The organism is Clostridium folliculivorans (assembly GCF_024341905.1).
GTDB lineage: Bacteria > Bacillota > Clostridia > Clostridiales > Clostridiaceae > Clostridium_AR > Clostridium_AR folliculivorans.
The window spans coordinates 230,687-288,357 of sequence record NZ_BQXY01000006.1; the positions used below are offsets into that span (position 1 = coordinate 230,687).

General features: G+C 31.0%; 56 protein-coding genes and 2 riboswitches (2 of these 58 running past the window's edge). Of the genes, 35 read left to right on the forward strand and 21 right to left on the reverse strand.

Annotated features, from left to right (window positions below):
• On the reverse strand, positions 1 to 460 hold the beginning of the coding sequence (locus tag OCU55_RS17360; protein ID WP_345795599.1) for a carboxylesterase family protein. 527 nt of this gene lie to the left of the window's left edge; 460 of the gene's 987 nt are visible here — the first part of the coding sequence; it begins with the start codon at positions 458 to 460; its stop codon lies off the left edge, out of view.
• Between OCU55_RS17360 and OCU55_RS24070 the strand changes: the two genes are divergently transcribed.
• From OCU55_RS24070 to OCU55_RS17370, 3 genes are all read left to right on the forward strand, one after another.
• A complete protein-coding gene (locus tag OCU55_RS24070) occupies positions 390 to 557 on the forward strand; it encodes an AraC family transcriptional regulator (protein WP_261856302.1) in 168 nt (55 codons plus the stop codon). The genes OCU55_RS17360 and OCU55_RS24070 overlap by 71 nt on opposite strands.
• A 39-nt stretch (positions 558 to 596) precedes the next feature.
• The gene (locus OCU55_RS17365) at positions 597 to 944 is read left to right on the forward strand and encodes a winged helix-turn-helix transcriptional regulator (RefSeq protein ID WP_261853552.1); all 348 of its coding nucleotides are present in this window, start codon (positions 597 to 599) and stop codon (positions 942 to 944) included.
• Between the two features lie 221 nt (positions 945 to 1,165).
• Positions 1,166 to 1,672, forward strand: a complete 507-nt coding sequence (locus OCU55_RS17370) for a cysteine hydrolase family protein (protein WP_261853553.1) — start codon at positions 1,166 to 1,168, stop codon at positions 1,670 to 1,672.
• 8 nt (positions 1,673 to 1,680) lie between these two features.
• Here the strand turns inward: OCU55_RS17370 and OCU55_RS17375 are convergent, their stop codons facing one another.
• The gene (locus OCU55_RS17375) at positions 1,681 to 2,565 is read right to left on the reverse strand and encodes a LysR family transcriptional regulator (protein ID WP_261853554.1); all 885 of its coding nucleotides are present in this window, start codon (positions 2,563 to 2,565) and stop codon (positions 1,681 to 1,683) included.
• Between the two features lie 100 nt (positions 2,566 to 2,665).
• On the opposite strand from OCU55_RS17375, the gene OCU55_RS17380 reads away from it, so the two are divergent.
• Positions 2,666 to 3,520 carry a sulfite exporter TauE/SafE family protein gene (locus tag OCU55_RS17380; RefSeq protein WP_427847068.1) on the forward strand — a complete coding sequence of 285 codons (855 nt, stop codon included), beginning with the start codon at positions 2,666 to 2,668 and terminating at the stop codon, positions 3,518 to 3,520.
• Between the two features lie 2 nt (positions 3,521 to 3,522).
• Positions 3,523 to 3,882: a DUF1634 domain-containing protein gene (locus OCU55_RS17385; RefSeq protein WP_261853556.1), complete on the forward strand. Its 360-nt coding sequence runs from the start codon at positions 3,523 to 3,525 to the stop codon at positions 3,880 to 3,882.
• 144 nt (positions 3,883 to 4,026) lie between these two features.
• Here OCU55_RS17385 and brnQ read toward each other — a convergent pair whose 3' ends face one another.
• From brnQ to OCU55_RS17415, 6 genes are all read right to left on the reverse strand, one after another.
• Positions 4,027 to 5,385, reverse strand: a complete 1,359-nt coding sequence (gene brnQ, locus OCU55_RS17390; protein WP_261853557.1) for a branched-chain amino acid transport system II carrier protein — start codon at positions 5,383 to 5,385, stop codon at positions 4,027 to 4,029.
• A 456-nt stretch (positions 5,386 to 5,841) separates the two neighbouring features.
• On the reverse strand, positions 5,842 to 6,039 hold the full coding sequence (locus OCU55_RS17395) for a hypothetical protein (RefSeq protein WP_261853558.1): 198 nt from the start codon (positions 6,037 to 6,039) through the stop codon (positions 5,842 to 5,844).
• An 87-nt stretch (positions 6,040 to 6,126) separates the two neighbouring features.
• Positions 6,127 to 6,870, reverse strand: coding sequence for a flavodoxin family protein (locus OCU55_RS17400; RefSeq protein WP_261853559.1), 744 nt, complete (start codon positions 6,868 to 6,870; stop codon positions 6,127 to 6,129).
• Positions 6,871 to 6,880: 10 nt separating this feature from the next.
• Positions 6,881 to 9,067 (reverse strand): ATP-binding cassette domain-containing protein, encoded by a 2,187-nt coding sequence (locus OCU55_RS17405; protein WP_261853560.1) that lies wholly within the window; start codon positions 9,065 to 9,067, stop codon positions 6,881 to 6,883.
• Between the two features lie 9 nt (positions 9,068 to 9,076).
• Positions 9,077 to 11,221, reverse strand: a complete 2,145-nt coding sequence (locus OCU55_RS17410) for a cysteine peptidase family C39 domain-containing protein (RefSeq protein ID WP_261853561.1) — start codon at positions 11,219 to 11,221, stop codon at positions 9,077 to 9,079.
• A gap of 15 nt (positions 11,222 to 11,236) precedes the next feature.
• A complete protein-coding gene (locus tag OCU55_RS17415) occupies positions 11,237 to 11,737 on the reverse strand; it encodes a hypothetical protein (RefSeq protein WP_261853562.1) in 501 nt (166 codons plus the stop codon).
• Between the two features lie 299 nt (positions 11,738 to 12,036).
• On the opposite strand from OCU55_RS17415, the gene OCU55_RS17420 reads away from it, so the two are divergent.
• The 8 genes from OCU55_RS17420 to OCU55_RS17455 all read left to right on the forward strand — a co-directional run bounded on the left by OCU55_RS17420 (position 12,037) and on the right by OCU55_RS17455 (position 22,164).
• Positions 12,037 to 12,231: a class II lanthipeptide, LchA2/BrtA2 family gene (locus OCU55_RS17420; protein WP_261853563.1), complete on the forward strand. Its 195-nt coding sequence runs from the start codon at positions 12,037 to 12,039 to the stop codon at positions 12,229 to 12,231.
• 32 nt (positions 12,232 to 12,263) lie between these two features.
• Positions 12,264 to 12,476: a plantaricin C family lantibiotic gene (locus OCU55_RS17425; protein WP_261853564.1), complete on the forward strand. Its 213-nt coding sequence runs from the start codon at positions 12,264 to 12,266 to the stop codon at positions 12,474 to 12,476.
• A 357-nt stretch (positions 12,477 to 12,833) separates the two neighbouring features.
• Entirely contained in the window at positions 12,834 to 15,938 is a 3,105-nt protein-coding gene (locus OCU55_RS17430; RefSeq protein ID WP_261853565.1) for a type 2 lanthipeptide synthetase LanM family protein, read from the forward strand.
• Positions 15,939 to 15,966: 28 nt separating this feature from the next.
• Complete coding sequence (locus tag OCU55_RS17435) at positions 15,967 to 18,786, forward strand: type 2 lanthipeptide synthetase LanM family protein (RefSeq protein ID WP_261853566.1); 2,820 nt, start codon at positions 15,967 to 15,969, stop codon at positions 18,784 to 18,786.
• Between the two features lie 179 nt (positions 18,787 to 18,965).
• On the forward strand, positions 18,966 to 19,871 hold the full coding sequence (locus tag OCU55_RS17440) for an ABC transporter ATP-binding protein (RefSeq protein ID WP_261853567.1): 906 nt from the start codon (positions 18,966 to 18,968) through the stop codon (positions 19,869 to 19,871).
• A gap of 54 nt (positions 19,872 to 19,925) precedes the next feature.
• Entirely contained in the window at positions 19,926 to 20,672 is a 747-nt protein-coding gene (locus OCU55_RS17445; RefSeq protein ID WP_261853568.1) for an ABC transporter permease, read from the forward strand.
• A gap of 14 nt (positions 20,673 to 20,686) precedes the next feature.
• Complete coding sequence (locus OCU55_RS17450) at positions 20,687 to 21,397, forward strand: ABC transporter permease (protein WP_261853569.1); 711 nt, start codon at positions 20,687 to 20,689, stop codon at positions 21,395 to 21,397.
• 497 nt (positions 21,398 to 21,894) lie between these two features.
• Positions 21,895 to 22,164 (forward strand): hypothetical protein, encoded by a 270-nt coding sequence (locus tag OCU55_RS17455; RefSeq protein WP_261853570.1) that lies wholly within the window; start codon positions 21,895 to 21,897, stop codon positions 22,162 to 22,164.
• 123 nt (positions 22,165 to 22,287) lie between these two features.
• On the opposite strand, the gene OCU55_RS17460 is transcribed toward OCU55_RS17455, so the two are convergent.
• A complete protein-coding gene (locus OCU55_RS17460) occupies positions 22,288 to 22,545 on the reverse strand; it encodes a zinc ribbon domain-containing protein (protein ID WP_261853571.1) in 258 nt (85 codons plus the stop codon).
• Between the two features lie 131 nt (positions 22,546 to 22,676).
• Positions 22,677 to 23,201, reverse strand: coding sequence for a DUF4825 domain-containing protein (locus tag OCU55_RS17465; RefSeq protein WP_261853572.1), 525 nt, complete (start codon positions 23,199 to 23,201; stop codon positions 22,677 to 22,679).
• A gap of 383 nt (positions 23,202 to 23,584) precedes the next feature.
• Here OCU55_RS17465 and OCU55_RS17470 point away from each other — a divergent pair, with 383 nt between their 5' ends.
• Positions 23,585 to 25,441, forward strand: coding sequence for a sensor histidine kinase (locus tag OCU55_RS17470; RefSeq protein ID WP_261853573.1), 1,857 nt, complete (start codon positions 23,585 to 23,587; stop codon positions 25,439 to 25,441).
• 142 nt (positions 25,442 to 25,583) lie between these two features.
• Here the strand turns inward: OCU55_RS17470 and OCU55_RS17475 are convergent, their stop codons facing one another.
• Entirely contained in the window at positions 25,584 to 25,964 is a 381-nt protein-coding gene (locus tag OCU55_RS17475) for a hypothetical protein (RefSeq protein WP_261853574.1), read from the reverse strand.
• Positions 25,965 to 26,443: 479 nt separating this feature from the next.
• On the opposite strand from OCU55_RS17475, the gene ureA reads away from it, so the two are divergent.
• The 7 genes from ureA (at position 26,444) to OCU55_RS17510 (ending at position 31,740) form a co-directional block, all read left to right on the forward strand.
• Positions 26,444 to 26,746, forward strand: coding sequence for an urease subunit gamma (gene ureA / locus OCU55_RS17480; RefSeq protein ID WP_206870325.1), 303 nt, complete (start codon positions 26,444 to 26,446; stop codon positions 26,744 to 26,746).
• 8 nt (positions 26,747 to 26,754) lie between these two features.
• Complete coding sequence (ureB, locus tag OCU55_RS17485; RefSeq protein WP_261853575.1) at positions 26,755 to 27,123, forward strand: urease subunit beta; 369 nt, start codon at positions 26,755 to 26,757, stop codon at positions 27,121 to 27,123.
• A gap of 1 nt (position 27,124) precedes the next feature.
• Entirely contained in the window at positions 27,125 to 28,846 is a 1,722-nt protein-coding gene (ureC, locus tag OCU55_RS17490; RefSeq protein ID WP_261853576.1) for an urease subunit alpha, read from the forward strand.
• A gap of 129 nt (positions 28,847 to 28,975) precedes the next feature.
• Positions 28,976 to 29,449 carry an urease accessory protein UreE gene (ureE, locus tag OCU55_RS17495; protein WP_261853577.1) on the forward strand — a complete coding sequence of 158 codons (474 nt, stop codon included), beginning with the start codon at positions 28,976 to 28,978 and terminating at the stop codon, positions 29,447 to 29,449.
• A complete protein-coding gene (locus tag OCU55_RS17500) occupies positions 29,433 to 30,131 on the forward strand; it encodes an urease accessory protein UreF (RefSeq protein ID WP_261853578.1) in 699 nt (232 codons plus the stop codon). Before ureE ends, OCU55_RS17500 begins: the two co-directional genes overlap by 17 nt.
• Before the next feature lie 206 nt (positions 30,132 to 30,337).
• On the forward strand, positions 30,338 to 30,946 hold the full coding sequence (gene ureG / locus OCU55_RS17505; RefSeq protein WP_261853630.1) for an urease accessory protein UreG: 609 nt from the start codon (positions 30,338 to 30,340) through the stop codon (positions 30,944 to 30,946).
• Positions 30,946 to 31,740 carry an urease accessory protein UreD gene (locus OCU55_RS17510; protein ID WP_261853579.1) on the forward strand — a complete coding sequence of 265 codons (795 nt, stop codon included), beginning with the start codon at positions 30,946 to 30,948 and terminating at the stop codon, positions 31,738 to 31,740. Before ureG ends, OCU55_RS17510 begins: the two co-directional genes overlap by 1 nt.
• Positions 31,741 to 31,782: 42 nt before the next feature.
• Here OCU55_RS17510 and OCU55_RS17515 read toward each other — a convergent pair whose 3' ends face one another.
• Complete coding sequence (locus tag OCU55_RS17515) at positions 31,783 to 33,099, reverse strand: FtsW/RodA/SpoVE family cell cycle protein (protein ID WP_261853580.1); 1,317 nt, start codon at positions 33,097 to 33,099, stop codon at positions 31,783 to 31,785.
• Complete coding sequence (locus tag OCU55_RS17520; RefSeq protein ID WP_261853581.1) at positions 33,090 to 33,431, reverse strand: PadR family transcriptional regulator; 342 nt, start codon at positions 33,429 to 33,431, stop codon at positions 33,090 to 33,092. Before OCU55_RS17520 ends, OCU55_RS17515 begins: the two co-directional genes overlap by 10 nt.
• A 310-nt stretch (positions 33,432 to 33,741) precedes the next feature.
• Between OCU55_RS17520 and OCU55_RS17525 the strand changes: the two genes are divergently transcribed.
• Complete coding sequence (locus OCU55_RS17525) at positions 33,742 to 34,539, forward strand: class I SAM-dependent methyltransferase (protein ID WP_261853582.1); 798 nt, start codon at positions 33,742 to 33,744, stop codon at positions 34,537 to 34,539.
• Between the two features lie 127 nt (positions 34,540 to 34,666).
• On the opposite strand, the gene OCU55_RS17530 is transcribed toward OCU55_RS17525, so the two are convergent.
• Positions 34,667 to 35,155 (reverse strand): MORN repeat-containing protein, encoded by a 489-nt coding sequence (locus OCU55_RS17530; protein WP_261853583.1) that lies wholly within the window; start codon positions 35,153 to 35,155, stop codon positions 34,667 to 34,669.
• Between the two features lie 354 nt (positions 35,156 to 35,509).
• Here OCU55_RS17530 and OCU55_RS17535 point away from each other — a divergent pair, with 354 nt between their 5' ends.
• The 6 genes from OCU55_RS17535 (at position 35,510) to OCU55_RS17560 (ending at position 41,618) form a co-directional block, all read left to right on the forward strand.
• Positions 35,510 to 35,920 carry a helix-turn-helix transcriptional regulator gene (locus tag OCU55_RS17535; protein ID WP_261853584.1) on the forward strand — a complete coding sequence of 137 codons (411 nt, stop codon included), beginning with the start codon at positions 35,510 to 35,512 and terminating at the stop codon, positions 35,918 to 35,920.
• Between the two features lie 142 nt (positions 35,921 to 36,062).
• Positions 36,063 to 36,650 (forward strand): ATP-dependent Clp endopeptidase proteolytic subunit ClpP, encoded by a 588-nt coding sequence (gene clpP / locus OCU55_RS17540; protein ID WP_261853585.1) that lies wholly within the window; start codon positions 36,063 to 36,065, stop codon positions 36,648 to 36,650.
• A gap of 346 nt (positions 36,651 to 36,996) precedes the next feature.
• Complete coding sequence (locus OCU55_RS17545) at positions 36,997 to 37,800, forward strand: RelA/SpoT domain-containing protein (protein WP_261853586.1); 804 nt, start codon at positions 36,997 to 36,999, stop codon at positions 37,798 to 37,800.
• A gap of 552 nt (positions 37,801 to 38,352) precedes the next feature.
• On the forward strand, positions 38,353 to 40,971 hold the full coding sequence (locus OCU55_RS17550; protein WP_261853631.1) for a cation-translocating P-type ATPase: 2,619 nt from the start codon (positions 38,353 to 38,355) through the stop codon (positions 40,969 to 40,971).
• 278 nt (positions 40,972 to 41,249) lie between these two features.
• Positions 41,250 to 41,393 carry a hypothetical protein gene (locus OCU55_RS17555; RefSeq protein WP_261853587.1) on the forward strand — a complete coding sequence of 48 codons (144 nt, stop codon included), beginning with the start codon at positions 41,250 to 41,252 and terminating at the stop codon, positions 41,391 to 41,393.
• 12 nt (positions 41,394 to 41,405) lie between these two features.
• Positions 41,406 to 41,618, forward strand: coding sequence for a regulator of G-protein signaling domain-containing protein (locus tag OCU55_RS17560; protein ID WP_261853588.1), 213 nt, complete (start codon positions 41,406 to 41,408; stop codon positions 41,616 to 41,618).
• A 309-nt stretch (positions 41,619 to 41,927) separates the two neighbouring features.
• Here the strand turns inward: OCU55_RS17560 and OCU55_RS17565 are convergent, their stop codons facing one another.
• Genes OCU55_RS17565 through OCU55_RS17575 form a run of 3 tightly spaced genes read right to left on the reverse strand, consistent with a single transcriptional unit; the run spans position 41,928 to position 42,935 of the window.
• A complete protein-coding gene (locus OCU55_RS17565) occupies positions 41,928 to 42,488 on the reverse strand; it encodes a manganese catalase family protein (RefSeq protein WP_261853589.1) in 561 nt (186 codons plus the stop codon).
• Positions 42,489 to 42,507: 19 nt separating this feature from the next.
• On the reverse strand, positions 42,508 to 42,762 hold the full coding sequence (locus OCU55_RS17570; protein WP_261853590.1) for a spore coat protein CotJB: 255 nt from the start codon (positions 42,760 to 42,762) through the stop codon (positions 42,508 to 42,510).
• Positions 42,762 to 42,935, reverse strand: coding sequence for a spore coat associated protein CotJA (locus OCU55_RS17575; protein ID WP_261853591.1), 174 nt, complete (start codon positions 42,933 to 42,935; stop codon positions 42,762 to 42,764). Before OCU55_RS17575 ends, OCU55_RS17570 begins: the two co-directional genes overlap by 1 nt.
• A 265-nt stretch (positions 42,936 to 43,200) precedes the next feature.
• A riboswitch (SAM riboswitch) is annotated at positions 43,201 to 43,302 on the forward strand.
• 186 nt (positions 43,303 to 43,488) lie between these two features.
• Positions 43,489 to 43,605: riboswitch (SAM riboswitch) on the forward strand.
• Between the two features lie 292 nt (positions 43,606 to 43,897).
• Between OCU55_RS17575 and OCU55_RS17580 the strand changes: the two genes are divergently transcribed.
• The gene (locus OCU55_RS17580) at positions 43,898 to 45,190 is read left to right on the forward strand and encodes a homocysteine synthase (protein ID WP_261853592.1); all 1,293 of its coding nucleotides are present in this window, start codon (positions 43,898 to 43,900) and stop codon (positions 45,188 to 45,190) included.
• A gap of 187 nt (positions 45,191 to 45,377) precedes the next feature.
• Here the strand turns inward: OCU55_RS17580 and aspD are convergent, their stop codons facing one another.
• Positions 45,378 to 47,015 (reverse strand): aspartate 4-decarboxylase, encoded by a 1,638-nt coding sequence (gene aspD / locus OCU55_RS17585; RefSeq protein ID WP_261853593.1) that lies wholly within the window; start codon positions 47,013 to 47,015, stop codon positions 45,378 to 45,380.
• Positions 47,016 to 47,560: 545 nt separating this feature from the next.
• Between aspD and OCU55_RS17590 the strand changes: the two genes are divergently transcribed.
• Complete coding sequence (locus tag OCU55_RS17590; RefSeq protein WP_261853594.1) at positions 47,561 to 47,938, forward strand: hypothetical protein; 378 nt, start codon at positions 47,561 to 47,563, stop codon at positions 47,936 to 47,938.
• A 192-nt stretch (positions 47,939 to 48,130) separates the two neighbouring features.
• On the opposite strand, the gene OCU55_RS17595 is transcribed toward OCU55_RS17590, so the two are convergent.
• Both OCU55_RS17595 and OCU55_RS17600 read right to left on the reverse strand, forming a co-directional pair.
• Positions 48,131 to 49,207: a lactonase family protein gene (locus tag OCU55_RS17595; protein WP_261853595.1), complete on the reverse strand. Its 1,077-nt coding sequence runs from the start codon at positions 49,205 to 49,207 to the stop codon at positions 48,131 to 48,133.
• Between the two features lie 144 nt (positions 49,208 to 49,351).
• On the reverse strand, positions 49,352 to 49,663 hold the full coding sequence (locus tag OCU55_RS17600) for a hypothetical protein (RefSeq protein WP_261853596.1): 312 nt from the start codon (positions 49,661 to 49,663) through the stop codon (positions 49,352 to 49,354).
• 307 nt (positions 49,664 to 49,970) lie between these two features.
• Between OCU55_RS17600 and cax the strand changes: the two genes are divergently transcribed.
• Together cax and OCU55_RS17610 are read left to right on the forward strand one after the other, a co-directional pair.
• Positions 49,971 to 51,020 carry a calcium/proton exchanger gene (gene cax, locus OCU55_RS17605; RefSeq protein ID WP_261853597.1) on the forward strand — a complete coding sequence of 350 codons (1,050 nt, stop codon included), beginning with the start codon at positions 49,971 to 49,973 and terminating at the stop codon, positions 51,018 to 51,020.
• A gap of 122 nt (positions 51,021 to 51,142) precedes the next feature.
• Positions 51,143 to 51,448 carry a hypothetical protein gene (locus tag OCU55_RS17610; protein ID WP_261853598.1) on the forward strand — a complete coding sequence of 102 codons (306 nt, stop codon included), beginning with the start codon at positions 51,143 to 51,145 and terminating at the stop codon, positions 51,446 to 51,448.
• Between the two features lie 719 nt (positions 51,449 to 52,167).
• Here the strand turns inward: OCU55_RS17610 and OCU55_RS17615 are convergent.
• Complete coding sequence (locus OCU55_RS17615) at positions 52,168 to 52,305, reverse strand: hypothetical protein (protein ID WP_261853599.1); 138 nt, start codon at positions 52,303 to 52,305, stop codon at positions 52,168 to 52,170.
• Positions 52,306 to 52,798: 493 nt separating this feature from the next.
• Between OCU55_RS17615 and mnmA the strand changes: the two genes are divergently transcribed.
• From mnmA to OCU55_RS17630, 3 genes are all read left to right on the forward strand, one after another.
• Positions 52,799 to 53,935 carry a tRNA 2-thiouridine(34) synthase MnmA gene (gene mnmA / locus OCU55_RS17620; protein WP_345795598.1) on the forward strand — a complete coding sequence of 379 codons (1,137 nt, stop codon included), beginning with the start codon at positions 52,799 to 52,801 and terminating at the stop codon, positions 53,933 to 53,935.
• A 242-nt stretch (positions 53,936 to 54,177) separates the two neighbouring features.
• On the forward strand, positions 54,178 to 57,465 hold the full coding sequence (locus OCU55_RS17625) for a ligand-binding sensor domain-containing protein (RefSeq protein WP_261853600.1): 3,288 nt from the start codon (positions 54,178 to 54,180) through the stop codon (positions 57,463 to 57,465).
• A 148-nt stretch (positions 57,466 to 57,613) separates the two neighbouring features.
• On the forward strand, positions 57,614 to 57,671 hold the start of the coding sequence (locus OCU55_RS17630; RefSeq protein WP_261853601.1) for a hypothetical protein. Its footprint extends 533 nt past the window's final position; the window shows 58 of its 591 coding nt (coding positions 1–58); the start codon lies at positions 57,614 to 57,616; its stop codon lies off the right edge, out of view.

The following is a 57,671-nucleotide window of genomic DNA, read 5'->3' on the forward strand; positions in this document are numbered from 1 at the left end:
TTGTAGGATTTGAAAATGGAGCTTTAGGAAGAACAGAGAATAATAGAGTGTCCCCAGTAACCATTCCAGTGATCAAATTGACATCATTGGCAGTACCGGCTTTAAGCATATCTATTTGATTAGCAGGAACTACATTGCCGTCAATACAAGGACCAGAACTATAATTATTAGATAGAGCCAATAGTTCATCAGTTGACATCGAACGCATATCTTTTAAGGTTTTTCCTTTAAACAGTTCTGAGGAAGTAGTTTCTTTATTCTTCATAGTATCAAGCTTAGTTGAGATATAATTAAAACTCATAGCAACAGCATTTTTAAATAGTCCCTTAGCTTTTGGTGTCATTGTTAAAACTTCGACAGAAGCTGAGCCAGCGGATTGACCTGCAATAGTGACATTATTAGGATCTCCACCAAATTTAGAAATATTTTTCTTAACCCAAGTAAAGATTTCAGAGCTTATAGGATATAATTCAAGTGACCACTTTTCTAGAACTTCTAAGAAATATTATGACTGTTCGCCTTATCAATATAGGCAAAGATATGTTTTAGAAAGATAAATTATAAAGATTATAGTAAATTTTGAAAGGAGAATTAAGGTGAAAGTTCGTAAAGAGTATACTTGTCCTTTAGAAATTACCCATGACATTCTAAAAGGTAAGTGGAAAACAGTTATTCTTTGGCAGCTAGGGGATATTGGAAAGGCCTCTTTATCCAAGCTAGAAAAAGATATAAAAGGGATAAGTCAGAAGATGTTATTACAGCAGTTAAATGAATTAAGAGAGTTTGGGTTAGTAGATAAAATACAATACGAAGGTTATCCACTTAAAGTAGAGTATTTTCTTACAGAAGATAGAGGAAAGAAAATTTTAATGGCTCTAGCCATTATGCAAGAGATAGGAAGAGAATACATAAATGAGCAAGTAAAAAACATTGATGCAGATTGAGGTATCAATGTTTTTTTATTTGATTAGATAGTAATGTGATATGGTCAGGTTTAGGTGTAGATATTCCATACACACAAAAAAGTGGGTAATTCCTAAGTTGAATAATCCATGTTATTATCTTTTCATATCATATATATGGAATTTAAATGGCTTAACATAATTATGTATCTATCTTTAGAAATAAAAGTAATAAATCAATATAAAACTTGGAGGTTTTAGAAATGAAAAAAGCACTTATAGTTATCGATTTACAAAATGATTACTTTGCTGATGGGAAGTTTCCTCTGTGGAATACTGAAGATACTCTGAACAATATAGAAAAAGCTATTGAAAGGGCTATTAACAATAGCATCCCTATAATTTTAGTTCAACATATTTCAGGCAGCAGTTCTCCATTCTTTAATGAAGGCACGGAAGGCGTAGAAATCCATCCAAGAATACTAAAAGCTGCCCTAAATGCGAAAAAAGTTATCAAGAAAACTGCAGATAGCTTCTATAATACAAATTTAGAAGAAGTTTTATCAGAGCTAGAAATAGAAGAACTGCTTGTTTGTGGTATGATGACTCAAAATTGTGTTGTTTTCACAGCTATTTCTAAATCAGCAGAAAAATATAAGGTAAAGATTATATCTGACTGTTGTACAACTGTAAGTCAACCAATACATGCAATAGCTTTAAGCGGAGTTTCAACTCGTATAGAGCTTACAAATTATGAACAAGCTTTATAATTTCTTAATTAATCTTTGTTTTCAGAAGTACCACCTTTAAAGGTTTTTAAAAAGTGTTTAGCGGCAGTAGAAAGATATCTATTTTTCACCCATATTGCTGCAATTTGTGTCTGTAAGACTTTCTCATTAATAGGTTTATATTTAAGTGTTGTACTTCCAACAAGTTTTATGGCTGCTTTAGGAACTAATGCGATACCAATACCTGATTCTGCCCAAAGAAGAGTTGATCTTGCATCATCGGTCTTGCATATAATATTTGGTTTAAAGCCTGACTTTTCAAAGGTTTCTATTATTAAATTTTCAAACCTTCTATAGATAATTAGTGGTTTGTTTGCGAGATCAGCAAGTTCAATATAATCTTTGGAGGAGAACTCTTGCATGTCAACAGATACAGCTATCATAGGCTCAAGTGGCATATAGATATAGTCAAAGGTACCCATGTTGAAAGGCGTTCGTACTACACCTATCTCTATAATGCCGCTATTTAATATTTCTAAGATTCTATAGGTATTGCCTTCCCAGATTTCAAAGTTTATTTGTGGAAAGTTTTCATTGAACTTCTGTATTCGTTCTGGAAGAAAAGTTGCACCTGAGGAGGATACGGTTCCGATAGATAAAGTTCCTTTGAGACCATTATTAAAGTCTTTTAACTCCTTAACTGCCGTGTCAGTCAATTCTAAAATATGGTCAGCACGTTTTTTTAGTTCCTTACCTGCGTCCGTAAGCTGAATACTACGACTTCCTCTTTCTACAAGTTTTACACCAAGCTCTTCCTCAAGGAGTTTTAGCTGTTGGCTAAGTGGAGGTTGAGCCATATTAAGTCTTTTTGCAGCACTAGTAATCTGTCCTTCTTCTGCAATTGTTATAAAATATCTTAATTGTCTTATGTCCATAATTTAAATCTCCTTAAAACTTTCCATATGTTTTAAATATGATTTTGATATTAAATAGATATTTTTAATATATCACTTATAGATTTATAATGATATAGAAATGATAAAAAGGAGATGTTTTTTTGTGATAACTTCATTATATATACTTTTAATTTCAGTGGTAGCAGGGACACTTGGATCAATATTAGGTCTTGGTGGAGGCACAGTTATTACCCCTGCACTTACTATGCTTTTTGGAATTGATATAAGATATGCAATTGGTGCTAGTCTTATTTCTGTAATTGCCACTTCTAGCGGTTCTGCAGTGGCTTATATACGTGATAAAATTACAAATGTGAGAATAGGGATGTTTCTTGAGATTGCAACTACTACAGGTGCAATAACGGGAGCCTTTATTGGTGGCTTGATAGCTCCGAATCTACTCTATGTACTATTTGGATTTTTGTTATTATATTCAGCTGTAATGATGCTTAAAAGAAGAAATGAAGAACTACCACAAAATGTGAAACGTTCTCCACTTTCTGAGAAATTTAAGCTAAATGGTCAATATTATGACAAGGCGCTCAAGAAGGATGTAGCCTATAACGTGGATAATGTACAGGGAGCTTTTGGAGTAATGTACGGAGCTGGAATAATATCAGGACTTTTGGGTATAGGAAGCGGAAGTTTCAAAGTTATGGCTATGGATATGTTTATGAAATTACCTTTAAAGGTATCAAGTGCAACCAGTAATTTTATGATGGGAGTTACAGCAGCTGCTAGTGCAGGAGTATATCTTTTAAGAGGAGAAATAGATCCTAAAATAGCTGCACCTGTTGCGTTAGGTGTACTTGCTGGGGCAACTTTAGGGACAAAGATAATGCAGAGAATGAAAAGTAAAACTATAAGGAAAATATTCATACCTTTTCTTGCATACATCGCCATTCAGATGATTATTAAAGGAGTGAGGGTATAATTATGGAAGAAGATAAAATTGCTGCCGTAGAGATTACAATAAGCAAGATGTTAAGAATAGGAGTAGTATTGAGTGCTACCGTAATAATTATAGGACTTATTATGTTCTTAATAACTGGTAAAAGTGGATATTGTGGTAATACTTACCCAACAACAGTTGGAGAAATATTTAGTGGTCTTCTACAATTTAAATCTTATGGAATAATAATGACAGGGCTATTATTGTTAATAGTAACTCCTATATTCAGGGTAGGAGTATCAATTATTGTATTTATGAAAGAAAAGGACTATATGTATGTAAAAATTACTGCTACAGTCTTCATTATATTAATATTAAGCTTTGCTATGGGGAAGGTTGGATAATGAACATAATATTATGCCTTAAGTCTGTTCGCAGAATTATCCACAGTTATAATTAAGAGGTAAATTCCAGAAGAATAAAAAATCACTTCCGTATTAATTTACGGAAGTGATTTTAGTTTATGACATTTTCTTACTTTTTACTATCTATATAGCATTGTTATTTTTTCCACCAACTACCCAGATAATTAAACCAATAATGAATCCGCAAAGTGCAGGGATAACCCACCCAAATCCGTAATTATATCCTGGTAAATATGAAGTTGCGAAAGTGACAAGCTTTGTAACTACAGCATTTCCAGCAAGAGGCTGAGGTAGTGCTTTTAAAAGGTCAAAGAATGCTGCAACAACAGTTAATCCAGTAGTCCATTTGTATATATCGCTTTGCTTATTTATAAATGGAGCTAATAGAGATAATAAAATTAAAGTAATTACTAATGGATAAAGGAACATAAGTACAGGAATTGAGAATTTTATAAGATTACTTAAACCAAAGTTAGCTATTACAAATGAGAAAAGTGTAAAAGCAATAGCATATTTCTTATAAGAAACAGTTTTTGGAAACATTTCACTGAACATTTCAGCACATGAAGTTATTAAACCAATAGCTGTTTTTACACAAGCAACACCTACAATAGCAGCTAACAATACTTGACCAACAATACCAAAATAATGATTGCTAACCAGTGACAAAATAGTTCCGCCGTTATCTGCGCGGCTTACACTGCCTAAACTTGTAGCACCCATATAAGCCAAGGAAGCATATATAATAGCCATACCTACAACACTTACTAAACCTGATTTACAGGTTTCAATAGCAATCGAATTAGAATCTTTAACACCTAATTTTTGAATATTAGAAATAATAATAATTGAGAATGCAACAGAAGCTAAAGCATCCATAGTGTTATATCCATCTAATAAACCAGTGAATAATGGCTGAGCTACATAATTACCTTGAGCAGCATAATTATTTGCATGTCCCATTGGACTTATGAATGTAGCAATTAATAAAACCGATAATAATACCAAGAAAATAGGTGTAAGATATCTACCTACCCAATCTAAAATCTGACCTGGCTTTAATGAGAAATAAATAGTAATAGCAAAAAATATAAATGAGAAAATAATAAGTCCTATTTTCAAATATTCGTCAGAAATAAATGGATGAATTCCTACCTCAAATGCCACTGTAGCAGTACGAGGAATTGCGAATAATGGACCGATTGTTAAGTACAATAAACATGTAAATATAGTTGAATACTTGGAACTAACTGGTTTTGCCATATCAAATAAGCTTTCGCTTTTTGAAAGAGCCGAAGCTATGATACCAAGGATAGGTAGTCCTACACCAGTGATTAAAAATCCAATAGTAGCTGTAAAAGCATGATTTCCAGCTTGTTGTCCCATTTGAACTGGAAATATTAAGTTACCTGCACCGAAAAATAGTCCGAATAATAATGAACCTATTAGCAAGTTTTGATTGAAACTTAGCCTCTTTTTCATATGTTTTCCTCCTTCTTTTATTGCCATATTTAAGTATTGTGTAGCAATATGGCATTAATATTTAATATTATCAAAAATAATTTTTATATTATAAAGTGTATGTATATATCATTTTTTTGATAATACCGTAATTCATTGTTTTATTATAATATATTTATGCAAATTAGTAAATTTCATCTTATTATTGCATTAAGTAAGTGTAATTCGTAAATATAAAGTTAATTTATTGCAAAATTATTATTGTACTCAATAAAGGAAAAACGACAAAACTATTTTATTAGTAATTTATTAATGGAAGAAAACAACAGTTCAATTGTAGATTTATATAATGATGCATTCGTAGAAGAGATTTCTATAGAGTAAAGAAAAATATTAGAAATATGAATAGAATTTTATTGAAAAAATGCCTACAGAATTGGAACTGATAAGTAGTCCAATTTACTGTAGGCAGTTTAATTATTCACGAGACATATTACTAACCATTAATCCTGCTCCTATTGCAACGCTAATTGAGAAGCAGAGGGTGAAATTGTGTGTATAAACTCCAACAATAATACCAATAGCAATACATATTGGTAGTGGGATGATCTTCAAAAAGCGTTTTCTATCTATAGTTTTATTAGTGTTCTTATGGTCTTCATCATTAATTTTCATATAAATTTCTCCAATCTAATTTTGAGTAGTTGTTGTTTTATTGTAAGCTAAATAATTTTTACGTTCGTAATTTATAAGATTATTATTTTAAGATTTTAGACTGTAAATCTTATTAAGGAGGTCATTATAATTATCGCTTTCTAAATATCTATTTTCTTTCCAATACGAATATTCCGCATTTTGTATATTATTGGCTTCTAACTCTAATATAAAATTCTTTAAATGTTGAAATAATGATTCTTGAGTATTAGTAGCTGCTACTGGTTTATCATGAATCAAATGGTCGTAGATAAGTTCACTTAGTGATGTAATATCAAGATTTTCAAAAGTATCTTCTAGCGTAATGGGATTATTTAGTTTCAATGCCTTAAAGTTACAAATTACATGTAATCCGCAAAATTGCATAAATTTATTAAGATAGCCATTGACGAATTCATTGCCGTTAGAGTCGGAAGTAGAAATAGTTACTCCAAGTTTTCCTGCAAGTCTAAAAATATGCATCCAATAAGAAATTCTGTCGAGAAACACTTTCATATTTCCCGTTACATTGTGACCATAGACAGGACTTGCTAATATAATCAAATCTGATTGTAGCATTTCGTCTTTAATTAATCCCATTGCATCAGTTGAATCATGTGGACAGAAGCCCCTAGAAAAGCAGCACCCGCATCCATAACAAAAATCTATCTTTACTTCATCTGATGATAAAAGATTGTATTGAATCTCACCAGCACTTAATAAAACCACTTGATCCAATACTAGCTTTACCAGCTTACGGGTATACGAATTCGATCCGTTTTGACTTCCAATATACGCAAATATTTTTTTCATAAGCCCCTCCTTAGTTTGTGATAAGCCTTTTATTATAATTTTGAGTTGATTGTTGTCTTAGTACAAAGTCAAAAAACATTCCTTTTTTATCTATTAAGGATTCATATGTTCCTTCTTCAATTATCTTTCCGTTGTTCATCATGATAATTTTGTCGCATTGCTGAATTGTAGATAGTCGATGAGCTACTACGATTTTAGTGCAATTTAATTTTTCCAGTGAGTGAGTTAGCTTTTCCTGTGTTATATTGTCAAGAGCAGAAGTTGCTTCATCTAAAATAAGAATCTTAGGTTTTGAAACAATAGCTCTTGCAATCAAAATTCGCTGTTTTTGTCCACCAGATATTGAGCCATCTCCTTCACTTATTACTGTAAACATCCCCATTGGCATATTGCGAATATCGTCACCAATTCCAGCAATTTCAGCTGCTTCCCAGGCATCCTCCATTGTTAGATTAGGTTCAAAAAATGTGATGTTTGCAAAAATACTATCAGCCAATAATTTGCCATCCTGTAATACTGTGCCAATCTGTTTCCTAAGATTTTTCAGATTCATTTCATTAATATTAATGTTATCATACAAAACTGCTCCGCTTTGTGGAAACTCGAATCCTAGTAATAGGCGAAGAAGAGTGCTTTTTCCACACCCGGTAGGCCCAGTTATAGCTATATACTGACCACTTTGTATCTTGAGTGAAAAATCATCAAAAATATTAGAACTAAGCAGACTATATTTAAAACAGACATTCTTAAGTTCTATATTGCCACTTAGATTTTTAATAATATGTTTGTTACCTGATGAATCAGGGACAGCACATAAAATAGGGTTTAGAAGTTCGATTGTAGCATAAAACTGAGCAAATATGATTGATATGTCAGAAGCAGATGTAAGCGCAGCCGTAATCATACCAAATGAAATTGTAAATGACATAAAATCGGCAATAGATACATTGGTAATAGCTGCGATGTAGTACAATAATATAGTTGCTGCATAAGAAGCTACTGTACTAAAATGCGGCTGTAATTTTAAAATGAGTGGGGGATTATATAGTAGTTCAGCAGATTTTTTGTATGCTTTATCCCAATGAGTAAATGCTCTTTCCTCTGCTCTAGCAAGCTTGATTTTTTGTATTCCAGATAACAAAGAGAAAAAAATACTGGAGACATTAACATCGTTTCTAGTTAATTTCATATATACCTTAATTTGAAAAACAATAAATATTAAGATAAATACAATCATAAGTATTGTTACTGTGGCTGTTGGTATAGCTAAAGTAGGTGTAATATTTGCAATTTGAATTATATAGACTAACGAGAATATAACTGGAAGTACAGTTGTGAATATAGAATCAATCATTTGTGAGATCACAGCAATAAATCCTTGCAATCGCTTAGATATATCTCCTGATGAATATTCCTTGAAAAATGAAACCGGTAATGACAATATCCTATCAATTAGAGCATTTTGAGTTGAAACTGAAATTATAGTTCTGATATTACATAGTATTGAGCGGCTTATGATTGAAAACAAAATTGTTGAAAATGAGATACCAACTAATACACAGGCTGCTGATAATAATATTTTAAACGAATTATTAGGTATGACATTGCTGAAAATAAATTGATTCATTTTAGGTAATACAAGCCCAAGTGATGTTACAACCAAATAAGACAGCAATAACATGATATATTTTGGTAAAGGCACAGATTTTAAAGTGTAGTTAATTAGGTCTGAAATATTAATCGCACTATGTGGCAAAGATTTACAAAAACAAAAGGCTTCATTTTCAAATAATTTTGCGGATTTTTTAGTTACATTATATCTCTTTTTTGTATTACAGTTGATATAAATATATCCAGATGTTATTTTGGGGACAAAAACTACTATTTCCCCAGTCTGCATTTTGCCTACCATAGCGCCCATACTGTTTTTATACCAATCATTTTTTAATACAATAGAGCGATATATTAATCCTTTTATTGGCATCAAGTTTATTATCATATGTTCCATAGTTTCATATAGTATATGTGAATCGGTTAAAGTATCAACTTTATAGTATTTTAAAATCAAATTAAATGCTAATCTATATTGTTGATTGTTCCGTTCTTCATTGTAATGAGGGATTTCATTGAGTGGATTTTCGGTTTCAAAATTATTTAATGTGTTTGTAATATTTATATCATTTTTATATAGATTCATTTATATCACCTATTCTGTAGTAACAAGATTTGTATACATTTTTCCTTGATTAAACAATTCAGCATGGTTTCCTCGTTCAACAATTTTACCATTATCCATTACAATTATTTCATCACAATCACGTACGATAGATAATCTATGTGAAATGATAATTAAGGTAATATTTCGTGCACGAATAGCCTGCATTACTTGATATTCTGTTTTTGCATCTAGTGCTGAAGTAGCCTCGTCAAATATTATAATTTGAGGATTTTGAGCTAAAGCTCTAGCAATTTCAATACATTGTTTTTGACCGCCTGATAAGTTTTTTCCGTTTTCAAGAAGCACATTTTGATAACCATTTTCACGTTCTAATATAGTAGAGTGAATTTGTGCATCTTGTGCAGCTAAATACATTTGTTCATCTGAAATCGAAGAGTTCCATAACTTAATGTTATTTTCAATGGTATCTTCAAATAGGACAATGTTTTGATCGACAACGGTTAGTAATTTTCTAAATTCACTTTTAGGAATTTCACAAAGTGAATTATTAAAATAAAGAATTTCTCCAGACCATGGATCAAATAGTCCAGAAATAAGTTTAGATAAGGTAGATTTTCCACACCCGGATGAACCAACAATAGCAATACTCTTTCCAGCATGGATTTTTAGAGAGAGCCCATTGATAACAGCATTTGAATACTTTGAATATCCGAAATCCACATAATTAAGTTCCATATGATCAAATAATTCTGTTTTACATGATGAATCGGTATTATAAAGTGTATCTGGTTTTGATTGCATTACATCCTCTACGCGTTCCATTGATGTACGCATTTCTTGAATGCTTTGTCCAGTTGAAATCAACGAATTTACTGGCTGAATAAAAGCTATCATAAATCCTTGAAATGCAAGTAACATACCAGCCGTAAAATGATTTTTCATAATATAAAATGCACCAAGTGACAAAATTAAAACATTACCGATTTTTTCAATAAGCTGAGGAAGCATGCCCCAGAAGAGATTAATTTTATCGATTTCAATATTTGTATTATTGACAGCGGCCTGATGGCCGGACCAACTCTTGTAAAAGCCCAATTCTGAACCGCTTGCTTTTATTGTTTCAATCATTTGGAGACCAGATAAAGTTTTTGACATCAAATTTCCGCTATTTCGTGCTTGTACTCGGTAGATATCTAGACGTTTAGATGAAATTATTCTTGCAAGAATAGAATTTATACATATAACTAAAATTCCTATAATGGTCAATTGAATACTATACTGAATCATAATGAAAAAATAAGTTATTAGAAGTATAAAGTTTAAAAGTGCAGGTGCTAATTTCTGAATCAATGTATATGCAATAGTCCTATTAGAGTCCTGTCGCACAGAAATATCTCCAGCCATATGTTGAGAATAAAAATTCATTGGTAATCGAAGAAGATGCTTAATAAAAGAGTAATCTGAGTATATAGCATATTTACCCTGTATTTTTAGAGAATTGATGCCGTTAATAATAGAAACAGCGATTTGAGATAGTAGTAATAATATCATTACGCTAATGAGTTGATATAACCAATAGGGATTACTCTTGTTTAAGACATAGTCGAAAAATACTCTGCTAAGCACTGGGGAGATTATACCAATTATGCAAGTAGTTATACTTGTAAGTAATATCAAAATCATTGGTGAAATAGAATTATCGAGCCTTTTTTTTATAAAAGACCAAATGCTCTGACGTTTCCCATCAGCAATAAACTGCGCTGTCTTTGATAACTGCATATAAATACCTGTAAAAGATTTAGCGAATTCATCTAAGGATACTGTTACTTTTCCTTGAGCAGGATCAGTTAATACTGCACCTTTTTTTGTAAATCCATTGAGCACAACAAAGTGATTAAAATTCCAATGTATTATACAGGGTAATTTTGCTTTTGTCATAATGAAATTTAAGCTACACCTATAACTATGTACATCCAATCCGTATTTTTGGGCGGCACGTGCCATATTATTAAGACTGCAGCCATCTCTGGAAACTCCACATTCTTCCCGAACCTGTTCCAAGGGGACCCATTTACCATAATAAGCAAGAAGCATTGTTAAACAAGCCGCACCACACTCAACATTTTCTAACTGCATAACTACAGGGACATTTATACAAGTATTACGAAACATGGCACATCTCCTTTATCAATTTTTAAAAAAGTTTATCAAATCAATTTTACCCTTAGTGATGGTTATATAATGCATTTTATCATCTTGGATTTGATGATTATCACATGTTATGGTGACAACAGAATTCCAATCTGATAAGGATAAGTTCGATTTATAATAGTCAAACTTAAGTTTACTTTCAACTTCGCGCTTAGAAAGAGGTATAGATGATATATCTGAAATTTGTGCATCGTATTCATTGTCTATTTTTACTGGTGTATCATATGTTATTGATTTACAAGTTTCGGGTGTGATGTAACATATAATTTGATTATCTTTAGATATTCCAATGATATTGATTTTATCGGTAAAAGTAACAGTTAACATCCAAATTAGTAGACAAATAAGAAGAATAAGGATACTTGAAAGAATAACCCACGCTTTTATGGAGATGGTCCTTACATAATCTGTAATGTTGTCTTGATCTGAAGTTAACACTTTTTGTAAGCTAGCTTTACGAAATAAATTGGAATTCACACTAAATGCCTCCTTTATGCACGAAAACAGTGTTGTTCTATACATAAATTATATATAAAAACAAGGTAATTGTATCAAGAAAGTTGCAAAATGTCAAATTTATACATAGTTTACATAATGTTTACAAATAGTTAATATTATATTCATATTTACCATATAGAATAAAAATTGTTAAAAGTTTACAAGATTTGATAAAAAAAGTTACTGGAATAAGATGTAATTGTGATGCGCATTTTAAATAAATGTGTTGATTATGTACAAGCTTATTATTCATTAAATATTGGAAGGTGGTGAAATAAATGAAGAATAACGAAGTTTATAAAAATGCTGGCTTTATAGAAGAAGATGAATTGTTAGAATTAGTTAATACTAACAATATCAATGGTGGTAGTACACCTATAGTTAGCGCTATTTCTGCAACTGTAGCTTCTGCTACTGCAATTTCTGCATTATTTACTGTAACAAGTGCATGTACAACAAAGTGTGGTAAATAAGATAAATCTAAAAAAGAAAGCGGGGATGGAAAATGATTAAAGATCCAATTAGACGTTATCAAGAGTCCAGTACAGAACTTCCATGTGGAGATGTCAATTATGAGATTTCCGAAAATCAAGGATTAGATGTAACTGGTGGTACTTTTAGTGGTGGAACTATAAGCATCACTTTGAGTGTTTACATGGGAAATAAGGGCAGTGTATGTACCTGGACTATTGAATGCCAATCAAACTGTAGTAAATAGTTTAACATTAGAAGTAACATTTAATATTATATAAAGTATTTTAAATGTGAAGAGACTTTTTCTAATGTTATTGATTCGGGGAAATAATACACATCTATTACTGTATAGAAGAGATTCAAAATACAGACTGGCCTAATCATAAGATGATATAAGAGTAAACTTTTAATATTTTAGATACCCACGGTGAAAACTCAATTTATTCAGAAAATTGATTCTTTCTGACACTAAAGTCAAAGCTGATAGATTTAATGAATAAGTTAGAATTTAGTTGTGGGTATCTATATTATTATCTTTTTCTTAGCTTGAAATCAATAGATAACAATGCAATTAACTAATAATACTTTATGGAGATGTAATATGAATCGTATATTTAAAGATTTTGAAAATCAAGATGTAATAAATTATTGGCTGAGTCTTTTTCCGAATTTCAACACGGAGGAAGAACTGATTGATCATGTTGAACAAATGCTAGATATTCCATTTGAGAAATGTGGAAATCAGAATTTGTTTTTTCCGCTTTTATATAGTCATGTAGATAATCGTTTAAAGCTATCCATTTCTAATGAACAGAAAAAACAGATTGATGAATGTATGAGAAAAAATATAGCGATTATGCCAATATACTTGTTATATCAAGACATTGTATATGCAAATATTGGTGAATTGATGAATACTATTAATAATAGTAATTTAATTGGTGATAAGATATCTTTCATTTCCAGTGTTCTATCTCAATTAGATAGTAATTTAAGTCCTTATTTTATGCGTACTGTTGTATTGGAACTTAATTGTGCAAGAGAAGATGGATTATTAAAAGGTAATGATAGTAAACAGAGATATGAATATTTTATAAATACGTTGCTATCAGATTCACAATATAGAACAAAATTTTATAATGAGTATAAGACACTTTTTTGCATTTCATCAAACATGATCCAAAATTACTTTGACTATATACAAGATATTATAATTAATACAGAATCAGAAATAAAAGATTTGGATCGAATATTTCTGAGTAATGGAAAACTTGGTGAAATTAAAGATATAGAAGTTTCAATGGGAGACGTGCATTGTGATGGAAAGACCGTTGCTATTATACATTTTCAAAATGTAAATGTTGTATATAAGCCGAGAGATATGAAGCTTGATTTGCAGTTCCAGGAGTTTTTAAAGTGGGTAAATTCTAAAAATATAATTGAAGGCATTCAATTGTCAATTACAAAGATACATACTACTAAGAACTGTGGTTGGATGGAATATGTTGAACAGATAGAGTGCGATAGTCAGGAGAAGGTAAATAGGTTTTATACAAAGTCTGGTATTTTGCTAGGGATTTTGTATTGTTTTAATGCAGTAGATTTTCATTTTGAAAATATAATAGCGCATGAAGAAGATCCAGTTTTAGTTGACTTAGAGACGTTATTTCATCCTAAGATAACGGACAAGAGCGCAAAGAATAAAGATAGTGGATTTCAAACTGCAATTGAGTTTATTTACCAGTCGGTTGCTAAAATTGGATTACTTCCAACTCGAATGAGAGTTAGAAAAGACGACAAAATTCAAAGTATTGACGTAGGTGCATTAAGTGAAAGCAAAAATCAAAATAGTATTCTTAAATCACTAGTTTTTGAAAATCTTGATTCGGACAACTTGAGTTTATCATATGAGTACTTACCTGTTGATACTAAGAAAAATGCACCTAAACTTTTAGGACAGGCTTTAGATCCGAAAAAGTTTATGGATTATTTACTAGATGGATTTAAATCTTTCTATCTATTTGCTCAAAAAAACAAGACTGAAATGCTTGATTTTACTATATCGACATTTGCAGAATGCCAAATACGAATTATATTGAAATCTACAGTCACCTATACTAGTTTATTAAATATTGCATCACACCCTGATTTTATGCGACAGCCAATTCACAGATTGATATTACTATCTAAAATAGGTGCTAACGATTACTATGATATTAATATTAAACGATTTGAACTTTCTGAGCTTTGCCGAAATCAGGTGCCGTATTTTTATACAAGTTTTGAATCGCATGATTTGAAAGGTTATCCAAATATATGTTTTTCTAATAGCGTAGAACGTAATACTTCAGAAATACTCAGTAATAAATTAAATAATTTATCATTAATAGATATGCAGATACAAATTAGTTTAATCAAGGATGCCTTTTTCGTCCGTAATTCAGAAAATGATATAACAGGTATTACATTTAATTATGAATCTGATAGTCAGCCAAGACCGAACGAATGGTTAAGATTCTCTGAAGATATAGCTGATCATTTACATTCACGTAGCTTTAAGGGAATTAACGATGATGGACAGGTGGATAGAGCATACGTAGGTGCGCAAACATTAATGACTGATAGTGAAGATTGGAATGTTGATGTAGATAGTTTAGATTTATATGATGGAAATTCAGGTACAGCACTATTCTTCATTTATTTATGGAAGATAAGTGGTAATGAGCAATATCGTCGTTATGCGATTGAAACAATTCAGCCTGTAGTTCAAATTGTAAATAAAAGAAATGAGATAAAATATGAGGGAGCTATCGGTGCGTATAAAGGCCTTGGAGGTTTAGCGTATGCATTAAATAAGATTACTCTCTTAACAGGAGATTCATTATTGTCAGACAGTATTGATGGTGTATTAGATCTCATCGAACAAAATATTGATGAGGATGTGAATTTTGATTTTATTGGTGGTGGCATTGGTTGTTTAGCTGCTTTATTATCAATATATCAAAAGCCATATAATCAGGCATTAAAAAATAGGGCCTTATCATTGTCTATAAGGATATATGAATTTCTTAAAAATAAATTTTTACCAAGTGAGTATGGCAAAGTTATCAATTTAAATAAAGAGCGAATAGGTTCTGGTTTTGCACATGGAACAGCTGGATTTGCACCATATCTTTACAAGTTATATACAATTACATCTAATAATGAAATATTGGAATTACTTCAAAACATTTTGGAATATGAACGACATATTTTTTATTCATCAAATATGCCTGGTTGGCACTCATCACTTCAAAAAAGTGAGATGGATATTAGTTGGTGTAGTGGTGTTTGTGGAATACTTTTGAGCAAACTTCTGTTGAAAGAATATGGATATCATGATGAAATGATTGATAATGAAATAGAGTTGGCATTTGACTTATCAATTAAAAATAGTTTTGGACATAATCTGCCTTATTGTCATGGAGATTTGTCTGCTCTGACAATTATAAGGTATTACTCTAAAGTAATGAATAATGCACAAGTAGAAGTAGAATGTCTAAATGTGTTTCAACAATTATTTGATCGCGTTAAAGATGATTGGAAATCTGATAAGAAAACTTTAAATAGATTCAATGGTTTAATGCTTGGTGCTTCTGGATTAGGATTTGCTATGCTTAAACAATATGATTATGACAATGTTGATGAATTTTTATGGTTAGTTTAATAAAAATTCATGAAATGAGGAGAAGGTTATGGAAAAAAGTGTAGATGTTCTTGAAAATAAATATTTTGCAAGTATGGATTCATCAGAGTTAGTAGACTTAATATGTAATAATTTATCTCCTGCTTTTGGAAATTTATATAGACCATTTTTAATTTATTGCGAAAAGCATATAGAAAGATCTCTGGAGAAGTTTTCTTTAGGATACTCTGTGAAGGTTGATAAACAAACAATTATAAGCTCGCTTTTAGCGAGTATTGCTGAAGAAATTACAGCATTGACAATACGTACATTAATTGTTGAACTGAATTGTTTAAAGTCAAATAACAAATTAAAAGGAGAAAGTTCGATAGATAGATATAATGACTTTAATGAAAAATTATCAGATATATTATATCTGAGAGAAATTTTTAATCATTATCCTGTCCTACTTTATTTAATCGATACTAAAATATCCGATAGATTGCAATTGATAGATGAACTATTAGAAAGGCTTGGGATAGATAAACAAAGTATTGAGAGCAAGTTTAGCATCAGTATCTTTAATCTTACAAACATAAATATATCCTCAGGGGATTCACATAACGATGGTAAGAAAGTTACGATATTGCAATTTGGCGAAAGAACTATTGTATATAAACCACATGGGCTTTCACCAGAAAGTTTATTTAATAAAATAATTAGTTATCTTAATAAAGAAACATCATTTCAATTTTATTTGAAAAAATTAGAATGCATAGACTGCATTAATTATGGATGGCAAGAATTTGCTGTTTATGAAGAGGCTGAAAATTCTGATGATATTGACCGATTTTATTATCGTACAGGAGCTCTTTTAGCTATTTTTTATATGTTTTCATGCAGTGACTTACATTACGAAAATATTTTAGCATGTAAGGATACGCCTGCTATTTTTGATTTAGAGACGTTAGTTAATATTTTTCAACAATCTGTTGAAGGTGGTAACACTAATGCAGAAATCAACAAAGAATTTGCTTGTTCTGTTTTAGGAACAATGCTATTGCCTGCGAATTTTATAAATGGATCTTTTGATTTTGATTTGAGTGGAATGGCTGGAACCGATAATACGGTTTCGAATAAGTGGTTTTATTTCCAACTTGAAAATGCTGGAACCGATGAGATTTGTTTAAGTAAGGAGCCGTGTGCATCGCCCAAAGGAAACAATGCTTTGATCTACAATAATGAGGTTGTATCGCCTAAATTAAATTTAATAAGTATCCAAAACGGTTTTTCAGCATGTTATAGTACTTTAGAAAATAAGTGTGATGAAATATTAGATATAATTCGAAAAAATAGGCTTGTTATAAGACATGTACTTAGACCAACAGCTTTATATGCTAGGTTTCTTGAGGCAAGTACGCAGCCCAACTATCTTGAAAGTATGGAATCACGTAAAACTTTGTTTTCAAAAATGTATATCAATCAATCTCAAGGAGATATTGTTAAATGTGAGATTGAAGCTTTGCTTAAGCATGATGTCCCATATTTTTCTTCTGAAATGAATAGTAAAACAATTGTAGGCAACTTAACTGAAAATATTCAAAATTATTTTCAAAAATCTGCATATCAGATTATAGAGGATAAAGTAAAGCAATTCAGTAAGAATGATCTTGATAAACAATTGTACTATATAAGTCAATCTTTAAATACATTAAATGAGCCTATAGCAAATTATTCATATAACCTTGAAGTTTATGGTGAAGATAGCTATATTTCAAGTGCAAAAATAATTGCTGATCAAATTTATAACTTAGCTGTGTTTAATTCTATACAAAGTGAAGCAAGTATTTTGATGGCATTAGAATCCTCAAATATGAGGCGAATTATCAGTCCTATGGACTTTAACTTATATACAGGTGGAGGAATCATTCTATTTTTGGCTGCTTTGGGGCAGGAGCTCAAAGAACAAAAGTATATTGGTCTTGCAGAACAATTTTTAAACTACCAGTTATCAAATGAAGAGGCATCAAAGAGTTTATCTGCATTTACTGGAACTGGGTCTAGTATATATATATGTTATAACATGTACAAAATTACTAATAACAAGGCATATTATGATAGATGCTACAGAATGGTAACAGAGATTAATTCTGTAGAAGACTCCGTTAAAGATTTTGTAACTGGTACTGCTGGGTTGATTGTAATGTTACTTAATATTTTTGAAAAAGAACAGGATAAATTGTATCTTGAAAAAGCAGAATGGTTAGGTGAGCAATTATACCAGTCACTTCAAAGTGAAAATGAAAACTTATTAACAGGGTTGGCACATGGGCTTTCAGGGTATGCATGGGCGCTAATCAAATTAGGTGTAATGTCAAGCAAAAAAGATTATATTGAATTTGGTTTGGATCTAATAAAAAAAGAAAATTCTCATTATGTACCTTCAGAGTATAATTGGAAGGATCTGCGTGGAGACGGACAGTTTTTATCTTATTGGTGTTATGGTGGAGCAGGAATTGCTCTGTGTAGAATGAAACTTCTAGAGTTAATAAATCAGGAAAACAATATGATAACCAATGATTTAATGAATGGAATAGAAAGCATAAAGAATTATAAATGTAAGTCAAGTTGCATTTGTCATGGAACATTTGGTAATATCGACATTCTTTTAGAGATTGGTAAATCAAAGTCTATGCAAAAATGTATAAGTTTAGCTAAAGATATTGCAAATAAAGAACTAGATAATATTCAAGTTAATGGAATAACCTTTGGTGATAATGAATACCACAGTGATTTTTCATTTATGCAAGGACTTGCGGGTATAGGATACACTTTGGTACGACTATCAAATTATAATTATCCATCTATTTTATCTTTAGATGTTATGTAATGATTTGTTTATAAATTAAATCAAGGTGTTGTTATATACGGAAGATAGTAGTGCTATAAAAGATTTCTGAAAACATTGGTTTTGAGTAGAAAAATGATTTTAATAATCACTTATATTCAATAATTTCAGAGATGACAGCATTTTGTAAATAGTTTTTTAGGTTAAGAAAAGGAGATAGTATGAGTGCGATAGCTGTGAACACTAGGGATTTATGTAAGAGTTTTAATAGATGTAAAGCAGTAGATAATTTAAGTTTAAGTATACAACAAGGTTGTATTTTTGGACTTTTGGGACCTAATGGAGCAGGAAAAACTACAACCATACGAATGCTACTTGGGTTGATTCGACCAGATAGTGGGAGTGTGCATATATTTGGACAGGATATTTCTTCTAATCGTGAAGCTATTCTAAAAGATGTAGGTGCCTTAATCGAAACTCCATCATTTTACGGGAATTTGAATGCGTGGGATAATCTCAAAATTGTCTGCTTGATGAAACAGTTGAGTACAGACAAAATAAATCCAATTCTTAAACTGGTCGGTTTGCATAACTGTGGAAAGAAAAGGGTTAGTAAGTTTTCTCTAGGAATGAAACAACGGCTGGCGATTGCAACAGCTCTTATTGGTGATCCTAAACTTGTGATACTTGATGAGCCAGTCAATGGATTGGATCCTGCTGGCATACATGAAATTAGAGAACTAATTAAATCTTTGGCAAAAAGCTTAGGTATTACATTCTTAATTTCCAGCCATCTATTAAATGAAATGGAACTTATGGCGGATAAAGTTGGAATTGTGAAAAATGGACAACTTATATATCAAGGAGATTTGCAACAACTAATCGATAAGCAGACAGAAAGAATCACTGTAGGAGTTAGTGACCTTCAAAAAGCTGTTGAATATTTTAGAAGTAAGAAAATAGCAGTTTTAATTAAAGAAGAAAAATTAGTAATTGATGGCGACTATACAGTTGAGTATATTTCAAAAGAACTTATGAACCAAGATATTGGAATTACTTGTATTTTTAAACATAGTGATTCCTTGGAAGATATTTATTTAAGAATGATGGATGAACGATCAATATAATTATATTGACAATTAAATAAATTCAAAATAGATTTTTACGGAGGTCATTAGATAATGTTATTTAAACTTGTATATTGTGAGCAAATCAAGCTAAAAAGAACAGGAATTTTTCTTATGTCAATTTTAATTCCGCTTGCGATTAATTTCTTAATTACAATAGATCTCCATTTTAGATATACAGGATATTTACTTGTATATCAAAGGGAAATGAACCTATCTTGTTGGCAGCTGATACTGAAAGAGCAACGTATTTTATATTTTCCGGCTCTTCTTCCATTGTTTGCAACATTGATTTTGACTCAGATATTTTCCGCAGAAAGAAAAAATAATGGGTGGTCTTTGATTTTAACTCAGCCAATTAAGAAATATCAGTTGCTTTTATCTAAATATATTGTGAGCTGTGAGTTTATTACACTTATGATTGTTGTTAATATTGCAACGATGGTGTTCTCAGGATTTATAACAGGCGTTAAGGATCCTTTAGATGCTGACCTGTTTTTTAGATGTTTTTGGATACTATGGGCATCTACACTGGCGACGGCAGCAGTTCAAATGATTGCAGTAGAGTTTTTTTCATCTAAATGGATAAGCATATTTATAGGCCTATTGCTTGGACTAATGTCGCAGGGGACGTATTTGAATGGTTGGTTTGGCAAGTTTAACCCATATTCATTTTCTGATTTTAGTTATCGTGCGGATTGGAAACAAGCTCTATTTATGATGTTAATTTCTTGTATATTTATCATCATTGGATTGATAATTTCTACTTTTGTATTTAAGAGGCAAAACATCAACAGATAGGGAAAGGATAGAATATGTTAAGAGCGGAATTATATAAATATTTAAAGAATCACTTGATTTGGATTACCTTTTTAGTTCCAATTGCTTGGGTATTCTCTATGATATATCTTGTACCATCATTAAAGTTAGTTGATGATGCAAATGCTGGTTTAGTATTATATGTTGTTTCTTATAACATGTTTTCTGCAATTGTCGTACCTACTTACATTATACTTATTTGCAGGATTGTAGGAGAAATGGAAGAAAGAAATAACAACTGGAGACTTTTGCTGTGTATGCCAGTGAAAAAGTATAGGATATATTTAGTTAAGCTATTTATGTTGATGGCAATGTTACTGATACTTTATTCTGGTTATTTAACAGGTATGTTAATATCTGGGGGCATTTTTAGTGATTTCCAACTACCATTGATGAAGATTTTATCAGATCTGGTAATATCATTTTTATGCACCTTTTCAATTTTATCATTTTTTTATATTTTTTCTTTGGAAAAGATCTCAATAATTGCTTATTTGGGTGTTGGAATTGTAATTTTGTTATCTGGATTTTTGGTTATGCAATCAGAAAATATATGGACATACTTTCCATGGTGTTATCCAACAGTAGTTCCAATGATCTCGTCATTTGGACGTATTATTAAATTTATTGGTATTAATTTGGTGATTACAATTGTAATACATCTAATGGGCTGTATTCGTTTTTGCAAAAAAGAATGGGATATTTGACATTAAGCACTAAAAATTGAAGCGCACCTCAAATGTTAGACAACATATACTAATATTTGAAGGCGCTTTTTTTATGAAGAGAAATTTAACAGAATTAAGATTTAAAATAATTATCTATTATTTGTATATGTAGTAATGAATGGCGTATAAAGGAAAGTGTTATCAAATTTGCAGTATTGATAATACTAATATATTAGAGTATAATCCAAAGAAAAACTTAGTATATGGCTTCATTATAAAAATTAATTTATACTTACTTGAAAAAGGTATGAATCAATGTTTTTAGGACATGAGCAAATTGATATATAATGTTCCTAGCTCAATTATTAATTTATATATGCTAAAAGTTATAGATGCATAATTTTCGAACAAGTATAACTTAAGTTTCCATATAGGAACCCTTTACTAATTGAAAAACACAACGGAATATATTATTAAAATGATAATGTACAATTTATAATATAACAGTACTGATGAATAGTTGGAGGACAGGTATTATGATAAGAATATGGGGAAAAGTGATTAAAAATAATAAAATAATTATGGATGATGTGGCTACATCTGATAATGAAGATAACCTTGAAGTAGCTGTAAAGGAATGTATAAATGAGCTTTGTGATAAGTTTGATATCTCAAAGCCTTATTGGTTAGATACTAACACAAGAGAGTACAACAGAAGAAGAAAGACTACTTTTAATGAAGACAACTTCATCGAAGATATAGAATTTGATAGATTTACTGTTGAACAATTAGAAGATGAAAAATAAAATATCTAGAAAGATATGTAATAACTTTTAAGTATAATAGCAATATTAAAAGAAACCTCAATTATGGAGGCTTCTTTTGTTGTTATATCAATATTTTTGTATTAAGTTTTATGCAGATTATGATTATCTCCAACGTTTAAGAGTTGGTAATAAATTTGTCATTTCTTTTCTTGCTTCTTCTTCGCCTATTGCTTTTCCTAAAATAGGGACAATTAGCTCAATCATTTCGTTCATAGACATATTTGGATCTATAAATTTTCCGTTTTTATAGCAGTTTGTGCAGTAAATGCTTTTACTTCCGTCTGGATCTGTTGCTATGAAATGTGCATGTTCTTCGTTAAACGGTAAACCGCAGCTTTGACACATTGATACTTCTACCATTTTTATCATTCCTTTCATATGGTATATAAATACTAAATCAACAGTTAGTCTATACTATAGATGTGAATTGATTTTATTATAAAGGATTGAGCTTATATTGGCTACATAAGTACTTATAAAAACAATCTTTATTAATCCTTCAAAAAGCTATCTATTGAAGCTTTATCTTTAAATAAGTTTTTTAAATCTCCCCCATATTTTTTTTCTAATTCTTTTCTGTCATATTTATATGGTTTCTCACCTATATTCTCTACATTAAAGTTAACTGTATCAGCATTTTTTATAAGTGATAACAAAACTACAGCATTCTTCTCTAAGAATTCTTCAATTTTTACGTTGCTCCAAAATTTAGTGTAGTCTTCTTCACCTGAATTTTTATTTGTTTTATAATTAATGGTCATTCCATATGGCTTTTGAGCAGTTTGTAGACTAAATCCTGCACTATAAGCATTGGCAGGAAGCTTTGTAATTATATTTGCTACAGCACTATTATCACCAACGTAAGAATCCTTATATTTTATAAGATCATAGGCTTTTATTTTAGAAGTAGCTTGTTTAGTTTGAGCTGATATTTTAGCTGAATCATTATTGCAGCCTATTAAAGTCAATGACAATGCTACGATTATAGGGGCTAATGTTTTAAATCTATTGTTCATTCAAATCCTCCTATCTTGATATCATTTAAAATAACAACATAACTATATCATATATTATTTATTTAAAAATGAAATAAAATAAACAAATTATGGATATTAATTTGGCAGATAATATTTTGTTTTTCTTTTTCGTGTGAAAGATATTTACAATTATATAATAATATTGCTAATTATGTAAAATATAAATATAATTTAGGATATAGATTATTAAAAAGACAACAATGCTATAAAATTAAGGCTGGGCTTTTCTATAGGGTTCCATTACGAAAACTTAAGTTATGCATGTTCGATAATTGCGGCTTCAGGGGATTATCTGGCACGTATAAATTAATAGTTGAGCTAGGAACTCTATAACGGATTAAAAGGTGAAAAGGAGTCAGGTTATGAGAAAACGTAAACATAGACTTATTGGTATGAGAAGAAAGTTATTTATATTAATCTTTATTACACTTATACCATTAACCTTCCTGGTAGTATATGAAATTAAAAGTAATTTTACTTCAAGTATTAACCAAGAACTAAATTCAAGTCAAGACTATTGTGAAGCTATAAGCAGCTCATTTACAAACTATATTACTAAGGTCTGGACCAATCAATACTCAATTGGACTTTCTATGGCTTTAAACAAAAAGTGGACACAAAGTGATATAGAACAATTTATGAATGCTGTGCTTCCTTATGATAACGGCATATTTAGCTATACATGGTTAAAACCAAATGGTGATGTAGTAACAAGTACAAGTGCTGGAGTTAGAGGAAAAAATATTTCTGACAGGGATTATGTACAAGCTATAATGAATGGGAAAGATAAAGTTATTGGAGATTTAAGATACGCATCAAATGGATATGACTTGATAATTCCAGTGGCAAGGGCAATACGAATTAATGGTGTATTACAAGGAATCATTATAAGTAATATTGATATAAAAAGACTGGAGAGTGTATTGCCAGCTACAAGAACAGCCAAGTCAAGTAGATATGGATTGGTAGATAAGAATGGTCGAATCGTTTATGCAAATGACAGCAGGGGATTAGCCTATGACCAAAGAATGATTCCAGAAACCTCTAATGTGTGGAAGGCGCTTAATGGAGAAATTTATAGATATAGATTTAAAATATCAGACTTTGATGGATCTAAGCAGGTGGGGGTAGACTATCCGATTAAAGATATTGGTTGGGGTTGTTATGCAACTTCACCTATTTCGGAGATAACAGGGATTCAGATAAAACGAGTAAAGAACGACTTAATAGCACTAATACTAGTATATATTGTTTCATTTATAATAGCATTTCTTATTGGAAGACAGCATATATACTCAATAAATAAGATTAAGGATGCTACCAATAAGGCTCTTTACAAAGATGAAAATTATAAAACTGAATGTAAGGGAGATGAATATGAAGAGGTTGTAGATGCCTTTAATCAAATTACAGAAGGCTATAATCAAAAAATCAACGAAGTAGAGGAATATAGTAATTTAAAGGCAAATTTTATGGCTACTATGTCACACGAGCTAAAGACACCTTTAAATATAATCTTAGGCTGTGTTCAATTGATGGAAATACAAGTTATAGAAAATGAATCATTTAAGAAATACCTAAAGATATTAAAACAAAATAGCTTTAGGCTTCTTAGATTAATAAATAATTTTATTGATATAAATAAGATTGAAGTAGAGAATCTGACTTTAAATTTGGTAAATGATGATATTATAAGAGTTATTGAAGATATTTCATTGTCCATTGTTGATTATACAAATCTGAAAAATTTAGAAATTATATTTGATACAGAGGTAGAAGAAAAGTATATGGCCTTTGATCATGATAAGATTGAAAGAATTTTACTTAACCTGTTATCTAATTCAATTAAGTTTACGGAAACTGGAGGAGTCATAATGATTAATATTTTTGATAAAGATGATCATATAGTGGTTTCTGTAAAGGATAACGGTATAGGTATTCCAAAAGAAATGCAAAATAAAATATTTGATAGATTTGTGCAGGTAGACAGTACACTGAGAAGGAGAGCAGAAGGCAGTGGAATTGGTCTGTCACTAGTAAAATCTCTAGTTGAACTTCATGATGGCATAATATCAGTAAAGAGTGAACTTGGAGAAGGAAGCGAATTCATAATTGAACTTCCTGTAAAGCAGGTTGAGAAAAAGCTACAAGCAAGTATTGAAGGCAGTTTATCAAATGTAGAAAAGATTAAAATTGAGTTCTCAGATATTTATACATAAAGCGTTATTTAAAAATACAAAGGTTAATCCAAAAATTTGTTATATGGACTTAAATAAAAGGTAGAATATATGAAATAAAGGGACAAACTAATCATGATTGGATTGTGTATTTAGATTCAGATGAGTTTAAAGGGCTAGCTTTTTACCTGGGAGTAGAAATAGATAATGATGGCAAGATATATATTTCGGAAAGTGATGAAAAATATTGTTCTTTAGAATAAATAAACTCAACTCCAAGCCCACCTCTAATCACCTCATTACTAGTATCATCGATTATATTGAGAGCAGTAGAGATTTTGTCATGAAACCTATTGTTTGTCAATTCAAGGATTTTATTATAATTATCACCGTTTTTATCTAAGGTTTCTGATTTACCTTTGTTATGAAGAATAATTTGATTTGGCATAGATAACACTGGTTTTATTGACTTTACTATCTGTATATTATCAGAAGAATGGTAGCAACTAATTAATAACATGGAAATGGTTAATAGAAAAATCATGATAAAGTTTTTCAGTCTCATTGGTATTTCCTCCTAGATTATTTATAGGAATCCTATGATTATCGTGAATATACAAAATTAAGCATTAAGTTAATAAGTCCTTAATAGTAATACGATAATAAGTGTAAAATAGTTCAGGTAAAAATGTATAAATTTAATCACGAAATAATTGTAGTAATTTAACAGTGAGAGTATAATAATGTCATAAGAAAAATATTCCACATAAATAAAACAAATATAGAATATTGATACAATGAGGTATCTCTTTATTGAGATACCATTTTTTTATTCTTTATGAGATTACAATTTAATGAGGTCTATGGATAAGTATGTGTAATCAACCTAAAACATAATACAAGGTAAAGAATAAAAAAAGAAAAATATGTCGCCTGCTAGATTTTCCTCATATGCATTCGGAAAGGCAGATGCGCAAAAAAATTACTGAAGAATGTCGCTTCAGAAATTTTTATATTATTCTTTTTGAAAGGGAAGGTGTTTTTATGTATTTTACTCCTAGAGAGATGGAAAAGCTAATGCTTCACTATGCAGGAGAGCTTGCAAGAAAACGTAAGGATAGAGGCTTAAAGCTTAATTATCCAGAAGCAGTTGCTCTTATATGTTCTGAACTTATGGAAGCAGCGAGAGATGGGAAGACTGTAACAGAGCTTATGAACCTTGGAACAAAGATATTAAAGGAAGAGGATGTAATGGAAGGAATAGCTGAAATGATTGATGAAGTTCAAATAGAAGCAACCTTTCCAGACGGCACAAAACTAGTTACTGTCCATAATCCAATAAGGTAGGTGTTAAAATGAAACCAGGTGAAATAATCGTTAAGGATAGAGATATTATATGTAACGAAGGAAGAAAAACAAAGAATCTAATTGTTTCTAATACTGGAGATAGACCAGTGCAGGTAGGTTCACATTTTCATTTTTTTGAGGTAAATAAGTGTATTCAATTCGATAGAGCAGAAGCTTTTGGAATGAGGCTAGATATAGCATCTGGAACTGCTGTGAGATTTGAGCCAGGTGAAGAAAAAGAAATCCAGTTAGTTGAAATCGGTGGCAACAAGCTGGTATATGGACTTAATGGATTGACTTCTGGAGCTACTGATGAAGCTAACAAAGAAGATAGTTTAAATAGAGCAAAAGAAAGCTCTTTTAAAGGGGTGAAATAATATGAGCTTTAAAATAAAGGCTAGAGACTATGCTAATATGTACGGACCAACCACTGGGGATAGAGTAAGACTTGCTGATACAGACATAATCATAGAAGTTGAGAAGGATTATACTACTTATGGTGATGAATGTAAGTTTGGTGGAGGTAAGACTCTAAGAGATGGCATGGGACAGTCAGCTTTAGATAAAAGATCTGAAGGTGTGTTGGATTTAGTTATAACTAATGCTTTAGTTTTGGACTATACAGGAATATTCAAAGCTGATATAGGAATAAAGGATGGAAAGATTGTAGGTATAGGTAAAGCAGGAAATCCTGATATTATGGATAATGTAGATGAAAACATGATAGTAGGGGCATCTACTGAGGCCATAGCAGGGGAAGGGATGATATTAACTGCTGGTGGAATAGACACCCATATTCATTTCATATCTCCTCAACAGATTGAAACTGCTCTGTACAGTGGTATAACCACAATGATTGGTGGAGGCACAGGTCCAGCTGATGGAACGAATGCAACTACTTGTACTCCAGGAGCTTTTTATATAGAAAGAATGCTTGAAGCGGCAGAAGAATTCCCTATGAATCTTGGATTCTTGGGAAAAGGAAACTCTTCTTCTTTAGACGCTTTAAGAGAGCAAGTGGAAGCTGGTGCTCTTGGACTTAAACTTCATGAAGATTGGGGAAGTACTCCTAAAGCTATAGATACTTGTCTTAAAGTAGCAGATGAATATGATGTTCAAGTAGCTATTCATACGGATACTTTAAATGAAGCAGGTTTTGTAGAGGATACTGTATCGGCAATAGGCGGAAGAACTATTCATACTTATCATACAGAAGGAGCAGGTGGCGGGCATGCACCAGATATTATGAAGATAGCTGCTTTTCCTAACATACTTCCTTCATCTACAAATCCAACAAGACCATATACAGTGAATACTATAGATGAGCATTTAGATATGCTTATGGTTTGTCATCACTTAGATAGGAAAGTACCTGAAGATATAGCTTTTGCAGACTCAAGAATAAGACCAGAAACTATAGCTGCAGAAGATATTTTTCATGATATGGGGATTTTTAGCATGTTAAGTTCAGACTCTCAAGCTATGGGAAGAGTTGGGGAAGTTATTATAAGAACTTGGCAAACTGCTGATAAGATGAAAAAACAAAGAGGACTTTTACCTGAAGATAATGATTTAGGTTGTGATAACTTTAGAGCAAAAAGATACGTGGCAAAGTACACAATAAATCCAGCTATAACTCATGGTATATCAAAGTATGTAGGCTCTGTTGAAGTTGGAAAATATGCTGACTTAGTATTGTGGAAGCCTGCTTTCTTTGGAGTAAAACCTGAAATGATAATTAAAGCTGGAATGATTACTGCAAGTAGAATGGGAGATGCCAATGCATCTATACCAACTCCTCAGCCAGTTATATATAGAAATATGTTTGGAGCCTTTGGCAAAGCAAAATATAAATGCTGTATGACCTTTGTATCTAAAGCCTCTTTAGAAAATGGAAATATAGAGAAGCTAGGACTTAATAAGATGGTACTTCCAGTAGAGAAATGTAGGAACATAGGTAAAAAAGATATGGTTCTAAACTCAGAGACTCCAAAGATTGAGGTAAACCCTGAGAACTATGAAGTCAAAGTTGATGGGCAGCATGTGACCTGTAAACCAATTAAAGAAGCTTCCTTAGCTCAGAGGTATTTCTTGTTTTAAGAAAAAGCTTCAAACCGTTGATATGCCTATATATTTATATAATTATATGTTTATATAATCACATAATTATATAAATATAAAATCACATGATTATATAATTATATATTACCAGTTAGATAGGAGAAATTTATGTTAGTTGAAAATATACTAGGAACTTTAGAAGACTTTGATGTCCATGGAAAAGAAATAGATTTCGTGGATATAGAGTGGTATGAAGTTAATAAAAAGATAATAAAGAAAGTAAGTTCCAGCGGAAGACAGGTTGGAATTAGACTAGATGGAAATAGAAAACTTAATCATAAGGATGTACTTCATGATGATTCTGAATTTATAGTGATAGTAAATATTCCTGAGTGTGAAGCTATTTCAATAAAACCTTCAACTATGGAGGAAATGGGAAGAATATGTTATGAGATTGGAAATAAACACATTCCATTATTTCTGCATCATGGGGAGATACTTGTGCCTTATGATGAACCTTTGATGAAGCTACTTGAGAAAAATAATTTTAATACACAGAAGGTTTCAGCTAGACTTGCAAATGGTTTAGAGACTCACAGCCATAGTCATAGCCACGGACATAGCCATGAGCATGAACATTAGTAATCAATTTTTTACACTGCTTCAGATTGCTGACTCTATATTTCCTATAGGTTCTTATACTCAGTCAAATGGGCTTGAAACTTATGTTCAAAAAGGAATTGTAAAGGATAGTGAATCATCAAAGGAGTACTTAAAGCACATACTTACAAGTAGTGTAAAATATAATGACGGATTAGCTGTGAAGTTAGCTTATGAGTATGCAAAAGTAAGAGATGTAGATAAAATATTAGAACTCGATAGTCTGCTTACCTGCTCTAAGGCACCAAGGGAAATAAAAGAAGGTAGTATGAAGTTATGCACCAGATTTATTAAGCTTATTAACACAATAAAAAGAACTGAACTTATTGATGTGTACGAGGAAGCTATAAAAGAAGAAAAAGCCTATGGACAGTACTGTATTTCTTTTGGAATTTTTGCGGCACAGTGTGATATATCAAAGGAAGAAGCTCTGATGGCATATGTGTATAATCAAGCTTCTTCAATAATAAATAACTGTACTAAACTTGTTCCTTTAGGACAGTTAGATGGTCAAAAAGCATTATTTAGTATGCAAGAAGTTATGTCGAATATTACCCAGGAAATATTGGAACTTACCATGAATGATATCGGAAGATGTAGTATAGGGGCGGATATAAGAGCAATGCAGCATGAGGATTTATATTCTAGACTTTATATGTCTTAAAATTAAATATTGTGATGAAATTTATGTGGCGATGTTTGAAATATTTTAAAGATATCTGCTATAGATAAACTACTTCCTATTGAAATTTATATAAATAAAGATTCATAGAACCGTCAAAATTTTTATTTGGAGTTTATCTATAAGAGTTAATGTTATTTTGGAGAGGAGAAAATGTTGATTTTTAAGTGGTCAACATGAGTGAAGATATGAGTTATGTAAAGATAGGAATTGCAGGTCCAGTTGGATCTGGGAAAACTGCATTAATTGAAAGACTTACACGAGAAATGAGTAAAGAATACAGTGTAGCTGTAATAACGAATGATATATATACTAAAGAAGATGCAGAGTTTCTGACTGCAAACAGCATACTTCCAAAGGAAAGAATCATGGGGGTAGAGACCGGTGGATGTCCTCATACTGCAATAAGGGAAGATGCGTCTATGAACCTTGAGGCTGTGGATGTAATGGCAAAAAGATTTCCAGATGTAGAGATAATATTTATAGAAAGCGGTGGAGACAATCTATCTGCTACATTTAGTCCGGATCTAGCAGATTCAACTATCTATGTTATAGATGTATCTGGTGGAGACAAGATACCTAGAAAAGGTGGCCCTGGTATAACAAGATCTGATCTTCTAATAATAAACAAGATAGATTTAGCTCCATATGTTGGTGCAAGTCTTGATGTAATGGAAAGAGATTCGATAAAGATGAGAGGAACTAAACCTTTTATTTTCACAGATCTCCATAATAAAATAGGATTAGATAAGGTAATAAACTGGATTAAAGAAAATGTTCTGCTTGAGGGAGTGTAATGAGCAATAATTATGAAAAAGATAGTCATATCAATATAATAGCTTCAGTTAAAGGAGATAGGACTATTTTAGAAGATAGCTATTTTACAGCACCTTTTAAAACCATAAGGCCTTTTTATGATGAACAATATAATATTATGAAGCTATGCTTAATGAATGTATCCCCAGGGATATTAGAAGGAGATAAGTACTTCTTGAATTTTCAGATTAAAGAAGGCTCTAGGCTTCATATATACTCACAATCTTACAGCAAGATATTCAAAATGAAAGAAGGCAGTGCCTATCAAAAACTTAAGGTAAGCTTAGAAAAGAACAGTAGGTTTGAGTATTTTTTAATGCCTACAATACCCTTTAATGGATCTAACTATTTTAGTGAAGCAGATATACATCTCGAGAGTGGAAGTGAGTTATTATATAGAGAAATACTATCCTGTGGAAGATATATGTCTGGAGAAAGATTTGATTTTAATATATATTCATCAAAAACTAAGCTATATTACGACGGTAAATTAATTTTCTTTGATAACACTTTGCTAGAACCAAAGAAACAAAACTTAGATGAAATAGGTTATTACGAAGGTTATACTCATCAAGCTAATGTATATATAATAAATAATAAAATAGATGAAGAATTTAGAGATAAACTTGTAGAGTATTTACAGTCTCAAGAAGGCATCATAGCTGGAGCAAGCATAAATCATGAAAAAATGATAACCATAAGAATTCTTGGAAACAGCTCAGATAAATTAGCGAAGATAACTGATAGGATTAGGAAAATAGATTTAGAAAGATAAAGGGAATGTAATTGCTACACTCCCTTATATGCTCTTATTTATTTAATTGTTAATCTGTAAGCTAGCTTTAACCAATGATTTACTCAAATTTTTTCTTCCATATATGCTACAGATAAGTCCTACAAGGAACATATTTATAAAACTAGCGTTTCCGCTATTACTTAGAAAAGGCATGGATATTGATACTATAGGAAATAGATTTAAGTTTGTTAAAATTGATAATAAAAACTCAACTGCAAATATTGAAGATATTCCTTTGAACAAGGTTTTACCATATATGCTTTTTATACTAGTTGAAGTTTTAAAAAGGTTCACTATGAAGAAAATAACCAGTGCGAATAATGTTAAGCCTACTATCCAGCCAAAGGTGTAAATTATATAGATGTATATTAAGTCTTGGTTTATTACCGGAGTGCTTGATATTATTTCTTTTGATACGCCGTTACCAAAGATATTTGAGGCGCGCATTAATTCATAAATTATGTTGTTTATATAACCAGTATCATCTTTAAACTGCTCAAAGTTTATAAATACTAAAAGTCTTCTAAGCCTATAGGGGCTACTGATTAATAAAATAGCAAGCGCTGCTGAAACAATTCCAAGAAGGGAGAAAACATATTTCTTCTCTAGCCCTGTATATATTAGTTGAACAATGGAAAGGACGAAAAATATTATCAAAGTGACGTGATTACCGCCTAATGTTAGTAAGTATCCACAAAAGATTATCAAAGCTAAGATCTTTAGAACACCTAATTTGGAAGAATAGAGTCTTGGAAATAAACCGCTGAATGATATAGAATATAATATCACTGCCGATAGATTTATATCAAAACTAATTCCTAGAATATGAGTTCTACTCATACCATAAATAGAAACACCAAACAATAAAGGGAATATTAATATTATATTTGCTCCAATAAATATATGCCATGAATACTTTTCAAGTTTTCTATAGTCGAAGAAATAAGTAGCTATACCCAATATTCCACCTAAAATTGTGAACAGGATCATTCTAATGTAACTATTATAAGACCTAACCTCAGGAGCATTTTTAAATATTGAAAACTGAATAAACAAGCCAAAGGCAATAAACAATGAGCATATTATCAGAGTCTTATACTCAGGTGTTTTTTTGTATATTTTATTTAAGTCAAAACCTATTTTTTCACTATCGCCCATATGAGAAATTGCAAATTTGCTTGCTTCTTGGAAACTTGAACCTTGAGCTATATATTCTTCACGTATATCCTGAAGATGACAAGTTAGTTCCTCTTTTATTTCTTTATGAACTTCAGTACACTTTATCTGAGAACAAACTTCTTCGGCAAACTTATCAAATAAATTATTATCTATCCCCATATTATGCCCTCCCATAAGCAGCTATCCACAGCATTTTTATAAGTTTCCCACTCTTTTTTCTTATCTTTAAGGTGTTTTTCACCGTCACTAGTTATTCTATAATATTTTCTTTTTCTGCCTTCTGTACTTTCTTCCCAGTAGGACTCTACATAGTTATCACTTTGAAGTGAATGAAGAATAGGGTAGAGAGTACCTTCCTTAAAGGCAAAGATTCCGTTTGATTTTTCCTCAATAGCTTTTATCATCTCATATCCATACATGGATTTATCTTTAAGTAGACTCAAAATAATAATAGTTGTACTTCCTTTTAGAAGTTCTTTGCTTACTTTCATAACAACCTCCAATGCATACCTAGTAAATCTAGGTATCTTATATATACATAGTAATACTAGGTATGATTTCAGTCAAGAAAAATTTGTATAAAACTTACTTAAAATTCATGAAATGAATTTATATAACATAGTTTCAATTATTTGACAATAACCGTTAGATTAGTTAGAATAATGTTTAATAAATTTATAGGCTAAATATCATCTGCAAAGAATTGTTTATTAAATCAGATTAATAATAATGATGCCGATATAATTTAATTTGAAGGTGACGAGGCTAGTATTGGCCTATAAAGAAACAGGGGGAGAGTATATGAATATTAGAGAAGTTTCTAAAATTGAAAATGAAGAAGAGCAAGTTTCAGCCATTTATGATATTTTTAATGAATCCTCAAGGCTATCTACTAGAGCAACTCAAGTTGAGTTCTTAACAACTGTAAGACAAATTGAAAAATATCTTAAGCCAGGTATGAAAATACTAGATTTAGGAGCTGGAACAGGAGAATACAGTTTGTATTTTGCAAAAAAAGGGTTTGAAGTAACAGCGGTTGAATTAGTTGAAAAGCATGTAAAACAAATTCAAGATAAAATTTCTGAGGGGATTTCTCTTGAGGCATTTCAGGGGAATGCAACTAATTTATCGATGATAAAAGATAAATCTTATGATATTGTTTTCTGTTTTGGTCCGCTATATCATTTAAAGAAAAACGAGGACAAGTTAACCTGTATAAGGGAAGTAAAAAGAGTTAGCACAGATAATGCTAAGATGTTTTTTGCTTTTATCTCTAATGATATGGTTATTACAACTGAAGCTATGTGCTATGATCCTAATTTTTTAAAGGGTGTGGAATATAATCATGAAACCTTTAAGGTTGTAGACTTTCCGTTTGTTTTTCACACAGTTGATGATTGTAGAGAATTACTCAAAGATTCCAGCTTAGTAGTTTGTGGAGAGGTTGCTACAGATGGTTTAAGTGAATTGTTAGCAGATAAAATTAATGCAATGGATGACGAAAGTTATAATTCTTGGATTAACTATCATTTTTATTGTTGTGAAAAGCCTGAATTTTTAGGAGCAAGTAACCATCTTCTATTTATAGCAGAAAAATAAATGTGTGAGTTTAATTTATCTTTCATATGAAGGATAAATATAAAGTAGGGTCTATTAAAAATAGAGCTTTAAAAGTCTATTTGCATAACTTTTAAAGCTCTATCAATAATACTAAGTTTTTAAAAGATTATTCTACTAATTTTTTTACTAGTTCATCATTTTCCCAAGTACCTATGATTCTTTCACCGTCTGAATATAACATAATTCCGTCACCTTCACGGTTGTCTTCCTTCCATAAACCTATAAACTGATCCCCATTGTCCCAGATATAAATACCATTACCAGTTTTTGAGCCATCCTTCCATTCACCTACATATCTTTCACCATCTGGCCAACTATATATTCCATAGCCATTCATTTCATCTTCTAACCAATTGCCTTGATATAATTCGCCATTTGTGAATGAAAGAGTGCCTTCTCCATGGAACATATTGTCTTTCCAGTATCCAATATATCTTGTTCCATTGCTGTATGTAAAAATACCAAAGCCATTTTTCTTACCATCTTTTAAAGCTCCTTCGTAATGGCCTCCATGGGTATGTTCTTCTTGACTGTTAGTTGATACAGTAACTTTTAAATTTGAATCATTTAAATTTTTGAAATTAAAATTGCTCATGTTATGTCATCCTTTCTTATGTTTAAGATTTTTATAGACTATAGACCTTTAATCTTATTTTCTATAATATTTTTTGGAATAGTAAGGTTCCAAGATAACTAAGATTAAAGATATAATATATATCATTGAAACTTTATAATTATATATAATAGTATACTAAGTTATTATGCTATTTAATTCAATGTAAATGTAAAAGTAATTTCAACAACATTCTTAAATACAGTATAATATGAGCAATAAATGTCAGGATTTTTTACTTTTAAGACTTTATAATTAAGTTAAAATATAAAAACTTTTATAGTTAATTAAATTACTGATATGTATAAAGCAATGTTAAGTTTTGGAGGTTATGATATGGATTATATTGATAAAATTCAAGAGTCAATTGAATACATTGAGAATAATCTTAGTGAGAGGATTTTTCTAGAGGATATTGCTAAGGCGGTTTACTTATCTAAATATTTTTATCATAGGGTATTTCATAATATAGCTGGTGAACCAGTTATGGAATATGTAAGGAAAAGAAGGCTTACTGAAGCAGCTAAAGATCTTGTGGAAGGTAAAGAGAAGATTGTTGATATAGCTTTAAAATATCAATTTAGTTCTCAAGAGGCTTTCTCAAGAGCTTTTAAGAAGATGTTTGGAGTTTCTCCAAGTAAGATTAGAAAGACACAGCAGAGAGTCTTACTATATAAAAAGTTAGAGATAGCAAAGATTACAAAGGTTCAGGCATCTGCAATAAGTGTGACCTGCAAAGCTGCATAAAGATTGCATAGCATTAGTTCAATTAACTAGTATCTTATCAATTTCTGTAATGAGATTAAGATGTGTAATTATCTAATATTTCAATCAATAATACTGAGAATTGTAGTAACTATAAAAAGTTTTGCATAAAGGAGAGAATAATATGAGTTATGTACCTATGGTTGTAGAACAGACAAGCAAAGGAGAACGATCTTATGATATTTACTCAAGGCTTTTAAAGGACAGGATAATAGTTTTAAGTGATCAGGTAAATGATACTACAGCAAGTTTAATCATAGCTCAAATGCTATTTTTAGAAGCAGAAGATCCAGATAAGGATATTATCTTCTATATAAATAGTCCTGGTGGAGTGATTACTTCTGGTCTAGCTATATATGATACCATGAAATATATAAAATGCGATGTATCAACTATTTGTTTAGGAATGGCAGCTAGTATGGGTTCCTTCTTACTTGCTGGTGGAACTAAAGGGAAAAGATTTGCACTTCCAAACAGTGAAATAATGATACATCAACCATCTATATCTGGAGGGCTAAGCGGACAAGCGACGGATATAAAGATTTATGCGGATAAGATATTAAGAACAAAGAAGAGATTGACTGAAATATATAGTGAAAATACAGGACAGCCTGCTGAGAAGCTTTTAGAAGATATGGAGAGAGATAATTATATGTCTGCGGAAGAAGCAAAGGCTTATGGGCTTATTGATGAAATAATTAAAAGTAGATAAAAGTATTGTAGACTGGTGCTAATCCTTGAGTTTTATTTGGATTGGTGCCAATTTTTTTGCTGCATAGGAAAGTATAAAATTTTTAAGTTAACTAAACCTAGATATTTCGATGGCTTTAGAAGTGCTTATGGCTATATAGTAAAAAATAAAACTTATTTGCCTATCAGATTTTCCTCATATACATTCGGAAAGACAGATGCGAAAAAAAACTAACTGAAGAAGGGCGCTTCAGCGACTTTTTTATAAAGAAATATTGGAGAAACCATTAATTTAAAACTATAACTATAGTATAATAAAATTAGAACAGTATACATATGGAATTAAATATAAACAGTGAGAGGTATTTATGATAAACAAGCTAAATATGGAACAATTTTTTAAAAAATATCCCTTTGCAGAAGCTGATATAAAGAGAAATAACATTGATACTGAAGTTCTTGAAGAGATTTACAGCGATTATATATCAGTGAAAGATACATATGAAAGCCAAGCGGATTTTATAGCAAACATACTTAGAACTCATCCAAAAGTGCATTCAGTTAAATCTAGAGTTAAATATCCTGAGAGACTTATAGAAAAAGTTATTAGAAAGACAGAGGATAGAAAAAATAAGTATAATGATGATTTTCAATTTAGTGTGGATAATTACAAGGAAGAGATAAATGATCTTATAGGGATTAGAGCAATACATATATTCAAGCAGGACTGGGAAGAGATTCACAGGTTTATATTAGACACCTGGAAAGTAATTGAGATTACTGCAAACGTAAGAGATGGTGATGACACTAAAAGATTTGAAGAACTTGATATTCAGATTAAGTCTAGAAAATCAGGGTACAGATCTGTACATTATCTTATAGAATTCTATCCTACTAGTCAAAAAGTTATAGCTGAGATTCAAGTTAGAACTATCTTTGAAGAAGGTTATGGAGAAATAGATCACCAATTAAGATATTCCCATAGAGAAATTCCAGAAATACTAGAATCTAATCTATTACTCTTTAATAGAATTTCAGGAAGTGCTGATGAAATGGCTTCTATGATAAATCTATTAAATAAGAATTTGTGCAGGATGGAAGCAGACTACAAAGACATGATGGCTAAGAAAGATGAAGAAATTAGGGTACTTAAAGAAAGATTGAATATATAAATAATTTATATAATTTCTAATAGCTTGTTCATATAGCATCTACTGTATAACCAATTAATTTCAATAATATGATTAAACATAGACAAGTTTGAAGCTGAATTTATAAAATTAGGGTTGACACAAGAATAGATACTTAGTAATATAATATTAACAAACATGATAAAAAGTAATTTATACCTTATAGAGGGAGTAACTTCTTGATAGATTGAATTCTATTAAGAGCAAGGTCGTCAATTCGGATTTTTCCCGGCTTTGCTAACAACGTTGTTTAGTGAGACTCTATAGCTAGAATAATGCTAGCTATAGAGTCTTTATTTTTTTGTTTTTGACTGATTTGGGGGAATTTACATCATAGTTAATTCACTGGTTCATTATTTCCAAATACTATTTTTATTTGAATGTGATATTTATGCACAGCATGTTTTATAGTTTGTTTTGATTTATAGGAATTTTATAACATTTATACTAATTATTTTGGAGGTTGGTATTTTGATAAACAGTAAAAATATTAAGAATGGTAAGATTAAAGAAAAAAGGGAAAAGGATTATTCGATTGGGACCTTTTATAACAAGTCTATAGATGATTCTATGAAATTTCTAGGTGCTAATAAAAGTGGATTAAAGGATGATGAGGTCACTGAAAGAAGAGAAAAGTATGGATTTAATGAATTAGAAGAAGGTAAGAAATTAAGTACACTAGGTGTATTCTTAAGTCAATTTAAAGATTTTTTAGTAATAATTCTTTTGGCAGCAGCAATAATATCAGCATTCTTAAGTAAGCTTGAAAGTGCTATAGTTATCCTAGTTGTAGTTATAATAAACTCTATACTTGGTACTGTTCAGCACATTAAAGCTGAAAGATCGCTAAGTAGTTTAAAGGCATTATCAGCGCCAGTGGCAAAGGTTTTGAGAAATAATACTAGAATTGAAATACCTTCTAGAGAAATAGTTGTAGGAGATATTATTTATCTTGATGCAGGTGATCATATAAGTGCAGATGGTAGGATAATAGAAAACTATAGTTTACAGGTAAATGAAAGTTCTCTTACAGGAGAATCAGAAAGTGTTTTAAAGCATATAGAGGTAATAAATTCTACTGATGTAGCTATAGGTGATAGAAAAAATATGGTTTTTTCAGGCAGTTTTGTAACTTATGGTAGAGCATTAGTGCTTGTAACTGATATAGGAATGAATACTGAAATAGGTAGAATAGCAAACCTACTCCAAAGTGCTAAGGAAAAAAAGACACCACTTCAAATAAACTTAGATAGCTTTGGTAAGAAACTAGCTATAGTAATACTTGCTATTTCAGCTGTTATTTTGGCTCTAAATGTAATAAGAGGAAACAGAATTATAGATTCCTTTATGTTTGCAGTTTCATTGGCGGTAGCTGCTATACCGGAGGCTTTAAGTTCTATTGTTACCATAGTTTTAGCACTGGGAACTCAAAAGATGGCTAAAGAAAATGCAATTATGAGAAAGCTTCATGCAGTAGAAAGTCTTGGAAGTATATCAGTAATATGCTCTGATAAAACTGGAACTTTAACTCAAAACAAAATGACAGTACAGCATATTTATGTAGATGAGAGGGTAATAGAAAAAGATCAGCTTAATAAAGAAGATGAATTACAAAAAAAGTTGGTTTTAAGTTCTTTACTTTGTAATGATGCAGTAACTATTGAAAATAAGGAAATTGGTGATCCTACAGAGGTTGCTTTAGTTAATTTTGGTGAGGTATATGGGTTTGATGAGTTAGAAATAAGAGACAATAATAAGAGAATTGCTGAAGTCCCGTTTGACTCAGATAGAAAGCTTATGAGTACTTTAAATGAAATTAATGATATGGAGAGTATGGTTACAAAAGGCGCACTTGATGTACTTTTATCCAGAGCTACTATGATAGAAACCTCAAGAGGAAAAGAACCATTGACAGATGCTCATAAAAAAGAAATAGAAAAGATTAATAAGGATTTTTCTTCAAGAGGTTTGAGAGTTCTTTCCTTTGGATACAAAGAGATTACTGACAAAAATGATATAGGATTAGAAGACGAAAAAGATTTAATATTCTTAGGCCTTATATCCATGATGGATCCACCAAGAGAAGAATCGATGAAAGCAGTTGCTGATTGCATTAGTGCAGGTATTAAGCCTGTTATGATAACAGGGGATCACAAGATAACAGCTTCAGTAATCGCAAAGCAAATTGGTATTTTAAAAGATGAATCTGAAGCTATGGAAGGCTATGAATTAGAAAAGCTTTCAGATGCGGAACTTAGAGAAAAGGTTGAGGGTATATCAGTATATGCTAGAGTATCTCCAGAACACAAAATTAGAATAGTAAGAGCTTGGCAAGAAAAAGGAAACATTGTTGCTATGACAGGTGATGGTGTAAATGATGGCCCAGCTTTAAAACAAGCAGATGTAGGTATAGCAATGGGGATAACAGGTACTGAGGTTGCAAAGGATGCTGCATCCATGGTACTAGCTGATGACAATTTTTCAACCATAGTAAAATCTATATCTAATGGAAGAAGTATATACGAAAATATAAAAAATTCAATAAAGTTCCTATTGTCAGGAAATATAGCGGGAATCTTATCAGTACTTTATGCAACTTTATTTGCACTACCAATACCATTTGCTCCAGTGCATTTATTATTCATTAACTTACTTACAGATAGTTTACCTGCTATAGCAATAGGTCTTGAACCTCATAATAAAAATATAATGAAACAAAAACCTAGAAATATTAATATTCCTATATTAAGTAAGGAATTTGGATTAGAAGTTCTTATAGAAGGTTTGATAATAGCAGTAGTAACAATGGTTTCATTCCACATAGGACTTACAACTGGAGATCGTTCAGTAGCTACAGTTATGGCTTTCGCAACACTATGTCTTTCAAGATTATTCCATGGTTTTAATTGTAGAGCAAAGCAATCAATATTTAAGGTTGGAGTATTTGCAAATCCCTTTGTATGGTATGCAGTTATATTAGGTGTAGTGTTACTTACTTTCGTTCTTACTTTCAAGCCTATAATGGGAGTATTCGAAGTAGTTACTCTTAATATTTCTCAATATGTTTGGATTTATGGTTTAGCATTAGTGCCATTTGTATTGATTCAATCGTATAAGCTTTTATTTGTAAAATTAGGTGATACAGCTAGATAAATATTGTAATAAATTAAGGTGCTTCTCATAAAATTCTTTGTTTATTTTATAGAGAAACACCCTAATTTTGTAGGCAATTAATAATAAAAATATAAAAATTAATTTGGCTTATTGATGATTTTTATTCAGTATAAACAAGCTTCAAATGGTAAACCTATAAGAGAAGAGAATTTAAAAATAGAGATGGATTTAAGAATTGTGTTGGAATTAAGGTGTCAGTACTAAACATAATGACTTCAAGTAGGAAAATTTAATCTCGAAATGGAGGGAAGCTAATAATGGCAACTAAGATTAGTAATACTAGAAAGAAGATGGCTTCATTAGGATTAAAAAAGAATGAGTATGGCGATTACGTAAATATAGACCCAAATGATACATTGTCAGAATTTGTACCAGTAAGAGGAAAGAAAAAAGAAAAGTAGGAGATGATGCAAATGGATGATAATGCAATAAAAGAAGTAGCAGATATATTGAGTACAAACTCATATAAAGTTGATGCATTAGTAGATGTATTAGTAAAAAAGAATCTAATAACTAAGGATGATATAAACGAATCATTAATGGCAGTGATGGATGATTCGGAGAAAGAGCCTTCAACAGATGAATATGTAATAGAAAAATTAAAGGAAAAGATTATTGTGAGATAAAAATAATTAGGAACAAATATCAAGTAATATTAATAAAATAAATATAGGAAACAAGTTGCAGCAGTTACCTGAAAATGGAACTGACAGGCATACATTGTTTTTTATAATAGATAGGGCTTTGCATACTTAATGTTTACAAAGCCCTAATTTATTACTGACTTAAAATTGATTATTTTATATTTTAATTGGCTTTATTTTGGAAAAGGCTATTAGCAAATAAATCATGCTAATAGCCTTTTCAATTTTTATTTTTTTAAATAAAAACTGTAAAAATACATTTATTTAATGCTTGGCATATTTAAATATGCACTATTTTTTACAATGATCCTGAACTTGTACTAATGCTTCACCAAACCTTTGGAAGTGTACAACTTCTCTTTCTCTTAAGAAATATAAAACGTCAAGTACATCTTTATCATCAATTAATTGAATTAATCTTTCATATGCAGCTCTTGCTTTTTGTTCAGCAGCCATATCTTCATGTAAGTCAGCTATTGGATCGGAAGTTGATTGTATATATGCGCCAGTCCAAGGAACTCCATTTGGATCAGCAGGATAAACGGCTGTACCATGAACAACATAATAGGAATCAAATCCTTCAGCATTTATTTGATCAGGAGTAGCTTTTCTAGTAAGCTGATAGATCATTGAAGAAATTATTTCTAGGTGAGCTAATTCTTCAGTTCCAATATCAGTTAATAATCCTTTTGTTTTTCCTGTAGGCATTGTGTATCTTTGGCTTAAGTATCTTATAGAAGCACCAAGTTCCCCGTCAGGACCACCTAATTGAGTCATAATAATCTTTGCTGTCTTTAAATCAGGGGTTTTAATATCTACTGGATATTCTAATCTTTTTTCATAATACCACATTCATTATTCCTCCATTAATTTAATTTGCTTCTCTTTCCCATGGCCATGGTTCTGAAACCCATTGATCCCAGCATTCAGCTTGCTCAAGACCAAAGTTAGTTAAAGGACCAAATTTGGAACAATATTCTTTTCTTAGTGCTTTAAGTTTTCCAGAAAGGTAATTTAATCTTTCTAAAGCATCTTTGCAATCAGGATGAGTATCTAGGTAAAGATTAAGGTCTACTAAGTAGAAACCAACTTGTTGAATCATATAAAGTAATTTCTTTTGTTCCATTAGCACTCCCTCCCATGTTTCTTTTTTTCATAAGGTCTATATAAATCATTGAATATAGTGCCACGTCCAAAAGCAGTCTTTATATCATATAGATCTTTAAATGGTTGAGGTAATACATAAGCTTCTGCATAGTCTAGCTTAAGCTCATCTTTCATCTTAAATACGTCACTCATAAGATATCCTCCAGTAATTTAATTTTTAAATTAGGCTCTGTATTATATAAGTATGTATCTTTAGAGCGTAATGACACAGCTTTTTAATTCTATTTAACTTCAGAAAAGCATATAATTATAATTACTAGTTCGTATAGTATAGTTTGTAGGAGGGACAATTTGCGAAAATTTTCTCTTTAAGCCTTAAATAAAAAATATAAAATTATAGTTGACAACCTATTTTTTAGTAATTATAATAATAACAAGCAATTTAAATTAAATAAAGACCTTATCGAGAGTGGTGGAGGGATAGGCCCTATGAAGCCCAGCAACCAGTATTTCATTATACATGGTGCTAAGTCCAACAGCGATAGCTGAGAGATAAGTATGTGTGTTTATCATACCTCTTTCTCAGTAAAGAGGTTTTTTTATTCTTTAGGAAATTATATCTCAATTATATCTGTGGATAATTATGCGAACAGACTTAAGACATAGTATAAATTAAAGAATAAAAAAGAAGATAGCTTTAGTGAAATTTTTATTTTCCATAATATAAAAATTGAATAGTTCATATTTCTTATCAAGAGAGGTTGAGGGACTGGCCCTACGAAACCTCGGCAACCTTCAGATTCATTTATCTGAAAAGGTGCCAAATCCTGCTTTAGGATCATTACCTAAGGAAAGATGAGAGATGGTAGAGTTTTGCGGTTAATTATACCTTCTTTCGTCATACATTTTTGAGAAAGGAGGTATTTTTGTTTTTTATTCTTTAGAAAGTTAAAGAGTCACTGTTAAGAAGAGTCTTTAATTTAAATCGTAATAATTTGTAGTAAATTTAGTGAAACAAATTAAGAGGTAAGTTAATGAAATTATACGAAATTTCATAGAAAGATTGTGGGGTAACGTATAAAGATGATCATAGAAGTGAGATTTAGTATTTGTGATTATATAAAATAAATTATTTAGAATGAGGAGAGATTAAGATGAGTGAAGAAAGAAGTTTAAAATTTGATACATTACAGGTACATGCAGGGCAAGAAGCAGATCCAACAACGGGATCAAGAGCGGTTCCAATATATCAGACAACATCATATGTATTTAACAGTGTTGAACATGGTGCTAATTTATTTGGATTAAAAGAATCAGGAAATATCTATACTAGGATAATGAATCCAACTACAGATGTTTTTGAAAAGAGAATAGCAGCACTTGAAGGAGGAATAGCAGCACTTGCAGTTGCATCAGGTTCTGCAGCAATAACATATGCTATCATAAACATTGCTGAGGCAGGTGATGAAATAGTAGCGGCTAGTACATTATACGGAGGAACATATAACTTATTTGGATCTACACTTCCTAGATATGGTATAAAAACAGTGTTTGTAAATCCAGATGATCCAGAGAATTTTAGAAATGCGATTACAGATAAAACGAAAGCACTTTATATTGAAAGTATAGGTAACCCAGGAATAAACCTTGTGGATATAGAAGCTGTTGCAGCTGTTGCTCATGAAAATGGAATTCCACTAATTGTTGATAATACATTTGGTACACCATATCTAATAAGACCAATCGAGTTTGGAGCTGATATAGTAGTACATTCTGCTACTAAGTTTATAGGTGGACATGGAACTTCAATCGGAGGAGTAATAATAGATGCTGGAAAGTTTGATTGGGCAGCAAGTGGCAAATTTAAAGGTCTTACAGAGCCAGATGAAAGTTATCATGGTATAAGATTTGCACAAGATGTAGGAGCTGCTGCTTACATTACTAAAGCTAGAGTTCAATTATTAAGAGATACTGGAGCTGCAATAAGCCCATTTAACTCTTTCTTGTTCATTCAAGGACTTGAAACATTATCTTTAAGAGTTGAAAGACATGTTTCCAATACTAAGAAGATAGTAGAATTCCTAAGCAAACATCCTCTAGTTTCTTGGGTTAGTTATCCAGGATTAGAAGGAAATAAATATAATGAGCTTGCTAAAAAGTACTTCCCTAAGGGAGCGGGTTCGATATTTACTTTTGGTATAAAAGGTGGAACTGAAGAAGGAAAGACCTTTATTGAAAGTCTTGAAATCTTCTCACATCTTGCAAATGTTGCGGATGCTAAATCACTTGTAATACATCCAGCCAGTACAACACATGCACAATTAAATGAGGAGCAGCAACTTTCTGCAGGAGTAACTCCAGACCTAATAAGATTATCTATAGGTATTGAAGATGCAGATGACTTAATATATGATTTAGACCAAGCATTAAATAAGATAGTTAAATAATTTTGCCTCCTAAGATATTAATCTTATATAAATGTATTACTTCTTGAAGAATTTTTGAAAAATTCGTTCCTTAGATATAAGGGGAGTCAAATATATTTGAGGACTAGAAGTGGTATGGAATTAACCTATTGATGATAAGAAACTACACCTTAGACATCAATAGGTTAATTTATTTTAAAGATGGATTCTATACGTGTGAAAATGAAAGTTGCCATGAATGTACGTATTCATCTAAAACCTTATGAAGTACTTCACCTATCCGTGAATAAGACTCATCACTTAGATTGGCAAGTGAGATTCTGATAGACCATTCAGGACCATGAAATCCACTTCCACTTAAAAGTACTATAGAAGATTCTTCAGCTAAACGGAACAAAATATCTATTGGCTTATGATTCTTTTGAAGGTATTCAGCAAATTCATCTCCATAATAGTGGCAAGCCCACTCTAATAAATCAAATTCTGTGTAATAAGCAGCATCATAAGGATCTTTTCTAAGATCAAGGCCTAATCCATCAAAAAGTAGTTTTTGGCGTCTATGGCATATATCAATTGTTTGTTGCTTATATACATTTTTATCATCTAACAAGGAGAATGCACAGAAGAAAGCCATTTGCACCTGTTGAGGTGTAGAAAGCCCAGCTGTATGATTAAGTGCAACCTGCCTACTGTCAGCCACTATTCTATCTATGAAAAGAACATTATCAGGGTCAGAAGATAAATCGCCGTATCTTTGTCTAAGTTCTTCTTTGATAAATTCCGGCTGCATTCTTAATAGCTTATCAAATACATTTTTTTCGTGTAAAGCTATGGTTCCTAGTCTCCAGCCAGTTACCCCAAAGTACTTTGAGAATGAATAAACACCAATTGTGTTATAAGGCAAGTCAGCCATCAATGAGCGGAATTTAGGAACAAAGGTACTATATACATCATCAGATATTATCATAAGGTTTGGATTATAATTATTTACTATATCCATTATGATTTTAACCGATTCATTCTTCATTGCTACCGAAGGTGGGTTACTAGGGTTAACTACAAACAAGGCTTTTATGGATTTATCTTTTAGTTTTTCTAATTCATCCTTAGGATACTGCCATGTATGAGTGCCGTCTTCAGTAAGTTCTGTGGCTCTTATTTTAATAACCTCAAAATTATATCTAGGCAAAAGAGGAATCTCTAAATATGGAGTAAAGATTGGTGTCATTAAGGCAATCTTATCACCCCGTGCCAACAGTTCATTTGCTATAAGAGAATCAAATATATAACACATAGCAGCTGTTGCGCCCTCTACAGCAAAGATATTAAATATACCTTCTGGTGGCTTATTATAACACATCTCTTGAACTAAATAGGAGTTAACAATCTGCTCAATATGAACTAACATTCTATCTGGTGAAGGATAGTTATCACCAATTATTCCATCAGCGAGTTCTTGAACCCAAGTATCTGGATCAAACCCTTTTTCAACTATACCATAATCTATAATTCGTTTTAATAAATCTATTCCTGGTGAAGTTGCATTTGATTTTACATAATCATAAAAGCGATTTGCAATACCTTGACGCCTAGGCATTCCAGCTAGATCACCTTCGCACCAAGTGTTTCTTGTTTCTTGAACTGCAAATAATCCGAAAGTGAAAAAGGCTTCTCTAGGAGTAGCAGCAGTCCAGTTTGGATTACCTCTTCCGGCATCTAATAGTGCATGAGCACTTTTTTCCTTTTGTCCACTTGCTAAGCTGATAAGTCTGTTTTTAAATTCAAAAGGACTGATTTTTCCATAAATTCTTTCTAATTCCTCTCTTTGTACATTAAAATTATCCATGTATAACACCTCTGATTTTTCTGCGATTTTTAATATTGATGCACCTTTTTAAAGTTTAGTATCAAAAATTTTTGTGAAATTTATTAAGGATCTTATGAAAAAGATACTTAAATTTCAATATATTACTTTGATAGAATTATAAGTATAAAAATATCTATGTTTTATAATTTCCGATAAATATGAATATTATTTATCAATGGGAGTGAAAGATTTTTAATATGTTTATTACAGTATTTGTATAGCTTCGTATGCATATATTTTATTGTCTAGGGGATTATAAAAAGTTTAAGACATTTGGATCAAACAATTTATTTAAATTGTATATTTTTTATATTTATAGATGTATAAGTTTCAAACAAAATTTAGATTAATAATTGAAGTTGGAACTATAGATGTACCACTTCGAACCGGAATCTATTTTTAAAACTCTCACGGGTTCTGGTGAGAGAATTTTAAAATAATAAGTTTTATTACGAAGTGGTACATTCATATATAAAAAGTCAATAATAAAAATAATAATATAAATTTAAGGTGGTGCTTTTAGAATGAAACAACATTTATCAGGAAAACAGTTAAAAGAAATTAGTTATGACAATAGAATAAAACTTCTTTCTCTAGTAACAGGACTTACAAGAGAATACTTAGGTGATGAATATAAAAGAGATACTAAACACGAAGATGAATTGCTTCTAAAGTACGGATATGATGTGAAAGTAGGAGAGCTTATTGAAATTATACAAGACTACACTGGGCAATTTCCCACTCCTAACCTAAATAATCAGCAGTATGAAGTTGTTGTAAGCTTGAAAAATAACAAAGGAGAAGTAATTGAGGCTAAATCTGAATTGCAAGAAAGTTACTGTGATGCGCTGTATGATATAGTAAAGTTTTTATTAAATAACGACTATATTGATTTACCATAGTCTAATGGCTCGCTCATATAGCATTTTCTGTATAGCCAATTGATTTTAACAACTTCTTTAAACAAAATCTATAAATAAAGGGTTCCAACTTAAACTATTAATTTATACTTTCTAGAAAACATCCGTAATTCGGTTGGTTTCAATAGATATAAATTGAGTCTAAGTAAAGGAACCCTTGTAAGTAATTAAAAATTATTCATTTGTTATTGATATGCAAACAGGATTTGGTACTTCTAAATCACACTCAAGTTTTTCTAATAGCCCAGTATCAGGATTTGCTTTATATATAATTATTGAATTTGTGTTTTGATTTGCTACGATTAAGAAATTTCCGCTTGGATCAAAGGAAAAATCTCTTGGACCTTCTCCAAAGGTTGATATATAATCAACAAAAGTAAGCAACCCAGAGCTGCTATCAATTGCAAAAATAGAGATGGTGTCGCTACCTCTATTGGAAGTATATAAAAACTTTCCATTAGGAGAAACTCTTATTGCAGCACCAAGATTATGGCCTTCGTAATCTTTTGGAAGAGAATTAATTGTTTGTAGCTTTGTTACAGATAGTTCATGGTCATCATAATTATATACATCCACATTAGCGTTAAGCTCGTTTATAACATAAAAGAATTTAAAGTCACTATGGAATATTAAATGGCGTGGACCAGAACCAGGTTGTGAGTGTATAACCTTTTTGTTATGCTCGTCCAATATACCAGTACTTTTATCAAATGGATAAAAGGTTATAGTGTCTCTTCCAAGGTCAACCACTGCTAGGTGTTTTTCACTAGGTGTAAGATAGCAATAATGAACATGAGGTTTTTCTTGGCGTTCAGCAACTACCCCAGATCCATCTCCGGTATGTCTAATAACTGATGTAGGGGCTGCTAGAGTACCGTCTTCTTTTATTGGAAGGACTGTTATAGTAGCTTCATGATAGTTTCCAGCAAAGACATATTTATAATCATTATCAAAAGAAAGATGACAAGGGGATTTTCCTTCGTCTAAAACAGTGTTTAATTCAAAAAGAGTATTATCATTATTTATTTTGAATGCTCTAACCCCTCCAAAATCTTGTTGTTTTAACACAGAATATAATAAGTTTTTTTCTTTGCAAGTAATTACATATGTAGGATGTGCAAGTGTAGCAACGGGCTGTAGATTGTTTACTTCATGGTTTTTGTGATTGAATTCAAAAGAATATATACCTTTACTATCACCGTAAGTATACGTTCCCACGTAAACTATGGATTTATTATTGTTTGTGCTCATACAATTAACCTCCAAATGTTATCTCAATATAAATTATGAGATTATTAAAAACTTTATAATAGTTTATTCTAGTTAAATTATACCTTAGTATAAATAGGTAGGTAAATGTATTATTTACTCTACCTATTTTCTAAAACAGAAAATTTATCCTAAAAATTCTGGAGTTTCTTGATAATCTGAGCGAATAGCCTTTTGTACTATAGTAAATTCTACGTTATCACTAATATCATCTACAGAAAACTCATATATTGTTCCGCAATTCTTACAGTGTAGAAAATCTTTTTCTTTAATTTTTTTTCTATCATCAAACATAAAAGGTGTTTCTTCTGCTCTTCTAATTGATCTATCAGAACTTGAACTGCTTATATCATAGGTATAAACATAGGTTGCTTCACGTTTAATCTCTAGATTATTACTAGAGCATTTTTGGCATTTTAAGTTACTATCCATACTCATAACAAAAATCCTTTCTATCACTAAAACTTATATAAAGATGAACTACTTCAATGTGAAATCTATTTTTAAAAATCCCACAATTTTTGGTTGGAAGATTTGAAGGTACTAATTTAATTATGAAGTAGTTTATCTATATATTATTGCTTTATAAAGCAATTTTTAAACAAATATATAATATTTGTTTAATTCGTGCAACAGTGTGGAAGTATATAATATAATTACAATTTTTATTGCAATTAGCAAGGTAATTTGGTAAATTGTTCAATATAAATATAACTTGGTATCATATTATTTTTAAGGGGGATTTATGAATAAATTATATTACTTATTTATTTTTATACCGATTTCTTTTTTATCTAAAGAAGTATTTCATCTTAGTCCAATACTAACCTTTATATTCACAGCTTTAGCAATAATACCGCTGGCTGGGCTCATGGGGGAAGCAACAGAGGAATTGTCAGTATACCTTGGATCAAGACTCGGAGGATTTCTAAATGCTACTTTTGGAAATGCTACTGAATTAATACTTGCTATATTTTCGCTTAAGGCAGGACTGTTAGAAGTAGTTAAAGCCTCTATTGCTGGGTCGATAATAGGAAATATTTTATTAGTTCTTGGGGCAAGTATGTTTATTGGTGGAACTAAGTTTAAGGTGCAGAAGTTCTCTAAAAACAGTATCAATTTTTCATTGAGTATGCTTACCTTCGCGATAATAGGGGTAATAATACCTGCTGCATTTACAAATAATATAACTGTAGATGATGTTAATCCTATGAAATATGAAAATTTGAGTGTTTTAATAGCTGTTATAATGCTATTTATATATATAAGTAGTTTGTATTTTTCGTTCTTTACGCACAAAGATATATTTGGAACTGAGCATGAAGCGCTTACAGGAAAGTGGAGCAAGAAAAAAAGTGTAATGGTATTAGTAATTGCAACTATATTTGTTGCTTTTGAGAGTGAGTTTCTTGTATCAAGTATCGAACCAATGACAGAACAATTGCATTTAAGTAATTTATTTGTTGGGCTTATAATACTTCCTATAATAGGAAATGCTGCAGAGCATTCAACTGCTATAGTTACCGCTCTGAAGAACAAGATGGATATATCAGTAGAGATAGCTATAGGATCAAGTCTACAAATAATCCTTTTCGTTGCTCCAGTGTTAGTGTTATTGAGCTTAGTCTTTACACCTATGGCCTTAATCTTCAATAAATACGAATTGATTTCTCTAGTATTAGCCGTTATAATTGCAAATAAGGTTGCATATGATGGAGAATCTAACTGGCTTGAAGGACTCCAATTGATGAGTGTGTACTTAATAGTTGCAGTGGCATGTTTTATAGTTGGCTAATAAAAATAGCTTTTATTATAAAGTGGTACCACTTTAGTATTAAAGATTATGATTTACTTAACATAGTTTATTTTAAGAATGCATAACTTTAGACATAAAATAGAGCTAAAGAGGTGATAAAAATGGCAAAAGTAAATGCTAGAAACAATGATTTTTTGAATACTGCAAAAACAAAAGCATCTCCCCAAATATATTCAATGTTGGTTGATTTGGTTAACGATGGTAATAAGGAGTTTGCTGAATTGGTTTTGAAAATAGATTATCTTTTGCAATATTCAAGTTCGTGTATAAAGGATAAAGACTGGGATGAAGCAAGAGAAAGTCTTGATAAAGCTAAAAATAGAATAGAAAAGTTAGAGGAAAGTAATATAGATACAGAGTATCTTAGATATCTCTATGAAGGCATAGAAAGTAAATGTAAGAAATAGGAGATGTTAAAGCACCTTTTGAAATTAAGTGGTCATTCATCCGATACTTTAATGAGCTTACGCAAAGAATTAATATGATTTTGTGATATTCCATGGCTAAAACTGTAAACTCACTACGTTCGAACAGTACAGTTTTTTACTCTTTATTATCAATGCCGTCTGATAAACTTTTTATATCTAAAAATTTAAGAAATGGAAGAGGGGATATAAAGCAAAAGAGTAAAAAGTGAGAATATGTCGCCTGCCAGAATTTCTTCACATACGTTCAGAAAAGGCAGATGCGCAAAAAAATCACTAATAAAGAACAATTAGCGATTTTTTGAGGCCATTCCATCTGAAAAAATCATTTAATTCTAATAGCTCGCTCACATAGCATCTCCTGCATAACCATTTAATTTCAATAATGTTGTTAAATTAGCAGCAATAAAACTTTAACATCAGAGTAATAATTCTACCCGCTGGAACATATAGATAAACAACTTGAATTAATAATATTTGTGTGCCAGGGGGAGATATTATGCCTGATAAGGGAAAGAGCAAGAGTGGTTCAACAAAAAATAATGGTAAGAAGCAAGATACTAAGAAAAATCCAAAGAAAAAGTAATCGTTTATAAACCAATAGTTTTACTTTGTTTAAGGAGTAAACAAACCAGCAGAAATGCTGGTTTTTTCATATGTACTATGTACGCTGAAATTAAAGTGTCTCTACTTCCGATGCTTTAATGAACTTCGCATAGAATTAATATGTTTTTCTCCAATGAAATAGCTAAAACTTTATAACTCACTACGTTCGGACAATAAAGTTTCCTAACGCTATCCCATTTCCGAAAAGCATTTAATTCTAGTTGCTTGTTCATATAGCATCTCCTGTAGAAACACTTTAATTTCAAAAGTATATTAGAAAGGAATTATAGTAGTAAAAAGTAAAAAGTAAAAATATATCGCCTGCCAGAATTTCTTCACATACGTTCAGAAAAGGCAGATGCGCAAAAAAATCACTAATGAAGAACGATTAGCGACTTTTTGAAGCTATTCCATCTGAAAAAATCATTTAATTCTAATAGCTCGCTCATAGAGCGTCTCCTGTAGAAACACTTTAATTTCAAAGGTATATAAAAAACTTATAATAGTGAAAAAAGAAGCGCTATTACCAATAATGTTTTGATAAACTTCGTTGAGAAATACCTGGATAAAACAGTACATTGAAAACAGGATTATTGTGTATTATAATACTTAACAAAACTATAGATGTACCAGTTGAACCAGAAAACTATGTTCAAAGCTTTTATGTGGTCTCAGTAGAAGCTTTGAAAATATAAATTCCATTATGAAGTGGTACGTAAATATATAATGAAAGGTAGATATACGAAGATGACAAAGGATCCAAAGGATACAAGAGTAGTTGTGGGTATGTCAGGTGGAGTTGATTCTTCTGTTGCGGCGCTGTTGCTTAAAAAGCAAGGTTATGAGGTTATCGGGGTTTTTATGAAAAACTGGGATGAGGAAGATGAAAGTGGCGTATGTACTGCAGTAGATGATTATGATGATGTTAGAAGAGTATGTCAGAAGCTTGATATACCTTATTATACAGTTAATTTTGTAAGAGAGTATTGGAATAAAGTGTTTCAATATTTCTTGTCTGAGTATAAAAAAGGAAGGACTCCTAATCCTGATGTAATGTGTAATAAGGAGATAAAGTTCAAAGCTTTCCTTGAATTTGCTATGAAGGTAGGAGCAGACTATATTGCAATGGGGCACTATGCTCAGGTTGACTTTAAAGATGGAGAATATAGATTGCTTAGAGGAAATGATTCTAATAAAGATCAAACATATTTTCTTTGCGAGCTTAATCAATATCAATTGTCTAAAAGCATGTTCCCTATAGGACATCTTAATAAATCAGAAGTAAGAAAAATAGCTAAGGAAAATGGACTCGCTACTGCAGATAAAAAAGATAGCACTGGAGTATGCTTTATAGGAGAACGTGATTTTGATAGATTTTTAGATAATTATCTTCCTGCTAAGAGTGGAAAGATTATGACTTTTGATGGGGAGATAAAAGGAGAGCATTTCGGGTTAATGCACTATACCTTAGGACAAAGAAAAGGATTAGGAATAGGTGGAGAAGGAGATCCTTGGTTCGTAGCTGAAAAGGATCTAGCAAATAATATCTTGTATGTAGTTCAAGGGGAGAAAAATTCTAAGCTATATTCATATGGACTAATGGCTACTGATGTTAATTGGATAAGTGATAAAGCAAAAATAGGTAGTTTTAAGTGCACAGCCAAGTTTAGATATAGACAAAAAGATCAACATGTAACAGTTCATATAAAAGAAAATGATTGTTGTGTAGTAGAATTTAACGAACCGCAGAAGGCGATAACCCCAGGTCAGGTTGTTGTGTTATATGATGGAGATAATTGTTTAGGTGGAGGAATAATAGATAGTTCCTTTAAAAATAAAGAGGAATTGAAAATATATATTTAGTATTCATAAAAAAGAAGGTGTTTAGATTAGGATAAGCATCTTCTTTTTTTACTATTTTACTGTTTATGTGTTAAATATGTGGATATAAATACATGAAATATAACTTTTGCTATTCAGAAAGGTTTATTAAAGTAACAGATATTATAAACCCTTTAATAGAATTTTATTTATAACAAAAAAATAATAGCACTTGAAGTTTAAGTAACTAATAAGGTAAAATAAATGTATATTTATGTTGAAATATGATAAAAGATGCAGAGGATAATCTTACAGCATTTGTAGGAGGGGTCTATATTAGTAAGGGCATTATAAAAAAATTAATAAACTTCATTATTATGTTTATATTATGTGTATCAATGGACATTACTAAAGCTAGCGCAATTGAAAGCGATACGAAATTCAAAAGAGTTGAAACCGAAAATGGATTATCTCAAACATCTGCTCAAGTTATTATTCAAGATTCAAAAGGATATATGTGGATAGGAACTTCTGATGGTGCCAATAGATATGATGGACATCAGTATAAGACCTATAAATATGAATTGGACACTAAGAACAGTCTTACTTCAAATAACGTAGATGATATTGTTGAAGATAACAATGGATTTATATGGTTAGCTACTAGCAAAGGATTAAACAAACTCGATCCGAGTAAAGAAAAGATAACAAGGTATACAAGTGATGAAAAGGATGTGAATACCTTATCTAGTAGCAATGTATGGGCTCTTTTAAAGGATAGGGATGGCAATATATGGGCTGGAACTACAGCAGGGCTGGATATATATAATAAAACTACAGATAGTTTTTATAGGTACAGCAATAACCCGAAGGATGACAATAGTTTAAGTAATAACTTTATAACATGTTTGTTTCAAGACTTGGATGGCTTGATATGGATAGGAACTAAAAACGGCCTTAATAGTTATGATCCTTCTAAAAAGCAATTTACAAGATATTTTAGTAACGAAAATGCAGATGGAACTAATGATAACAATTATATAACAAAGATATGTGAAGATAGTAGTGGAAATATATGGGCAGGTACATATGATAGTGGAATTAGAAAATATAACAAGTATAAGAATACTTATGTAGAGTATAGAAATAAAAGTGATGACAAAAGTTCAATTCCGTCAAATAGTATCCAAGCCTTATATAAGGATTCCTTAGGAAACTTATGGATAGGAACAAATAATGGCTTGAGTAAATACGACAGCGTTGCAAATAGATTTGTTAATTATAAAAACAAGTACTATGATCCAAAGAGTCTCGTAAATGATGATGTCGTAAGTATATATCAGGATAAATCAGGACTTATTTGGGTAGGAACCAATAAAGGAATAAGTACTTTCCAGCCTTATGTGAATTTTAAAAATTATTCTATGAATCCTGCTGAAAAAAATGGCCTTAGTGATGATATGATAAGCGGAGCATATGAAGATAATGAAGGAATACTTTGGGTTGGAACAAATTCTGGAACTCTAAATAGGGTTGATAGGTCTACTGGTGAGGTTAAGTACTATAAAAATGAGTCTAATTCTAGAATAACAAGTTTAACTGGAGATTCAGAGGGGCATATTTGGTTATCTACTGATAATGGATTATACGATTTTAATAGAAATACTAAAGAATTTAAATTGTACACTACTAGCGTTAAGAAAGATAAAACAGAAACTACTTCTATTGCAGATAAGAATGTTAAGTTTACATATGAAGATAAGAGTGGAGTTCTTTGGGTGTGTACAAGAGATGGTTTGGATTCTTTAGATATAAGTAGTGGTCAATTTACGCACTACAAAGATCTATTCAAGCAGAATGGTGTAACTGATAGCTTTATATCATATATATATGAAGACCGAGAAGGTATAATGTGGGTTGGCTGCGGTCTGGATGGTGGACTGATAAGATTTGATAGAAAATCAAATAAGATAAAGATATATAGAAATGACAGTAATGACAAAAATTCTCTTACTTCCAATAGTGTAAAATCTATAGCTGAGGATAGTCTAGGCAACATATGGATTGCGACGAATCATGGATTAAATAGACTAAATAAGGAAAAAGAGCAATTTGAAAGATACACAGAAAAAGACGGGCTTGTTAACAATTATTTGTATGGTGTTTTAATAGACGAATATAATAATCCATGGGTAAGCACTAATGGAGGAATCTCAAAGTTTGATGTAAATAAAAATACCTTTGTAAACTATGATGAGTCAGATGGACTTCAAGGAAATGAGTTTAATGAATATTCTTTTTATAAAAGTTTTTCTGGCGAAATGTTTTTTGGAGGTATAAATGGATTAAATAGTTTTTATCCATCGGAGATCATTCAAACTGGATATGCACCAACAACTTCCATACAGAAGCTTAAAGTTTTCAACAAGGATATTAATATTGAGAATGAAATACAACTTAAGTATAATGAAAACTACTTTACTTTTGATTTCTTTGTTACTGATTACAAGAATACAAATAAAAATGAATATGCCTATATGTTAGAAGGTGTGGATAAGGATTGGGTTTATTCATCCAATAGAAATATAGCGTCATATACTAATATAAATAGTGGTACTTATGTATTTAAAGTGAAAGGGAAAAACAGCAGTGGAGTTTGGAGTAAGCCAGCTAGTATAAAGATTATAATAACTAAGCCACCATGGAAATCAATTTATGCTTATTTGGTATATATTCTTATATTTGTAGCTGTTGTATATTTCGTATGGAACTATGTGAATATTTTGGAGAACTTGGTAAAACAAAGAACTTCAGAGCTTAAAAGTAAACTTGAAGAAAATGAACAATTGTATGCTAAATTAATTGACAATGAAAAATTCAAAAATAATTATTTTGTTAATTTGTCGCATGAACTAAGAACTCCTTTAAATGTTATTCTTTCTGCAGTACAATTGGTAAATAACTATGATGAGGAGCAGAATAGGATAAGTAAACCTAAACTCAAGAGTTACATGGATATCGTAGATAGAAATTCTAATAGATTGTTAAAGGTTATTAATGATTTAATAGATTCATCAAAAATAGAAGCTGGGCAGTATAAGCTTAGATTTATTGAGGCTGACATAGTTAATGTAGTTGAAGAAACAGCGCTTTCAATGAAAGACTATATTGAAAGCAACGGATTGGAACTTATAATTGATCCAGATATTGAGGAGAAAAAGATTGAATGTGCGCCTACTGAAATTGAAAGATGCGTGATAAATCTTCTTTCTAATGCAGTTAAATTCACAAATAAAGGTGGAAGTATAACAGTTTTAATAAATGACTTAGGTGAGTATGTGCGAGTAACTGTAAAAGACACGGGTATTGGTATATCCCAAGAAAATCAAGGGATGATATTCCAAAGATTTAGTCAAGTAGATAATAATTCTATGACTAATAAAATGGGGAGTGGAATTGGCTTGACTTTAGTAAAAAATTTGATTGATTTACATAATGGAACAATAGAAGTGAGAAGTAAATTAAACGAAGGTAGCGAATTCATAATGACTTTACCAACAAAAGTATTATAGAAATATAGCAGATTCCTAATGACCATATTTAGTTGTTAGGAATCTGCTGTTTTAAAAACTTATTTTTTAGCTTTACTATTATTTACAATAACAAATTTAGTTTATAATTATAAAATGTTATTATAATCAATTTAATTGGGTGAGTTTATTGAAAAGAATTAATGGTAAAAATGATACAGATAATTGCTATGAGTTTAGATACAATA

Coding starts and splice junctions, on each gene's coding strand:
- OCU55_RS17395 (WP_261853558.1), bottom strand. CDS start 6,039: ATGAAAATTAATGATGAAGACCATAAGAACACTAATAAAACTATAGAT.
- ureA (WP_206870325.1), top strand. CDS start 26,444: ATGTATTTTACTCCTAGAGAGATGGAAAAGCTAATGCTTCACTATGCA.
- OCU55_RS17520 (WP_261853581.1), bottom strand. CDS start 33,431: ATGAAAGTAAGCAAAGAACTTCTAAAAGGAAGTACAACTATTATTATT.
- OCU55_RS17440 (WP_261853567.1), top strand. CDS start 18,966: ATGAGTGCGATAGCTGTGAACACTAGGGATTTATGTAAGAGTTTTAAT.
- ureC (WP_261853576.1), top strand. CDS start 27,125: ATGAGCTTTAAAATAAAGGCTAGAGACTATGCTAATATGTACGGACCA.
- ureB (WP_261853575.1), top strand. CDS start 26,755: ATGAAACCAGGTGAAATAATCGTTAAGGATAGAGATATTATATGTAAC.
- OCU55_RS17370 (WP_261853553.1), top strand. CDS start 1,166: ATGAAAAAAGCACTTATAGTTATCGATTTACAAAATGATTACTTTGCT.
- OCU55_RS17425 (WP_261853564.1), top strand. CDS start 12,264: ATGATTAAAGATCCAATTAGACGTTATCAAGAGTCCAGTACAGAACTT.
- OCU55_RS17515 (WP_261853580.1), bottom strand. CDS start 33,099: ATGGGGATAGATAATAATTTATTTGATAAGTTTGCCGAAGAAGTTTGT.
- OCU55_RS17465 (WP_261853572.1), bottom strand. CDS start 23,201: ATGAACAATAGATTTAAAACATTAGCCCCTATAATCGTAGCATTGTCA.
- cax (WP_261853597.1), top strand. CDS start 49,971: ATGAATAAATTATATTACTTATTTATTTTTATACCGATTTCTTTTTTA.
- OCU55_RS17435 (WP_261853566.1), top strand. CDS start 15,967: ATGGAAAAAAGTGTAGATGTTCTTGAAAATAAATATTTTGCAAGTATG.
- OCU55_RS17455 (WP_261853570.1), top strand. CDS start 21,895: ATGATAAGAATATGGGGAAAAGTGATTAAAAATAATAAAATAATTATG.
- OCU55_RS17565 (WP_261853589.1), bottom strand. CDS start 42,488: ATGTGGTATTATGAAAAAAGATTAGAATATCCAGTAGATATTAAAACC.
- OCU55_RS17430 (WP_261853565.1), top strand. CDS start 12,834: ATGAATCGTATATTTAAAGATTTTGAAAATCAAGATGTAATAAATTAT.
- OCU55_RS17385 (WP_261853556.1), top strand. CDS start 3,523: ATGGAAGAAGATAAAATTGCTGCCGTAGAGATTACAATAAGCAAGATG.
- OCU55_RS17400 (WP_261853559.1), bottom strand. CDS start 6,870: ATGAAAAAAATATTTGCGTATATTGGAAGTCAAAACGGATCGAATTCG.
- OCU55_RS17555 (WP_261853587.1), top strand. CDS start 41,250: ATGGCAACTAAGATTAGTAATACTAGAAAGAAGATGGCTTCATTAGGA.
- OCU55_RS17600 (WP_261853596.1), bottom strand. CDS start 49,663: ATGAGTATGGATAGTAACTTAAAATGCCAAAAATGCTCTAGTAATAAT.
- OCU55_RS17590 (WP_261853594.1), top strand. CDS start 47,561: ATGAAACAACATTTATCAGGAAAACAGTTAAAAGAAATTAGTTATGAC.
- OCU55_RS17625 (WP_261853600.1), top strand. CDS start 54,178: ATGATAAAAGATGCAGAGGATAATCTTACAGCATTTGTAGGAGGGGTC.
- OCU55_RS17530 (WP_261853583.1), bottom strand. CDS start 35,155: ATGAGCAATTTTAATTTCAAAAATTTAAATGATTCAAATTTAAAAGTT.
- OCU55_RS17570 (WP_261853590.1), bottom strand. CDS start 42,762: ATGGAACAAAAGAAATTACTTTATATGATTCAACAAGTTGGTTTCTAC.
- OCU55_RS17595 (WP_261853595.1), bottom strand. CDS start 49,207: ATGAGCACAAACAATAATAAATCCATAGTTTACGTGGGAACGTATACT.
- OCU55_RS17615 (WP_261853599.1), bottom strand. CDS start 52,305: ATGAACAAGCAACTAGAATTAAATGCTTTTCGGAAATGGGATAGCGTT.
- OCU55_RS17470 (WP_261853573.1), top strand. CDS start 23,585: ATGAGAAAACGTAAACATAGACTTATTGGTATGAGAAGAAAGTTATTT.
- OCU55_RS17545 (WP_261853586.1), top strand. CDS start 36,997: ATGATAAACAAGCTAAATATGGAACAATTTTTTAAAAAATATCCCTTT.
- mnmA (WP_345795598.1), top strand. CDS start 52,799: ATGAAAGGTAGATATACGAAGATGACAAAGGATCCAAAGGATACAAGA.
- OCU55_RS17380 (WP_427847068.1), top strand. CDS start 2,666: ATGATAAAAAGGAGATGTTTTTTTGTGATAACTTCATTATATATACTT.
- OCU55_RS17405 (WP_261853560.1), bottom strand. CDS start 9,067: ATGAATCTATATAAAAATGATATAAATATTACAAACACATTAAATAAT.
- OCU55_RS17510 (WP_261853579.1), top strand. CDS start 30,946: ATGAGCAATAATTATGAAAAAGATAGTCATATCAATATAATAGCTTCA.
- OCU55_RS17410 (WP_261853561.1), bottom strand. CDS start 11,221: ATGTTTCGTAATACTTGTATAAATGTCCCTGTAGTTATGCAGTTAGAA.
- aspD (WP_261853593.1), bottom strand. CDS start 47,015: ATGGATAATTTTAATGTACAAAGAGAGGAATTAGAAAGAATTTATGGA.
- OCU55_RS17475 (WP_261853574.1), bottom strand. CDS start 25,964: ATGAGACTGAAAAACTTTATCATGATTTTTCTATTAACCATTTCCATG.
- OCU55_RS17580 (WP_261853592.1), top strand. CDS start 43,898: ATGAGTGAAGAAAGAAGTTTAAAATTTGATACATTACAGGTACATGCA.
- OCU55_RS17420 (WP_261853563.1), top strand. CDS start 12,037: ATGAAGAATAACGAAGTTTATAAAAATGCTGGCTTTATAGAAGAAGAT.
- OCU55_RS17450 (WP_261853569.1), top strand. CDS start 20,687: ATGTTAAGAGCGGAATTATATAAATATTTAAAGAATCACTTGATTTGG.
- brnQ (WP_261853557.1), bottom strand. CDS start 5,385: ATGAAAAAGAGGCTAAGTTTCAATCAAAACTTGCTAATAGGTTCATTA.
- OCU55_RS17560 (WP_261853588.1), top strand. CDS start 41,406: ATGGATGATAATGCAATAAAAGAAGTAGCAGATATATTGAGTACAAAC.
- OCU55_RS17500 (WP_261853578.1), top strand. CDS start 29,433: ATGAGCATGAACATTAGTAATCAATTTTTTACACTGCTTCAGATTGCT.
- OCU55_RS17610 (WP_261853598.1), top strand. CDS start 51,143: ATGGCAAAAGTAAATGCTAGAAACAATGATTTTTTGAATACTGCAAAA.
- OCU55_RS17445 (WP_261853568.1), top strand. CDS start 19,926: ATGTTATTTAAACTTGTATATTGTGAGCAAATCAAGCTAAAAAGAACA.
- OCU55_RS17460 (WP_261853571.1), bottom strand. CDS start 22,545: ATGGTAGAAGTATCAATGTGTCAAAGCTGCGGTTTACCGTTTAACGAA.
- ureE (WP_261853577.1), top strand. CDS start 28,976: ATGTTAGTTGAAAATATACTAGGAACTTTAGAAGACTTTGATGTCCAT.
- OCU55_RS17535 (WP_261853584.1), top strand. CDS start 35,510: ATGGATTATATTGATAAAATTCAAGAGTCAATTGAATACATTGAGAAT.
- clpP (WP_261853585.1), top strand. CDS start 36,063: ATGAGTTATGTACCTATGGTTGTAGAACAGACAAGCAAAGGAGAACGA.
- OCU55_RS17575 (WP_261853591.1), bottom strand. CDS start 42,935: ATGAGTGACGTATTTAAGATGAAAGATGAGCTTAAGCTAGACTATGCA.
- OCU55_RS17375 (WP_261853554.1), bottom strand. CDS start 2,565: ATGGACATAAGACAATTAAGATATTTTATAACAATTGCAGAAGAAGGA.
- ureG (WP_261853630.1), top strand. CDS start 30,338: ATGAGTTATGTAAAGATAGGAATTGCAGGTCCAGTTGGATCTGGGAAA.
- OCU55_RS17525 (WP_261853582.1), top strand. CDS start 33,742: ATGAATATTAGAGAAGTTTCTAAAATTGAAAATGAAGAAGAGCAAGTT.